44 protein-coding genes, 1 tRNA gene and 1 pseudogene are annotated in these 50,064 nt (G+C 39.3%); 15 read left to right on the top strand and 31 right to left on the bottom strand.

The window, feature by feature from the left end; translation table 11 throughout:
- On the top strand, nt 1-554 hold a 554-nt coding region (locus EHS11_RS03010), incomplete at its 5' end, for a DDE-type integrase/transposase/recombinase (RefSeq protein ID WP_135762945.1).
- 35 nt (nt 555-589) lie between these two features.
- On the opposite strand, the gene EHS11_RS03015 is transcribed toward EHS11_RS03010, so the two are convergent.
- Genes EHS11_RS03015 through EHS11_RS03025 form a run of 3 tightly spaced genes read right to left on the bottom strand, consistent with a single transcriptional unit; the run spans nt 590 to nt 3,006 of the window.
- Nucleotides 590-889 (bottom strand): hypothetical protein, encoded by a 300-nt coding sequence (locus EHS11_RS03015; RefSeq protein WP_135762946.1) that lies wholly within the window; start codon nt 887-889, stop codon nt 590-592.
- Complete coding sequence (locus EHS11_RS03020) at nt 876-1,877, bottom strand: hypothetical protein (RefSeq protein WP_135762947.1); 1,002 nt, start codon at nt 1,875-1,877, stop codon at nt 876-878. The genes EHS11_RS03015 and EHS11_RS03020 overlap by 14 nt, the downstream gene beginning before the upstream one ends.
- Nucleotides 1,867-3,006: an AAA family ATPase gene (locus tag EHS11_RS03025; RefSeq protein WP_135762948.1), complete on the bottom strand. Its 1,140-nt coding sequence runs from the start codon at nt 3,004-3,006 to the stop codon at nt 1,867-1,869. The genes EHS11_RS03020 and EHS11_RS03025 overlap by 11 nt, the downstream gene beginning before the upstream one ends.
- 289 nt (nt 3,007-3,295) lie before the next feature.
- Here EHS11_RS03025 and EHS11_RS20055 point away from each other — a divergent pair, with 289 nt between their 5' ends.
- Nucleotides 3,296-4,825 (top strand): transposase, encoded by a 1,530-nt coding sequence (locus tag EHS11_RS20055; protein ID WP_246047562.1) that lies wholly within the window; start codon nt 3,296-3,298, stop codon nt 4,823-4,825.
- Here the strand turns inward: EHS11_RS20055 and EHS11_RS03035 are convergent.
- A complete protein-coding gene (locus EHS11_RS03035; protein WP_135762949.1) occupies nt 4,805-5,665 on the bottom strand; it encodes a flagellar hook-basal body protein in 861 nt (286 codons plus the stop codon). The two genes, EHS11_RS20055 and EHS11_RS03035, sit on opposite strands and share 21 nt — an antisense overlap.
- Nucleotides 5,666-5,783: 118 nt before the next feature.
- Between EHS11_RS03035 and EHS11_RS03040 the strand changes: the two genes are divergently transcribed.
- Genes EHS11_RS03040 through EHS11_RS03060 form a run of 5 tightly spaced genes read left to right on the top strand, consistent with a single transcriptional unit; the run spans nt 5,784 to nt 11,203 of the window.
- Nucleotides 5,784-6,146: an RNA recognition motif domain-containing protein gene (locus EHS11_RS03040; RefSeq protein ID WP_135762950.1), complete on the top strand. Its 363-nt coding sequence runs from the start codon at nt 5,784-5,786 to the stop codon at nt 6,144-6,146.
- The gene (locus EHS11_RS03045; protein WP_135762951.1) at nt 6,146-7,351 is read left to right on the top strand and encodes an ATP-grasp domain-containing protein; all 1,206 of its coding nucleotides are present in this window, start codon (nt 6,146-6,148) and stop codon (nt 7,349-7,351) included. Before EHS11_RS03040 ends, EHS11_RS03045 begins: the two co-directional genes overlap by 1 nt.
- A gap of 3 nt (nt 7,352-7,354) precedes the next feature.
- Nucleotides 7,355-7,975 (top strand): class I SAM-dependent methyltransferase, encoded by a 621-nt coding sequence (locus EHS11_RS03050; RefSeq protein WP_135762952.1) that lies wholly within the window; start codon nt 7,355-7,357, stop codon nt 7,973-7,975.
- Nucleotides 7,968-8,855 (top strand): class I SAM-dependent methyltransferase, encoded by an 888-nt coding sequence (locus EHS11_RS03055; protein ID WP_135762953.1) that lies wholly within the window; start codon nt 7,968-7,970, stop codon nt 8,853-8,855. The genes EHS11_RS03050 and EHS11_RS03055 overlap by 8 nt, the downstream gene beginning before the upstream one ends.
- A 5-nt stretch (nt 8,856-8,860) precedes the next feature.
- Nucleotides 8,861-11,203 (top strand): YhjD/YihY/BrkB family envelope integrity protein, encoded by a 2,343-nt coding sequence (locus EHS11_RS03060; protein ID WP_135762954.1) that lies wholly within the window; start codon nt 8,861-8,863, stop codon nt 11,201-11,203.
- Here the strand turns inward: EHS11_RS03060 and EHS11_RS03065 are convergent.
- The 16 genes from EHS11_RS03065 to rimP all read right to left on the bottom strand — a co-directional run bounded on the left by EHS11_RS03065 (nt 11,200) and on the right by rimP (nt 27,305).
- Nucleotides 11,200-11,688, bottom strand: a complete 489-nt coding sequence (locus tag EHS11_RS03065) for a rod-binding protein (protein WP_135762955.1) — start codon at nt 11,686-11,688, stop codon at nt 11,200-11,202. The two genes, EHS11_RS03060 and EHS11_RS03065, sit on opposite strands and share 4 nt — an antisense overlap.
- Nucleotides 11,689-11,697: 9 nt before the next feature.
- Nucleotides 11,698-12,810: a flagellar basal body P-ring protein FlgI gene (locus EHS11_RS03070; RefSeq protein WP_135762956.1), complete on the bottom strand. Its 1,113-nt coding sequence runs from the start codon at nt 12,808-12,810 to the stop codon at nt 11,698-11,700.
- Nucleotides 12,807-13,544, bottom strand: coding sequence for a flagellar basal body L-ring protein FlgH (locus tag EHS11_RS03075; RefSeq protein WP_135762957.1), 738 nt, complete (start codon nt 13,542-13,544; stop codon nt 12,807-12,809). Before EHS11_RS03075 ends, EHS11_RS03070 begins: the two co-directional genes overlap by 4 nt.
- Nucleotides 13,541-14,473, bottom strand: a complete 933-nt coding sequence (flgA, locus tag EHS11_RS03080) for a flagellar basal body P-ring formation chaperone FlgA (RefSeq protein ID WP_135762958.1) — start codon at nt 14,471-14,473, stop codon at nt 13,541-13,543. The genes EHS11_RS03075 and flgA overlap by 4 nt, the downstream gene beginning before the upstream one ends.
- A 22-nt stretch (nt 14,474-14,495) precedes the next feature.
- On the bottom strand, nt 14,496-15,293 hold the full coding sequence (gene flgG, locus EHS11_RS03085; protein WP_135762959.1) for a flagellar basal-body rod protein FlgG: 798 nt from the start codon (nt 15,291-15,293) through the stop codon (nt 14,496-14,498).
- A 73-nt stretch (nt 15,294-15,366) separates the two neighbouring features.
- Nucleotides 15,367-15,801, bottom strand: coding sequence for a dUTP diphosphatase (gene dut / locus EHS11_RS03090; protein ID WP_167884330.1), 435 nt, complete (start codon nt 15,799-15,801; stop codon nt 15,367-15,369).
- Nucleotides 15,801-17,084, bottom strand: coding sequence for a M16 family metallopeptidase (locus tag EHS11_RS03095; protein WP_246047563.1), 1,284 nt, complete (start codon nt 17,082-17,084; stop codon nt 15,801-15,803). Before EHS11_RS03095 ends, dut begins: the two co-directional genes overlap by 1 nt.
- A gap of 44 nt (nt 17,085-17,128) precedes the next feature.
- Entirely contained in the window at nt 17,129-19,219 is a 2,091-nt protein-coding gene (gene pnp / locus EHS11_RS03100) for a polyribonucleotide nucleotidyltransferase (RefSeq protein WP_135762961.1), read from the bottom strand.
- A gap of 5 nt (nt 19,220-19,224) precedes the next feature.
- Entirely contained in the window at nt 19,225-19,491 is a 267-nt protein-coding gene (gene rpsO / locus EHS11_RS03105) for a 30S ribosomal protein S15 (protein ID WP_109019603.1), read from the bottom strand.
- Between the two features lie 25 nt (nt 19,492-19,516).
- Nucleotides 19,517-20,452, bottom strand: a complete 936-nt coding sequence (truB, locus tag EHS11_RS03110) for a tRNA pseudouridine(55) synthase TruB (RefSeq protein WP_135762962.1) — start codon at nt 20,450-20,452, stop codon at nt 19,517-19,519.
- Between the two features lie 59 nt (nt 20,453-20,511).
- Nucleotides 20,512-21,333, bottom strand: coding sequence for a sulfurtransferase (locus EHS11_RS03115; protein WP_135762963.1), 822 nt, complete (start codon nt 21,331-21,333; stop codon nt 20,512-20,514).
- Nucleotides 21,330-21,611, bottom strand: coding sequence for a Rossmann-fold NAD(P)-binding domain-containing protein (locus EHS11_RS03120; RefSeq protein ID WP_135762964.1), 282 nt, complete (start codon nt 21,609-21,611; stop codon nt 21,330-21,332). The genes EHS11_RS03115 and EHS11_RS03120 overlap by 4 nt, the downstream gene beginning before the upstream one ends.
- A 659-nt stretch (nt 21,612-22,270) precedes the next feature.
- Nucleotides 22,271-22,696: a 30S ribosome-binding factor RbfA gene (rbfA, locus tag EHS11_RS03125; RefSeq protein ID WP_135762965.1), complete on the bottom strand. Its 426-nt coding sequence runs from the start codon at nt 22,694-22,696 to the stop codon at nt 22,271-22,273.
- A 12-nt stretch (nt 22,697-22,708) separates the two neighbouring features.
- Nucleotides 22,709-25,414, bottom strand: coding sequence for a translation initiation factor IF-2 (gene infB, locus EHS11_RS03130; protein ID WP_135762966.1), 2,706 nt, complete (start codon nt 25,412-25,414; stop codon nt 22,709-22,711).
- A gap of 15 nt (nt 25,415-25,429) precedes the next feature.
- Entirely contained in the window at nt 25,430-26,812 is a 1,383-nt protein-coding gene (gene nusA, locus EHS11_RS03135) for a transcription termination factor NusA (RefSeq protein WP_135762967.1), read from the bottom strand.
- 4 nt (nt 26,813-26,816) lie between these two features.
- On the bottom strand, nt 26,817-27,305 hold the full coding sequence (rimP, locus tag EHS11_RS03140; protein WP_109018526.1) for a ribosome maturation factor RimP: 489 nt from the start codon (nt 27,303-27,305) through the stop codon (nt 26,817-26,819).
- A 121-nt stretch (nt 27,306-27,426) separates the two neighbouring features.
- Between rimP and EHS11_RS03145 the strand changes: the two genes are divergently transcribed.
- The 3 genes from EHS11_RS03145 to EHS11_RS03155 are packed head-to-tail and all read left to right on the top strand — an operon-like array spanning nt 27,427 to nt 30,641.
- The gene (locus tag EHS11_RS03145) at nt 27,427-28,548 is read left to right on the top strand and encodes an LIC_12708 family protein (RefSeq protein WP_246047564.1); all 1,122 of its coding nucleotides are present in this window, start codon (nt 27,427-27,429) and stop codon (nt 28,546-28,548) included.
- On the top strand, nt 28,549-30,021 hold the full coding sequence (locus tag EHS11_RS03150) for an NAD(P)H-hydrate epimerase (RefSeq protein WP_135762968.1): 1,473 nt from the start codon (nt 28,549-28,551) through the stop codon (nt 30,019-30,021). It begins immediately after the preceding gene.
- Complete coding sequence (locus tag EHS11_RS03155; protein WP_135762969.1) at nt 30,021-30,641, top strand: hypothetical protein; 621 nt, start codon at nt 30,021-30,023, stop codon at nt 30,639-30,641. Before EHS11_RS03150 ends, EHS11_RS03155 begins: the two co-directional genes overlap by 1 nt.
- Nucleotides 30,642-30,892: 251 nt before the next feature.
- On the opposite strand, the gene EHS11_RS03160 is transcribed toward EHS11_RS03155, so the two are convergent.
- The 3 genes from EHS11_RS03160 to EHS11_RS03170 are packed head-to-tail and all read right to left on the bottom strand — an operon-like array spanning nt 30,893 to nt 32,826.
- Complete coding sequence (locus EHS11_RS03160; protein ID WP_135762970.1) at nt 30,893-31,648, bottom strand: UDP-galactose-lipid carrier transferase; 756 nt, start codon at nt 31,646-31,648, stop codon at nt 30,893-30,895.
- Nucleotides 31,645-32,403, bottom strand: coding sequence for a polyphosphate kinase 2 family protein (locus EHS11_RS03165; protein WP_135762971.1), 759 nt, complete (start codon nt 32,401-32,403; stop codon nt 31,645-31,647). Before EHS11_RS03165 ends, EHS11_RS03160 begins: the two co-directional genes overlap by 4 nt.
- Nucleotides 32,404-32,454: 51 nt before the next feature.
- Nucleotides 32,455-32,826 carry an HIT family protein gene (locus EHS11_RS03170; protein ID WP_246047565.1) on the bottom strand — a complete coding sequence of 124 codons (372 nt, stop codon included), beginning with the start codon at nt 32,824-32,826 and terminating at the stop codon, nt 32,455-32,457.
- A gap of 29 nt (nt 32,827-32,855) precedes the next feature.
- Here EHS11_RS03170 and EHS11_RS03175 point away from each other — a divergent pair, with 29 nt between their 5' ends.
- Both EHS11_RS03175 and EHS11_RS03180 read left to right on the top strand, forming a co-directional pair.
- A complete protein-coding gene (locus EHS11_RS03175; protein ID WP_135762972.1) occupies nt 32,856-33,692 on the top strand; it encodes a hypothetical protein in 837 nt (278 codons plus the stop codon).
- A gap of 14 nt (nt 33,693-33,706) precedes the next feature.
- Nucleotides 33,707-33,778 (top strand) — tRNA-Arg (locus tag EHS11_RS03180).
- Nucleotides 33,779-33,782: 4 nt separating this feature from the next.
- Here the strand turns inward: EHS11_RS03180 and EHS11_RS03185 are convergent.
- A complete protein-coding gene (locus tag EHS11_RS03185) occupies nt 33,783-35,108 on the bottom strand; it encodes a transposase (protein WP_246047566.1) in 1,326 nt (441 codons plus the stop codon).
- 494 nt (nt 35,109-35,602) lie between these two features.
- Here EHS11_RS03185 and EHS11_RS03190 point away from each other — a divergent pair, with 494 nt between their 5' ends.
- Nucleotides 35,603-36,688, top strand: coding sequence for a hypothetical protein (locus EHS11_RS03190; protein WP_167884329.1), 1,086 nt, complete (start codon nt 35,603-35,605; stop codon nt 36,686-36,688).
- A 398-nt stretch (nt 36,689-37,086) separates the two neighbouring features.
- Here EHS11_RS03190 and EHS11_RS20060 read toward each other — a convergent pair whose 3' ends face one another.
- The 6 genes and pseudogenes from EHS11_RS20060 to EHS11_RS03215 form a co-directional block, all read right to left on the bottom strand.
- The gene (locus tag EHS11_RS20060) at nt 37,087-37,308 is read right to left on the bottom strand and encodes a hypothetical protein (RefSeq protein ID WP_246047567.1); all 222 of its coding nucleotides are present in this window, start codon (nt 37,306-37,308) and stop codon (nt 37,087-37,089) included.
- Nucleotides 37,309-38,109: 801 nt separating this feature from the next.
- Nucleotides 38,110-40,311: pseudogene (locus EHS11_RS20065) on the bottom strand (type I restriction endonuclease subunit R); the annotation flags it as partial.
- 23 nt (nt 40,312-40,334) lie between these two features.
- The gene (locus tag EHS11_RS03200) at nt 40,335-41,369 is read right to left on the bottom strand and encodes a hypothetical protein (protein ID WP_135762975.1); all 1,035 of its coding nucleotides are present in this window, start codon (nt 41,367-41,369) and stop codon (nt 40,335-40,337) included.
- Nucleotides 41,370-41,416: 47 nt separating this feature from the next.
- Nucleotides 41,417-42,730: a restriction endonuclease subunit S gene (locus tag EHS11_RS03205; protein WP_135762976.1), complete on the bottom strand. Its 1,314-nt coding sequence runs from the start codon at nt 42,728-42,730 to the stop codon at nt 41,417-41,419.
- A gap of 2 nt (nt 42,731-42,732) precedes the next feature.
- Entirely contained in the window at nt 42,733-43,725 is a 993-nt protein-coding gene (locus EHS11_RS03210) for a virulence RhuM family protein (protein ID WP_135762977.1), read from the bottom strand.
- Complete coding sequence (locus EHS11_RS03215) at nt 43,722-45,698, bottom strand: type I restriction-modification system subunit M (protein ID WP_135762978.1); 1,977 nt, start codon at nt 45,696-45,698, stop codon at nt 43,722-43,724. The genes EHS11_RS03210 and EHS11_RS03215 overlap by 4 nt, the downstream gene beginning before the upstream one ends.
- Before the next feature lie 613 nt (nt 45,699-46,311).
- Here EHS11_RS03215 and EHS11_RS03220 point away from each other — a divergent pair.
- Both EHS11_RS03220 and EHS11_RS03225 read left to right on the top strand, forming a co-directional pair.
- Nucleotides 46,312-48,000, top strand: a complete 1,689-nt coding sequence (locus tag EHS11_RS03220; protein WP_135762979.1) for an ATP-dependent nuclease — start codon at nt 46,312-46,314, stop codon at nt 47,998-48,000.
- Nucleotides 47,990-49,426, top strand: a complete 1,437-nt coding sequence (locus EHS11_RS03225) for an AAA family ATPase (RefSeq protein WP_135762980.1) — start codon at nt 47,990-47,992, stop codon at nt 49,424-49,426. Before EHS11_RS03220 ends, EHS11_RS03225 begins: the two co-directional genes overlap by 11 nt.
- 84 nt (nt 49,427-49,510) lie before the next feature.
- On the opposite strand, the gene EHS11_RS03230 is transcribed toward EHS11_RS03225, so the two are convergent.
- The coding region (locus EHS11_RS03230; protein ID WP_135762945.1) for a DDE-type integrase/transposase/recombinase at nt 49,511-50,064 on the bottom strand (554 nt) is incomplete at its 5' end.

The raw sequence follows: 50,064 nt of genomic DNA on the forward strand, positions 1-50,064 counted from the left end.
CAGGGGATTTGGTCTCTATGGATACTTTCATGGTCGGGACTTTAAAAGGAATAGGAAGAGTCTATTTGCAAACAGTAATCGATTGTCATTCCAGATATGCATGGGGAACACTTCATACATCTAAGATGCCGATCACCGCAGTCCAAACTTTGAATAATGAAGTTCTTCCTTTCTTTGAAGAGCACAACATTCCCATTAAAACGATTCTTACCGACAATGGACGTGAATATTGTGGAAGAGAAGACCAACATCCTTTCGAGCTTTTCCTTCAATTGGAAGACATTGAACATAGAACTACAAAAGTCAGGAGACCACAAAGCAACGGATATGTGGAGAGACTTCATAGAACTTTGCTTGATGAACACTTCCGGGTTGCAGGTAGAACTAACTTTTATGAAACCGTTGAGGAAATGGATAAGGACTTACAAGTTTATCTAAAATTTTACAATACGGAAAGATCCCACCAAGGTAGAAACATGAATGGAAGAATTCCTTATCAAGTTTTTCTGGAGGGTTGTCGAGAATTAGAACTAGAACCGGTAGAGAACATTTGACCTAAGTAAAGTTAGAGGATTGTGACCGGCGAATACTATATCTGTACATCTTTTATAATTCCAAATGTACGCATTTGACCATAAATATTTGATATCTCGGAATTAAGTTGCCTTATATACTCTTTACAAACATGAAAGTAAAGATCCTCTTGAGTATCTTCCAAAAGAATTTCAAACTTCCTTTTTTTTAATTGAATAATTAATTCGTTAAAACTGTTTTTTAGTGAGATGGTGTCATCAGATGTCAGAGCAATAGTAATTTCTTTTTCTGGGAAATTGATCTGTAAAAATGCTTTTTCTTCAGATCTAATGATTGCAGATTTAATTGTTTCCATATATGCCCTTCCTTTCTCCAAATGCATTCCTACCACCTTCTAGCGTGGTCATACTTTTTTCTTTCCAATCAAGCCAATCGTCTCCGTTTATAATTTTTAACCGATTTGAAAAAGGATTGCCTTGATAAGTTTTGTAACCTTCAGGTGTATGTTCTCGATAAATTGAATTATATGGTAATGTTCGAACTGCTATATTGGCATCATGCGTAGCTATCACAATACGCTTCCCACTTTTGGCCAGATCTTTAAGTATTGGAACAATGAAATCACTAATGAAATCATTTCCGAGACTTTTTTCTGGTTCATCAACCAAATATACATCTTTATCTTCCTTTAGTTCTTTTGCCAAAAGAATCATAGAAGATTCTCCATTTGAAGGTTTATACTCAGTGTGATTTAGTTCAAAAAATCTTTTAAACAAAACAAGATCCTTTATTGAAGTAATTTTTGCTGAATCATCTATACTTAATAACTCTGATAATGTTTCAAACAAATCTGCCTGGTATACTTTTTCTGCAAGAATGTTAATACATTTAGAAAATTCTTTTTCTGGAGATTTTGTGTTACTTGATAAATGTTTGAACTCACCATCCGATATATTTCCGTTTTGAAATTTAAAATCCGTGACACAAAACAATTTGCCCTTGTTCTCAAAATCCCAAACAAATTCAGTCCACTTTTTTATTGGTTTTTTTAAATTTGCCACGATTTTTTGGAGAGCTAAGTCTAGCTTGATTCTATTGCTGGCATATTCAAGAAATCCTGTACTTTGAGGTTTTTTAGGAACTCCGGTTTTCTTTGAAACTTCCAACGAAAAACATTTTATAGTGAAGTTAATAAGCTTTGCAGATTTGAAGATTTTGAATGCATCATATGTTTTATCTGACAGGTGGCTTTGTGCTTTAATTAAAACCTGGTTCAATTCATTAAAAAGTGCCTCTCCCAGAATAGTTTTATTGGAATCATTTCGGTTTAATTCAATTATCAAACTCTTTTTTCAAGTTAGTAGTATCTGATAAAGTTGATGATAGTTGATTCTCATCAATGGGAAGAATTTCTCTTATTATTAGCTTTTGTGCAATTTTGCTTGATTCTTGTTTACTATAGTGCTCTCTGTAACTCGTTAAATTTGCTATGTCAGCTTCTTCTGCGTTTCGAATAAATAATATTTCTTCTTTACAATCATAGATATCAGAATCAGAAAGATCCAATTCTATTTTAGAACCAGACAAATCATATCTCTTTACAAGGTTTTCAACATTTGACTCAAAAAGATTTGCCTTAATTCCTTTGTCATTGTAATACTTGCATATACTTTTAAGTATTTCTGTTTTTCCTGTTCCCTTTGATCCAAATAATATATTCACATCATCCCAGATATCGATTTCTATCGGAGACTCTCCTTTAAACGGAGTTAATTTAATTTGGCTTTTATTTTTTGACGCCAATAGAGTTTGTATTGTACTTTCGCTTTTATCTAAAAGAAGGCAAAATTGTTCGAAACTTTCTACTGGAAGTCTTAGCTCAGGTAATCCATTGGAAATTTTTAAGTATGCATCCCAATCCTGAACATCAGAGCCATAAATTGAATTATGCCCATGACTCACAAATATTCCTGCAGAAATTGAATCGGTAGCTTCTTTTATCACCCGATTCGGATTTTTGATTTCAGAAAGTAAAACTTCGATTGCAGCGTCTTCGATATTGGGTTTTTTATTATAATAGTGAGCGATATAAATAACATCTATATCATTAAATGCATTGGCAATTTTACTTATATCGATAATAAATTTATCTGGAGACTCATTATTAATCAAATTTAAAAGTATTTCGTTAAATGTATTTACTTGCTTTGGATTGGATATAACGATTAGGTGACCACGTTTATTTTCGTGGATAATATCAAGTTCGACACCTGGCCAAATTTGAAGATGTTCTGCTCTTAGTGCTAATATCTCATTAAATTGATCAATATCAAAAAGATTATGATTTGTTATTGCACAAATGCCGACATCGGAATTGGAAATTATTTCACAAAATTTCTTTGGTGTAATCTCACGGGTGTGAGCGTCACCTCTTTTAGTTTTTTTTGTGTGTATATGGATATCAATTTTCATATATTTTATCCTTATTAAATTATTTAAATTTGATTCATTGCGTTTTGCTTGGCTTTTCGATAACTCATTCTATTCGTCTTTCGTTTATTCTGATTTAAAATCCTGATGCAAAACTTACTTTTTTCTCCAAAGAATAGACTTTTTAGGCAGCTACTCGCCCTCTCAAAAGCCACATAACGATCACCCAAAACTAACAGAAGTCAACCTACAAATATGACTTTCCCAAATAATTCTTTACATTTTCTTGAAGATCAACTATATAGACTAACTCCTCTTTCGAGAATATTCTATGCAAAATACCTCAGATTCTCCTCTCTACAGCCAAATCTACAGGAAATCCTTGAATTTATTCAAAAAGGACATATCTCTTAGATACATTCCGCACAAAACCCCTCTTCTTTCACCACAACCTAACACCTACCTATCAAAAAAGGACTTATCCAAGCCTTACCCTTCTCCTAACCTACTTCTGGTAAAAGGCCCCTCTAGGAATCGATCCTATGAGAAAAAAACTGGGTATAAAAAAGGATCATCACTCCCTATCGCCATAACCAAAAGGAATCCTCAGAAAGGAGCCAAACTAACATCTCCCCTCGCCTTTAAAAAAGAAGTATCTTCTCTCCAGAATAACCTTTCCCTAGAAACCCCTTCAGGCTCCATTGTCCCGGATCAAAAAAGCCACCTTTATGAGAACCTTACAGATAGTATCTTTCTAGAATCAGAATCTTTTAAGGATTATAGGTATAAAAATACCTCAGGAATCCATACAGAGAAGTTCCAAAAACTTACCTTTAAGATCCTCTATGACCTCTATCCAAAATACTGTCCTAAGTGTGATGTCAAACTTTCCAAAGGAGTTAAGAATCGACCTGACTTAGTTCGTTGCCATAATAAGAACTGCCACCATCAAGTATCCAGACTCTCATACACTCCACTCCATCACTTCAAGCTCCCTATCTGGATGTTTGGATACATTTTAGAAGAATCTATCATTCAATTCCCAAAGGTTCTTACTTCAGTGGAGATAAGTAAAAGGTTAAGTATTTCATATAAGTCAGCTAGGCTTTTGAAGCAACGAATTCAGGTGTTTTCTTCACATCAGGTAGAAAAACTTAGAAGAATATATTATGATGATTTGAAGGAAACCTTCAAGGATGTCACTCTTCCCAAGGTAGAAGATGGTAAGGATATTAAGAAGCACTTAGGTAAGAAGCTCTATAGAAAAATACCTCATACAGACACCGCTGTCCTTTACTCAGCATCTCAAAGAAGTAATCAATTCAGAAAAAGGTTCAGGCATGGAGGTCTTACTGCTTCTATCTATCAAAGTGATTCGGTTGGAGGAAGGCAAATTGGCACCTTAGTAAGTACGATAGCTACTCAGAATGGATGTGTATTCTTTGATTCCATTCCTGATCAAAAGGCCAATACATTAGGACCACTTATTAGAAAAACAGTTCCTTATGAATCTCCTTTATTTAGCGATGAAGGGTATCCTTGGTTATATGGTATTTATAAGAAACATAGAGCCATTAATCACCAAGCTCATAGTAAAGATAAAAGATACAAACTCGCTCGCAATAGATGGAGCAAGTTATCAGTTCATAATCAGGTAGCTGAGGGAAATCAAAGGTTACTCAAGAGTGCTTTTAGTGCTTACTGTTATATAAAGCCACGCTATTCAACTCTTTATCTAAATGAACTCTCGTTTATTAAGTCCATTCAAGCTGTTGGGATGGATACACTAGTCACTGCTCAAAGGAAAGGAGTTGTGCCTAATGTATCTAAGATATATAACCTAACGTATAACTTCAAATAATCGACCAAGCAAGCTATCTTGGGTTTGCATTGTCTTGGAATTTGCTTCGTAAGCGCGATTCACTTCGATCATATCTACCATCTCGGTAACTACGGAGACGTTGGACGCTTCCAGAAAACCTTGCAAAATCTGAGGTTCCAGTCTTTCGGGAAATGCAGTCGGTTCACCTGACTCAGGAGTATCGGAGTAAAAAGAGTCCCCTTCTTTGTCCAGGTGGCGGGGATTTTCAACCGTCCGGATTTTTAATTTATCCAAAAACGCGGCGTCATCATATCTGTTCTCGGACACATTGGTTCCGTTTTTGGGGTCGGTTCCTATGCGCGCATTGATATACACTTCCCCATTTTCTTTTACCAAAAAATTTCCTTGGTTCACTTGGATCGGACCCTTCTCACCCAGAAGAGGAAAACCTTGGGGGGTGACTACAAATCCGTTTTTGTCCAATACGAAATTTCCACCTCGGGTCATTCGTTCCCCTCGGTTGGTTTGCACCATAAAGAAACCGGGGTTTTCGTTGCCAGGTTGGTCCTGAACCATAAGATCAAAATGATTGTCCGTTTTTTTCACGGCACCTTGTTCGAAACGGGTATAGACTTCATTGACTTCAGCGCCAAATCCGAGTTTACCGATCACGGGAGCGGTATCAAAGGAACCCATGGGAGTTTTGCCGATCCCGTCCTCCGAAAATCTGTGGAGCAACATCTCAGGAAAAGTTTTGAATACGGTCGTGTCCCTTTTGAAAGCGGTTTTATCAACGTTGGCAAGGTTGTTTGCAATAACATCCATTCTTACCTGTTGGGAAATCATTCCGTTAGCGCCTGTGTACAAACCACGAATCATATTCTATACCCTCTGGTTTTATATTCGGCCGATTCCGCAAGCTCCATAAGAGAAAATGGGACATAGTCAAAAAAGAGTTGAAGTTTTTTGAAAATCCGCTTTCATATAAGTAACCTCTATGAAGTTATCCATTGGCAACCTCCCCCAAAGTCTGAACGAAGACCAACTCAAGGCTCTGTTTTCTGCCCACGGTACGGTAACGAGCGTAAATATCAAACGAGACAAAATTACCAAGGTATCCTTGGGTTTTGGAACCGCAGAAGTAGAAGATTCATCTGCCGAAAAAGCAATCCAAGCTTTGAACGGAAAAGAAGTCGAAGGCAAAAAGATCGTAGTAGTCAAACATGAAGATTTGGCGAACCAGTCTTCCGGCACCGGCCAACAGAAAAATCTTCCACTCAACCAAAAATCCGCATTCGGAAAAACGGTTGGCGGTGGAAATACCGGCGTTCCGCGCAGAGGTGGGAATCGCGGGTCTTAGTGGCAAAGAAGCTTATCGGTAGTTTTATATCCATTGGAGCCGGCAAAAATCAACTCCCCCTGATACTTGCCGCCAAAGAACGTGGCTTGCATGTCATAGGAATCGATAAAAACTCCACAGCGGTGGGTTTCTCCCATTGCGATATAAGAATATTAGAATCTACTAAAGAATATAGAAAAATCCTTCATGCGATGAGTAGAGTCCCTATGACGGAAAAGCTCCAGGGTGTCGCAACAAGATCTTTCGGAGATGCCACCTATTCCGCTTCCTATCTTTCCGAAAAATTCAAACTCATTGGAAATCCGAGCACTTCCGTTTCCCTTTTCTCCAATAAGAAACAAATCAAATCCATCTTGGAAAAAAAAGGAATCCTTGTTCCCAAGACCCAGACAATCGGTTTGGAAAAAAAAGTTACAAAAAAAACGGAATTACCGAAGTTTCCGATTATCGTAAAACCATCGCTAGGTTTCGCAAAACGCGGAATTCAAATCATAGAAGAAGAAAAAGCTTGGACTGACCTGCAAAAAACGATCAAATCCGATCAGTGGATCGTTGAATCCAAAATCGAAGGAGATGAAGTCACTGCCTTGGGTTTTATAGTTTCATCCAAGTTCTACCTACTTTCACTTTCCGACAAAATCACTACTAAAGAGCCTCCCTTTTTGGAAGTCGCTCATATCACTCCCTCCGAAAGAATCGATATGGCAGGCGAAATCAAAATGATTTGCCAGTCCATAGTAAATTTGACAAAACTTAAAAACGGTCCCTTTGTCGCTGAATTTAAAATCAATTCCCAGGGAGATTGTTACCTCCTGGAATCCGCTCCCGAAGTTGGCGGAGAATTTCTCGCAGAACAATTGTTACCAAAACATTATGGTTATTCTTATTTCTCGGATCTTATTTCTCTTTATCTGGGGGAAAAACCAAAACCGAATTTTTTGCACAAACCGAAAGGAAAGGCGAAAAAAACGGCGATCATATTCCGTATTCCCCACAAAAAACAAAAGTTAGTTGGACAAGAGCCGGAATTGCAGCTTGCCGGCGGAGAATCCTTATTTTTCAAAGAAAGCCTTATCCCGGAAGGAGAATCTCTGGACAAACGGGAAGGCAATGCCCGTAGGCCCTTTGTTTACGGCATCAGCACTACTTCCGAAGTAGGAAACAGAGACTGGATCGAAAGCATTCAAGATAGAATGAACGGTTGATTTATGAAAAATGTTTGGGATGAACATTACCTAAAAAATAAATCAAAACTTTCCTATCCTGACGAAAATCTGATTCGAATGTTGTCAAGGGTAAATCCTCCCAACAGACAAGCACTCGACTTCGGATCGGGATCAGGCCGGCATATCCCTCTACTTCTCGGTCATGCTTTTCAAGTATCCGCCTCAGACTCTTCCATCGAGTCAGTTGCCCAAATCAAAGAACTTTCCCTTCCGGTCACTGTTCACCACACTCGCTCGCTTCCCTATCCGTTTTCCAAAGACCAGTTCGGACTAATCGTTTCCTGGGGTGTGTTTCATTACAATACCAAAGAGATCGCAAAAACAATGTTAATGGGTCTTTTCGATTCACTGGCTCCGGGCGGTTATCTCTTAGGTTCCATCAGAGCAAACACTGACACTCATTTGAAAATCAACGGGGGGCAAATGAATTTAGCCGATCTGAACGGCGGTTATGCGGAGACCTACTCGGAAGAAGATTTGAGAAATTTTTTAAAACCTTTCTCCGACGTGGAAATAGGTTATTCGGAAAGAACTCCTCTCGGACGTTTGGAGGAAAGAATCTGTCATTGGTTTTTCCAAGCAAAAAAATCAGTAAATGAGTGAAGCCTCCGATTTCCTAAACAGAGAAAACCCTTTCGACAAAACATCCGATTGGGATTTTTTATACACCACAACCGGAAACCATCCTGGGCTTTCCGTTTACAAATGCAAAGACCGTGAATGGCAAGCGATTTACCCGAGACCTCCCCAGAAAGAACTGTATTCTGAAGCATATTACAAGGGTAAGTCGGAATACTCTTATATTGACGAAAGAGAAACGGAAAAGTATCAATCTTATGTTTGGGACGCCAGAATCAAAAACATTCGGAAATTTATTTCCAAAGGTCATTTTTTGGATATCGGATCCTCCTTCGGAGGTTTTTTAAAAAGAGCCCAACTGAAAGGATTCACAGTCCAGGGTGTCGAGATTTCAGACTATGCTGCCGGTTATGCAAATGAAAACGGTGTCCCTACGTTTCACGGAACTTTTTTAGAGGCAAACTTTCCCGATCACTCTTTCGATGTAATCACTCTCATAGAAGTGATTGAACATCTGGAAAATCCAAAACTGATCTTCCGGGAAATCACACGCATTCTGAAACCGAATGGTCTTTTGGTTTTGCAAACTGCAAACTTCGAAGGTTGGCAGGCAAAAAAAGAAAAGGCAAATTACCATTATTATATGCCCGGCCATGTATACTATTACTCGGACAGTGTAATGAAAGAAATATTGACACGATTGAAATACGATCGCTTCATCTCTTATTTCGGAGTGGATTTTCCTCTCTCTGCCAAACTTCTAAAATCTAGAGGAAGTTTTAAAAGTATTTGGGATTACGCAAAATGGATTCGAATCGCATTTTACCATTTTCAGTCCAAACTTAAGAAAAATGGTTTTCCACTTACATCCAGTTATGTACTTTATGCTTTCCGTTCCAGGTAGGTTTTATGAATACAATTCCAGCGCATCCATTACTCATCAAGATCACTACGATTCCTGAAAATCCTGGCTGGAAACGAAAACTTATTTTATCTCTTCGCATCCTGCTTGTTTCCATTCACCGTTTTACAGTCGATGATTGTCTGATGAAAGCATCGGGACTAGCTTATACAACAATTGTCACACTTGTTCCGACTCTTACGGTTGCTTTCGCACTACTCACAGTTGCATCGGGAATACAAACCCGCCAAGATGAGATCTTCCATGATGTAAATAGTTTCCTATTGAAAAACAATATCCAATTCGATATCACTCCTTATTGGGAGACTTTGAGTGATATCATCAATACCGCGTCCCAAATCGGTGCGATCGGGTTTATAGTCTTTATCTTTTCTGCAACAGCTGTTTTGCGGTCTTTGGAAAAAACATTCCATTCCATTTGGAGAATCGAGTCTCATCGAAGTTTTATCAATAAATTTGTTTTCTATTTTTTCCTGATTACATTTGGGCCGCTTATTTTTGTGGTGGGAAAAGGAATGTCGGACAAGATCTCCGATTCAATCCGCCCTCCTCATCTCAAATCAATCGTGTACACCGAGGACGGTAAAATCTGGGTAGCAGGTGATAAAGGGAATATAGGAACAATCACCGATCTGAAAGAAGACATCCGTTTCATTCCCAATGACGCGGTCGATTATGAAAATATGTTATGTGTGGATTTCAATCTGATTGAAACGGGTACATGCAAAAAACCGAATATATACAAAGAGAATTTTTTCAGAATCCGTTCTTCCGGAAATTACCTCTATACCATATCTGAGGAAGGTAGTTTTTTATTTTCCCACGATCTTGGAAAAAATTGGAATCTCCATTCTTTCAAAAATATTTTTATCAAAGATTTCGGCATCTCAAATGATAACACTGTTTTTATTTTAACGGAAGATACAAGAACTCTCAGATATGATATAGGTTCGAAATTACAAGAGCTAAAAAGATTTACGGACAAGTCTATTACTCCTGTTAAAGTAAGATTCTTTACAGACATTGACGGTTTTATTTTAGATAAGGAAGGAAGGCTTTGGAGAACTACCGATGGCGGAACCAATTTTACATTTCAAGTCATCTCCAAGAAAACCCTGAACGATATTTTCTTTTTAGACAGAAACACCGGTTTTGTGGTAGGCGACAACGGAGCGATATTCAGATCCAAAGACGGGGGAAATACCTGGCAGGACTTCAATCACAAAAAACATTCTTATGAAAGAGTTTGGATGTTCAAGTCTCCTAAGATCCAGGATTATGATCTGTTTGTATTAAACAGTTTGGGAGATATTTTAATTTCGGAAGACGAAGGTTCATCCTGGTCAGTCGCTTATAAATCCAAAGGAGGAGATATCCTGGATTTGATTCATCTCTCCAAACAGGAATTGCCTGCAAATGACAAAGCGAGTGCGGAGACAACGGATCCGGAGGACCAGCACGGAGAAGAGGTATCCCAGCTCAATGAGAGAATGTTGGGGATCGTAGGAGTCGGCGAATACAAAAAACTGATCCGAATTGAGAATGATAGTAAAGGAAATACCGTCTGGAAAAAATACCAAGGTGGGGCGAAGGTTTTCTCCTTATACTTTTTATTCCAGATCATTCTGCCGCTTATAACCGTTTGGCTGTTTTTCCTAATGCTCTATACTTTAATCCCCAATACAAAAGTTCCCTTAAAAGCCGCTTCCATAGGAGCCGCCATCACCGGTATCATACTGATCCTGTTTTTCTGGGGCTTTCTCAATATATACATCACTTCTTTCACTGAAAAAACAATGTTGATCTACAAGGCTTTGGCAGCCATCCCTATCTTTCTATTGACTATCTATTGTTTCGGACTCATCGTTTTATTCGGAGCGGAAGTGACTGCAACACTACAATTTCCGGACAGATATCTGCTCCCCAGCCACCCATTCGAAGACATCGACACATTCGTCAAACACGAGTTTTATCATGCGATCCGATTTATGGCGAATATATACGATTACCAGGATAAAAAAGGAAAGTTAATCAGTGTTTCCGAATTAGGAAAAAAAATGATGATCCCGACCAAGGATCTGAGCTTTATCCAATCGTCTTTGGAAAAGGCGGATTTCATATCCATCTCAGACAAAGGAAAAATTTCACCTGTCAAATTGAAAGAGCAGATCACCCTTTTGGATTTGTACAATGAAACGGTTTCATTTACTTTGGGTGCTCCTCCTGATCCGAGCACAAGTTTGTCCATGGCGGGAAAAGAGTTACAATCGATTGAATCCGGACTAAAAGAAAGACTCGGATCGATTAATTTAAAACAATTACTTACTTAATTGTATTTATTGGATTTGGCCGGCGGCAACGTAGCAGACATTTGTCTGTAGATTTGTTCCGCCAGTCCCATGGATTCATTTTTGGAAATGTCTTTCGCGTATTCATCATAAAGCATATCTTCAAAAATCTCTTCCGCATAACCGCCATCAATCAGCTTTTCCTTATGAACGGAATTTTTCATTTCTTTCAACATCATCTTAACGAATACGGATTCGAATTCCACTGACGCATCATATAATTTTTTACGATAAGGATCATTTGAAATTTCTTCTCGAATGTTCTGAGTCACGGTCAAACTGGAAGAACTCACTTTACCGGAAAGATCCGATCTTTCTTCCATCAGTTTTTGAAACTCCGTTCTGTTTGCAGAAGAATTTTTCCCGGACTCTGCGCTCTTTTTAGCAGAATCCATTCGGTGAAGCATTTGGTCTTCTTTGGAACGGGAAATTCTTCCCGAATAATCTTGAACTGAAAATATATCCATAATTTTCTCCTACTGAATGATTAGCTCTGCCCGTAGAGCTCCCTGCTTCTTTAATGCTTCCAGAATGGAAATGATATCTTTCGTAGAGGCGCCCACTTTGTTCAAAGCAGCTACTACGTCAGAAACTTGAGTGGCTTCTTTCAAAACAAAAACTGATTCCCCTTTCTCCTGTTCCTGAATGGGAAAAAAATAACGCATCTTTTGGGTATTGGCAACCTGAATCGTCAAACCTTGTTGGGAAATCGCCACTTCATCAATAGCAATATTTGCCCCCATAACAATGGTTCCTGTTCGTTCGTTGATCACTACTCTTGCAACACTATCGGGAGTGATCGGGAGGTTTTCCAGTTTGGCCAAAAATGCCAGATTCATTTTCGGTTCAGATGCTTTCGCATCTTCCGGCTGCGATACATTAGGTGTCACGGGAACGGGTACTAAAATCTCAGTTGCGGAAACCACTTCCGGAGTGACGCCCAAATTGGAACTAATCGCATCTACAATACTATTCATTGTAGAATAATCTTTATCCATCAGTGAAATCTTGATATGTTTTATGATGGGAGCATTGGGAATCGATTTTTCAAGTATGCCTCCGCCCGGCACAAAACCTGTATTAGATCCTATTTTTTTATCTGCATTCCCTTTTGATTTTTTGTCCTTACCACCAAAGATAAGAACACCCGATGCCACAGCAATAGTATCTCCATTACCAGCTTTTAAAGGAGATTGCAAAAGAACTCCTCCTTCCAAAGAACGGGCATCTCCCACGGAAGAAACAAGTATGTCGATCCTATCCCCTTCTTTCAAATGAATGGGAATGTTTGCAGTGATTAGCACGCTAGCAGTGTTTCTTGCTTCCCGAAGGGACTTCTTCGTATTTACGCCTAACTGTGCTAAGTAATTTTGCAACGCCTCTTCCGTGAGAGGATTTTTTGTATCGCCTGTTCCGTTCAGTCCTACTACAAGACCAAAACCAGTAACTTGATTTTCTCTGATAGCGTTGATCTTTGCAACGTCTTTCAAACGGGTTTCCACCGCAAAAAGAAGATCGGAAAATCCGAGTACAATCAAAACTGCAAGTAGAGATCTATAACTTTTGCAAGTATTAAAGAATGAATTCATTCGTTGCTTTCTCCGAGTACTCGTTTGATTGTTTTCAACAGTATTTCTTGTTTTTCCAAATCGGAAAGTTCCGCTTTACGAGTGGTGGTTCCATCCGGATTCGTAATCGTCTTCATTTGAATATTGGGCGAATTCAATTCCTTAGGATTGAGAGTTCCCTGAAATTCCAATCGAAAGTTTGCAACAAGGTCACTTGAGATATTACGGTTTTTGTCCAAGTCTTCGGGAGAAATCGTTCCTGATAAACGAAGATTGATCCTTTCTTCTCCGTAATTATAAGTCTTCGATCCTTCCAGTTCCAAATTTCCCGATCCGGGATCAATCCCTGTTACAAGAACAGCCATAATCCCAAGAACTTTCGCGTTGGTTTTGGACTTTCCCACTTTGGATCGCATAAACGTACTATTTGTGTTATACGATGGTAAATCGGAGATTAATTTTTTGTCAGGAACCGTTTTGATATCATTATCGAAAGTCGCTTTGTATTCGGACTCGTATTCCACTTTGAAACCTGTTTTTAAAACCACTTTCACAACTGTGCCGGGAGACACGGACTTGGGATAAGAATACGGATCTTTGTCTTTCCAAAGAGAATCCGCATAGAGCGCCGATTTTTCTCCCTCTTCCCTGGTTTGAAATAAACCGAAAAAATCCGAAAAAACAAAAGAGCAAACGACGAATAACATGATTTGTATTGAGATTTTAAATGAAAATTTAAGAATACGGATCATCATTCGGACTCCAGCAAACAGATACCAGGCGATTGAATTTTTCCTTCCAATTTTTTATTGGAAGTGATATTGAGAAGGCTGATTTTATCCCCTTCGTTTCCCGATTCCAAAGCTCTGGAACGTGCCTTGATCATTATATTTCCGATCGTATAAACAAGCTGGACTTCTTGTCCTCTTTCTACCATATGAAGCAAACGAAGTTGTTTTTTCTGAATGGGTTTGTCGGTTAAAATTTCATTCAGTGCTGTCTTTCCGATAGGATTGTTTAGATCGTATTCTTCGAAAGAATCGGAACTGAAGAAAGATCGTTTTTCCACATCATCTTCAGTGATGATTTGTTTGGAATCAATGAGTCGTTTCGCAAACCAAGCTTCTTTTTTTTCTTCAATAACAAACGTAAGTGGATAGGAATGAATGAGTCCGTTTTCGGAATGCAGATCCAAAGGAAAAATTCTTTTTCCTCCGTGAAATTTATTTCCCATCCTTCTCCAAACAAGTTCCACACTCGTGGAAGGAATTTTGATTTCGCTTCCTTCGTAGTGAATTCTAAATTGATTTTCATCCAATCCGTAACTGTCCTGCAGATACTCACGGAGTTTTGTTTCGAGCTGACCCGCAGAAACCGGTTTCACCAAAGGAAGAACCAAGGTTTTAGTTCCCTTTACTTCCCAATCCGATGAATCCCCTGATTCCTTCGAAGCCGAGTTCAATCGGGAACTTACATCTTCCGGCTTTAAAAACAAAGGAGACTTTACGTTTTGATATAGAACCGGATTCCAGGTGGATTTCCAAGAAAATAAATCATTCGCATATACCTCTTCCGAGTGAACGATGATTTTATTCTTTAAATATAATTTTTGAGTTTGGGATTCGGATGCGAACAAAAACGAAGCGAAAAACCCGAATATCAAAATCCAAAATAACTTTCTCATGATTCTATATCTTTTCTTTATCTTATCGTTTTAAGCCGATCGCCGTAGAAAGCATGTTATCCGAAGTCTGAATGGTTTTGGAATTGGATTCATATGCTCTTTGAGCTACGATCATATTCACCATCTCTTCCACGATTTTCACATTACTCATCTCGAGAAAACCTTGTAATACTCCGCCGTATCCTTCTTGTCCGGGCATTCCCGGAATCTCAGAACCGGATGCTACTGTTTCACGAAAAAGGTTTTTTCCCACTGCTTGCAAACCTGCCGGGTTTACAAATCGGTAGAGTTCAATCTGTCCGATCGTTGTCGGACGAATGTCATTTCCGATTTTTACAGTCACTTCTCCCTCTTCCGCAATGGAAAGAGTATTGAGAATTGCGTTTTCAGGCAAAATGATAGGAGGTTCCAATAAATAGCCGTTAGAGGTCACAACTTGTTGGTTGGAATCGATTTTGAAAGACCCGTCTCTGGAATAGGAGAATGTTCCGTCAGGCATTTGGATTTTGAAAAAACCCATTTCACCGGTAAGTGCCAAATCAAGTTTATTGCCTGTAGCTTGAAAAGAACCGATTTCGAATAACTTCTGTGTGGCGGCAACTTTTACACCATGACCCACATTCACACCGGTAGGAATTTCCGAAACGGAACTCGCAGGGGTGCCCGCTAGTACCTGGTGTTGGTAAACTAAATCTTCAAAATCAACTCGGTTCTTTTTAAATCCAGTTGTATTAACGTTTGCAAGGTTGTTGGCAACGGTATCAATGTGAAACTGTTGCGCAGTCATTCCGGTAGCGCCGGTCCAAAGTGACCTCATCATACAAAAGCACCTCTTTCGAAACCTATCGGTCGATCTCCGAAAAAGAGTAAGTGTCTTTTTTACGATTTATGTCTTATTTTCCGGTGCTTCCGAAGCCGCCTGTTCCCCGATCCGTATTTTCCAAGGTAGGTACCACATGAAATGCAATCACCTCATAACGTTTGATCAGAAGCTGAGCGATTCGAGTCCCGTTTTCCAGTAGAAAATCCGATTTTCCCAGATTCAAAAGAGGAACAAAAATCTCCCCTCGATAATCCGAGTCCACTGTTCCCGGTGCATTCGGCATAATGATTCCATTTTTGGTAGAGAATCCTGATCTGGGCCGCACTTGGCCTTCAAACCCCATAGGGATCGCAAAGGCAAGGCCAGTAGGGACTAATACCACCTCGCCTACAGGTAAAGTGACTGAAGCTTCCAGACAGGCACTGAGGTCATAACCTGCGGCACCGTCTGTTTTTCTTTCCGGTATGGTAGCTTTTGGATTTAGGATTTGGATGGATACTTGGATCATAATGAGGTAGGTATTTTTTGAAACGCGGATTCGCTCATATCTCCCACGCAGGAGAGATGCAGTTTTGGAATGGAGAAAGTGAGTTTTGCTCTTTCATTCAATTCGTCAAGGCTGACGGATTTCAAAGCTTTCATCCTTTCTTCCAAAGAATAGTATTTTCCAAAATAAATATCCTGGAGGCCGATATTATTCATTCGATTTTCCGGCAATTCGTACCCGATCGCCATTCCACCCAATTGGTTGGATTTGGCATCTTCTAATTCGCGTTCGGTGAATCCGTTTTTTACAAGCGCATCCAGCTCCTTTAAAATCAAACCGACACATTGGTTTGCCTTTTCCTTGGAAGTCGCACAAGAGATGGAAAAAAGCCCTGTCGAACGATAAAAGGAAGGAAAGGAATAAATGGAATAACAAAGTCCTTCTTTTTCGCGTATGTTTTGAAAAAGTCGGGAAGCCATTCCTCCTCCGAGGATCGTAGACATGAGTTGAGTCACAGTCACATCTTTGAAATTCCGAGGAGTTCCGTTCGCTCCGAGCATGATATTGAACTGCTCTATCTTTCTACGGGAAAGATGTTTCGTATAATGTTTTTTAGGTGTAGGCAATACGATTGGATTGCTTTCTTTTCCCTTGGGATTTTCAAAAGGAAAATACTTGCGGGCAAGTCGCAAAACTTCGTCCCATTTGAAATTTCCCGAAACAGACAATACCATATTCGAAGGGAAATAATGTTTTTCATAAAATTTACGGATCGACTTCCGGGTAACACCTGTTACGGAATCTTTGGTCCCGATAATATCGCGGCCGTAATGGGATTTTCCGAATATATTTCTGAAATAATAGTCATATACAAAATCATCCGGTGCGTCCTCGTAAGAACGCATTTCCTCAATGACTACGCCTTTCTCCACTTTGATATCTTCTTCCCGAAACAAGGGACGGTAAATCATATCGGATAAAATATCGAAGGCTAGCTCCGCTTTGTCTTTGATGGAGATCACATAATATTGTGTGTATTCTCTACTGGTGGAACCATTGAGTATCCCGCCCACTCTCTCAATCTCAGTTGCGATTTGTTTGGATGTTCTGTTTTCCGAATCTTTAAAGAGCATATGCTCCAAAAAGTGAAAATAACCTAACTCCTGCTTGGTTTCAGCAAGGGAACCTTCTTTGACAAAGAGGCCGACTCCCATGGAAGCCGCGTGTTTCATGGGTTGGAATAAAACTGTTAAACCGTTGGGAAGAACTGTGCGATAGAAATCGTCAGACGAAGAAGGCAAAATACCTACCTTTCCCTCCTTCCTAAGGAAGAAGGGAGAATGTTTTAGTTGTCCAGCAGAACGTCTTTTCGGGAAAGATCGATCTTTCCTGTTTTATCAACAGAGATGACCTTCACTTGAATCTTTTGACCTTCCGATACGATATCCCGAACGGATTGAACTCGTTTCACATCCAGTTTGGAAATATGGCAAAGACCTTCTTTTCCGGGAAGGATCTCTACAAATGCACCAAAGTCTGCGATACGTTTGATGGTTCCTTCGTAAATTCTTCCTACTTCGATCTCTTCGAAAATTCCGTCGATCATTGCAATCGCTTTCTCTTTGGAGGTTTCGCTTGGAGATGCAATCGTTACTTTACCGCTATCGTCCACAGAGATCTCTGATCCGGATTGTTCGATAATGGCACGAATCATTTTTCCGCCCGGACCAATGAGCTCGCCGATTCTATCTTTAGGAATTTGTTTCAAAGTGATACGAGGAGCATTGGAAGAAAGATCGTCTTTTACGCCGGAAATCGCTTTATTCATTTCCCCGAGGATATGATCACGACCAACTTGCGCTTGTTCTATGGCTTTTTGCAAAACTTCCAAACCAAGACCGTTTACTTTCAAGTCCATTTGGAAAGCAGTGATCCCTTTTTTGGTTCCTGCCAGTTTGAAGTCCATATCACCGAAATGATCTTCAATCCCTGCAATATCGGATAATACCGCATAACGGCCTTTTTCGTCCGAAAAAAGTCCCATCGCAATCCCGGAAACGGGAGCGTGAATGGGAACACCACCTGCCATAAGAGCAAGTGTTCCGGAACAAACGGACGCCATGGAAGAAGAACCGTTGGATTCTAAAATTTCGGAAACAACACGGATCACATAAGGAAAGTCAGTTTGCGAAGGAAGAACTTTTTTCAAAGCCCTCTCTGCCAAATTTCCATGTCCGATCTCACGTCTTCCGGGGCCGGAAGATCTTCTCACTTCCCCGACGGAGAACGCAGGGAAATTATAATGAAGCATGAAGTTCTTTTCTTTTTGACCTTCCAAAGTCTCATAACGTTGGTTATCCGAAGTACTTCCCAAGGTGATCACTCCCAAAGACTGGGTTTGACCTCTTGTGAAAACGGCAGATCCGTGAGCTCCGGGAAGAACATCTATCTCACATGAGATAGAACGAATTTCGTCTGTTTTTCTTCCGTCAAAACGAATCCCGTCATTTAATACAAGTTCGCGGACAACTTCGTATTCCAACTCATGAAGGAAATGTTTGATGTCTTTGGTTTTGTCTTCGGGAGTCAAAAGCTCTTTGAAGTGTTTTACCGTTTCATCATTGATCTTTTTGATGTCTTCGTTGCGTTTTGCTTTTTCCGCGTTTTTGTTCGCAGCAGTGAGTTTTGCCAAAGCAAAGTCACGAATTTTTGCATGAAGGTCTTTGTCAGGAGCTTTGAGAACCACATCTTTTTTAGTGACTCCCAATTTTTTAACGAGGCTTTCTTGCAATTCAACAGCCACTTTCAACTGTTCTTGAGCAAATCGAAGAGCGTTCATCATATCCTCTTTGGATATTTCCTGTGCTTCTCCTTCGATCATTACGATGGCATCTTTGGTTCCTGCAACGATCAAATCCAGATCGGATCTGCTGATTTCTTCGTTCGTAGGGTTGAGAATAAACTCTCCGTCGATTCTTCCGATCCTTGCACCGGCAATAGGGCCTGCAAAAGGAATGGGAGAAACGGAAAGCGCCGCAGAAGCTGCGCTAATCGCGTGTCCGGCCACTGACACTTGTTTGTCTGCGGAAAGAACTTGGACTTGTAATTGTACTTCTGAAAAGTACCCTTCCGGGAACATCGGGCGTATCGGTCTGTCGATGATACGAGATAATAGTACTTCGTGTTCGGGAGGCTTTGCTTCTCGTTTGAAGTATCCACCGGGGAAACGTCCAACCGAGTACAACTTCTCTGCGTATTCGCAAGTTAGGGGGAAAAAATCTTGTCCTTCTTTTGGTTCGTCTGCCGCACATACTGTAGCAAGTAAAACCAAATTTCCAGTCTTATATACAACCGACCCATGAGCTTGTTTCGCCCATTTGCCGGTTTCGATGGTGATAGAGTCTCTACCCCATGAGCCGGTGAACTCTGTAGCCATAGGAATTATTTCCTAAGGCCGAGTTTTTCAATCAGCTTTCTGTAACTATCTATATTAGATCTTTTAAGGTATTCCAAAAGACTCTTTCTTTGGTTCACCATAGCAAGGAGACCGCGTCTAGAGTGGAAATCCTTTTTATTTGTCTTAAAATGTTCAGTAAGATCCTTGATTCTAGAGTCAAGTAGGGCAATTTGTACTTCTGCAGATCCAGTATCATTTGGTTTGCTACCGTGAGTGGCAATGATCTGCTGTTTTTGTTCTTTTGTGATCATATTTCCTCCAAATTCTAAAAACCCTTCAATTAGAAAACATAATTTTTTGAGAAGGATTAAAAAATACTTTCCTGTAACGATAGGGCAAATGGGCTGACTTGTCTTCATACTTGCACCAGGCCAGGATTTGTTCCGTTCTTTCTTCCAGCAGGTAAAACCCGGTTTCCGTAGCCTTAGGCAGTTTGTCCCAGATATATCCTCCATGGATCACTGCAATGGACTCTCTCTCATCCAGGTATCTGTAGGGAAGCGGTAGAATCTCCTGCCAAGTGCGGGAGTCTTCAAAATCTATGGTTTCATAGGGAAGAGAACCTTCCAATCCCCAAGGGCCGATGGTTTCCCGCACCAATCTCCCCAGTTGGAGGGGAACCCCCCAAAGATCGGAAAGGTCCATTACAATCTTGCGGATGTAAGTCCCGGAACTTACATGGACTCGAAAAGAAAAACCTCTTTCGTTCGGCTCCCCGTCCCAAACTTTATGAACCCGAATCTTTCTTGTTTTTTCTTTTACCTTTCTGCCTCGTCTGACATGATCGGATTGCCTCATCCCGTCCACCTTGAGTGCGGAAAGTAAAGGTGCTGTTTGTTCCGTCCAGGAAGTGATTTTTTGCAATTCGGAGGAGATGGCGTCTTTGGAAAATGTTTCGCTGGCAAGAGAAGATTTTGTTTTTTCCAAGGGCCATTCTTCTATAATGTTTCCATCCGGGTCTCCCGAATCCGTTCTTCTTCCTACAATTACTTCTGCGTAATAGGATTTGTCCAGACCGAGGAATAACTCAGAAAAGGCGGTATAATCGCCAAAAGGAATAATGAGAAGTCCTTCCGCAAACCGATCCAAAGTTCCTGTATGACCGATCGAATCCAAATGCAAACGTTTCTTCAAACGAACGACCACATCGGAAGAAGTCAATCCGTCGGATTTGTTTACAAATAAATAACCGGACCTTTCGTTGAGAGCCATCGCTTTAGAATAAATCCCTCCCCAACCCCCGCGTCAAATAGATTGTAAGCGAAAAAGGTTTACGGTTCCCGTTTTCCTTTGGGGCGACTAGGGTCTTTCCCCCATTCATTCCATGATCCATCGTATAAGTTTGCATCTTTTCTTCCTAGTAATGCAAGCGCTGTCATTGGAACCGTGGCAGAGGCTCCTCCATTGCAATACAACATGATCTTTTCAGGAAGTTTTTCCGAATCTATCCCTGCTTCCAAGAAAGCTTTTTTCAACTGATCGATCGGATGAAACTTTCCCGTTTCCGGATCGATCAGAGTCGGATGAGGTAGATTGACTGCTCCGGGGATAAACCCGTTTGCATATACTTCCGGCCGCCTAGCATCAATTAAAAGAGTGTCCGAAGATCGGAACTGAACTTCATCTGCAGTCAGTCTCAATTGGGTACGTATGTTCGGAGTAAAATTCGCTTTCGGATAAGAAGGTATTTCCGAAACGACAGGCTTTCCTTCCGATTTCCATAATTTTAATCCGCCATCCAAAATCTTAACATTCTCGTGGCCATAATAACGCAATGCCCAAGCCAATCTTCCTGCAAACATAGTGTTATGATCATCATAAGCAACAACCAGACTGTCGTCGCCAATGCCTAAACTTTCCATCAACGATTTGAATTTTTTAGAAGGAGCGATATTGATGGGAACCGGATCATTCAAATCGACTATATCTTTTGTCCAGTCGACAAATACCGCGCCCGGGATATGTTCTTTCAGATAGGCATCTTTTTCCGCATGATACCTAGGTTCAGAAAGTTCCACTCTTCCCCTGATATCTACAATCCGAACTTCTGCATTTCCCAGCTGAGAAAAAAGCCAATCTGTGCTAACAATCATATGGATCCTAAGTTCGGTCTTAAGACGTTCTTCCCCCAAAGCTCTATTGTCGTCGAGGTAGTGGTTCGAGGAGAACGTTCTCCTTCCACTTCTCTGGGCAAATGCATAGACCGATAGATCTCGGTATAACCAAGTGCTGCCGCCTTTGTCACTCCTTTGTCTATTAGGTTTTGAAAAAAATCCTCCAGACTGATAAATACATATCTTAGATCCAAATCTGCCGCTTTTCCCAATCGAATGGCTGCTTCCTCAAATGTAACATCTTCCGCACCATGCAAAACATGGATTTGTTATCCGGACCAATCCCGATTCAAAAGATATCGGGAAGCAACTTCAGCAATGTCGGAAGTTGCGATGTCGGGGCGACCTCTCGTATCCTTCGGATCCGAGACCGGGCTACTTCGGGCTCGCGGATTCCCGCTCGGTCGCGCAATACGCGACCTGGCCCTGCGTATCCCTGGTCGTAGAGGATGATCGTTAGTTGTTAGGTCACATATCCCCTGGCCATTCTTGACAACTCACAGGGTGAGAATGTGAACTGGACGGCAAGCGTCCAGACTCACAGACTTGCAAGGAAACATCTATCTTGCTTTTAAGAGAAGAATGGATGATCTATGTTAGTTTGGACCTCGCATCTTTTTTGTCCGAGGCAAGACTCTTTTTATAAGATCGTTTTAGGTATACTATCCCCGCCCTAATGAGACTGGGTGGGGTTAACCACAAAGCCACCCAATGAGTTCCAACTAACATATTCAGCTCGAACCGGCAATTCCTCTTTGTATTTTCCTAAAAATTCTTAAGGAAAGTTCGCCTTTTGCCAGGTGAGCCGTGAGCATATAGCAAAGAAGGGAAAAACACTTGGAAAAGTTGATATTTGAGTTAAAAAAAGCGGGAGCGGTTGAAACAAGGAAGCTTTGGAAAATCAAACGAAAGAAATCTATTTTTCTTCCGGATCCAAACTCTCATCTTCTTCCGCAAACTCTTCCGATGCATCCGGATGAGTTTCTTCAAAAAGAGTTTTTGGCTTGGATTCATCAATCAATCGAATCACTTCCAAAGACTTGATGTAATTATTGTCCCAGGCAAAAGTAAATCTCGGGTTTGTATGCAGATGGAGTTGTTTGCCAACAAGCGAAGTTAAAAATCCGGCAGAAGATGTAAGTCCTGCCATCAATTTTTTTCTTTCGTTATTGTTGCAAAGTGCGGTAAAATAGACAGTCGCCTTCTTCAGATCATCGGTAATCTCAATTCGATGAAAGGAGGGCAGAAAAATCCTGGGATCTTTCACCTTTCCTTCCAAAATCGCAGTAGCGAGAATGCGAATGATTTCCGCTTCGAGTTTTTTCTTTCGAATCGGATTCATAGTTTCTGACCTCTAAAGCTTACGTGCAATCTCTCTGATCTCGTAAGCTTCAATTTCATCGCCTACTTCAAAATCATTGAAACCATCGAGCAAGATACCGCATTCAAAACCTGTGAGAACATCAGCAACATCGTCTTTCATACGTTTGAGGTTCTTGAGTTTACCTTCCCATAGAATCTCTCCGGATTTGTTCGAAATCACCCGAACACTTGCTTGTTTGGTCACCTTACCGGATTTAACCATACAACCTGCAATGTTACCCACTTTGGAAATCTTGAATACGTCTCTGATTTCGATTTTACCGATTACGTTCTCAACTTTTTCAGGATCAAGTAGTCCTTCCATGGAAGCTTTTACTTCATTTACCACATCGTAAATGATGCTATAGTATTTGATTTCTACTTTTTCTTTCTCAGCCAAAGATACTGTTTTCGGATTGGCTCTTGTATGAAATCCGATCACAATCGCATTCGAAGCGGAAGCAAGTATGATATCCGAATCCACAATCGCACCCGTTCCGGCGTGAATCACATGTAGACGAACATCGACAGTGGATAATTTCTCCAATGCTTCTTTCACAGCTTCCGTAGATCCGCGAACGTCCGCTTTGATAATGACTTTGAGTTCTTTGAGGGCACCTTGTTTGATGATCTCACTCATATTGTCCAGAGTCACCCGAGTGGAGTTTTTAGACTGACCTAGTCTCTCATACTCTTGACGGCTATGGGAAATGGTTCTTGCTTCTTTATCGTCAATCACCACATCAAATGGAGCTCCTGCATCAGGAACTCCGTCCAAACCGGTAACAAGTGCCGGGAATGCAGGGCCTGCTTCCCGAATCGAATGACCTAAGTCATCATACATGGCACGAACTCGTCCTGCATGAACACCGGCCACAAATGCATCACCCACTCTTAAGGTTCCGTTTTGGATGAGAACCGTTGCAACAGCACCACGACCCGGATCGAGTTTTGCTTCTACGATCGTTCCTTTGGCACGGCGACGAGGGTTTGCTTTGTGATCGAGCAATTCCGCTTGGATGAGGATCATTTCAAGTAGTTTGTCGATTCCAATATTATTCTTTGCTGATATTTCACAAAAGATGGTAGTTCCACCCCATTCTTCCGGTTGAAGTCCGTAATTGGAAAGTTCTTGTCTTACTTTTTCCGGATTCGCCGCAGGAAGGTCAATCTTGTTGACCGCAACAATGATCGGAACAGATGCTTCTTTCGCATGATTGATCGCTTCGATGGTTTGAGGCATCACACCATCGTCAGCAGCTACAACCAGAACCACGATATCCGTAATGGATGCTCCACGAGCTCTCATGGAAGTAAAAGCTTCGTGACCAGGTGTATCTAGAAAGGCTACCTTTCCACGACTGGTCTCAACTTGGTAGGCACCGATATGTTGAGTGATTCCGCCGGATTCTCCTTCTGCTACGCGGGAAGAACGAATCGTATCCAATAATTTTGTCTTACCATGGTCAACGTGACCCATAATCGTAACAACCGGAGGGCGAGTGATATAATCTTCAGGAAGATCTTTTTCCTCTTCAATGACTGTTTCATCATAGAGAGAAACGATCTTCACCTTACAACCGTAATCATCTGCCAGGATCGAAGCAGTCTCCGCATCGATCACATTATTGATCGTTACCATCATACCCATTTTCATCAGTTTGGATATGATCTCACCCGGTTTTAGATTTAATTTTTTTGCAATCTCTCCCACTTGAATGTTTTCAAGGATAGAAATCTCTTTCGGTACAGCAGCAAGCGCTGCAGCCTGAGCTTTTTGTTTTCTAAAACTTTGTTTGAAAAATTTAGTATTTTCGTCTTTTTCAGTGCGGGCCTTATCTTTTTCAAAGACTCTCTTTTTGCCTGCACCAGAACCTGCTGGTCCCCCGGAACCAGTATTTCCACCGCCAAATGCAGGATCGGAAATAGGTTTAGCACCTGGGCCACCTTGCCCGATCGGACGAGCGCCTCGGTTTCCACCTTGTCCAGGACCACCCGGTCCACGATAACCACCGCCACCTTGGCCTTGTCCAGGACCACCCGGTCCGCGATAACCGCCACCTTGGCCTTGTCCAGGACCACCCGGTCCGCGATAACCACCACCTTGGCCTTGTCCACCACCCGGTCCGCGATAACCGCCACCACCTTGGCCTTGTCCACCGCCCGGTCCGCGATAACCGCCACCACCTTGGCCTTGTCCACCGCCCGGTCCACGATAACCGCCACCATCATTTCGTTGAGGGGGAGCATTCGTAGGTCTGGATATAATTGGATTTCTGTCTTCTTTTTTGAAAAAACCGGGAACGGTTTGCCCTTGGTTTCTTCTATCATCGTTTCTATAATTTGGTGACGAAGTATCTCCGGAGAGAATGGACTCAGGCTTTCTGTCCATTGGCCTTGACTCAGGTAATTCTTCTCTTTTGCGTTCCGGACGAGAAACAATGGGAGAGGCTTGGGAAGGAGCTTGAGGACCCGATCCTAAACCACCTTGTCTTTTTGCTTCTTCTCTAATGAGTTCATTTAGATCTTTTTTTCTATTATCCGCTGTAGAGGAACCGGTTCTCGGCTCTACAGGAGTGGCGCTAGCTTTGGACTCAACAGAGTTGGGCTTTTTTTTGATGACAAGTTTTTTTTTCGTCTTATCACCGCTAGCCGCACCCTGTTGCAGGGTTTCTTTAATCGACTTTTGTTCTTCCATATAGTATTGCTAGCCTTAGCCCTCTTCCACCCATTCAATCGACTCACGAAGTAATTTCAAAATTTGATCCGCTGTAGTGCGACCAATTCCCGAAATCGCCGACAACTCTTCCGGACTTACATCAAGTAATGTTTCCACATCCTTGATTCCACCTGCTTCCAAAAGTCCAACGATCCTTGGAGTGAGGCCCGGCACATCGGAGAGAGGAGTTAGATCCGAATCATCTTCTGAAATAGATTCATCACTCACTTCTTCCATTGCTTCCTGTTGCGCGTTGAACAATCTATCCAGTTTTTCGCGCGCTTCCGGAGAAGCCAATTCTTGGTTGTACTGAGAAACCGTTTTGATATCGATCTTGTATCCTGACAATTGGGAAACCAATTTCACATTGGAACCGTTCACACCAATTGCGAGAGACAAAGACTCATCCGGAACGATCACGAGGGCATCCCCTCTCTTTCGATCCACATGAACTTCAACCGGTTTTGCAGGAGAAATAGCATTGGCAATAAACACACTCGGTTCTTCCGAATGCAATACGATATCGATTCTTTCATTTCCAAGTTCGCGTACGATTGCTTGGATACGAACCCCTTTCATACCGACGCAGGCACCGACAGGATCTACATCTTGTTTGGTTGTATAAACAACTACCTTGGTTCGAAAAGAAGGAATACGAGCTACGTCTCTGATTTCAACGATTCCGTCATAAACTTCAGGAATCTCCATCTCGAATAATTTCTTCACAAAGTCCCCGGAAGCCCGCGATAAAGTGATCACAGGCATCGGTTCTCTGGGTCGAATTTCCACTCTGGATATAATTGCTTTTAGGCGATCCCCCTGGCGGTATTTTTCCCCTGGGTTTTGGTCTTTCTTGGGCATAATGCCTTCGACCTTACCTAAATCGATACTCATCGCGTCTTTTTTCCATCTTTGGAAATATCCGTGAGTGAGTTCCCCTTCCTTGGATTTGTATTCCTGGAAGAGAAGGTCTTTTTCCATATCTCGAAGTCTTTGGAAAACCATTTGTTTCGCTTGGCTGGAAAGTACCCTGGATAGGTCTTGCGGTTTTTCGTAAATGCGAAGTTGGGAACCGGCAGAAACACTTGGATCTGTTTTATGAGCTTCCGCTTCGGTAATTTCAAGAGGAGTTTTCGGTTCCCCATCCACTACTGTTTTCAAAACGGAAACAACGATTTCGTTTTTATTGTCCGAGCCAAATTCAACTTGGCAAAGTTCTTCCTCATCCGTTTCCAAGCCCAACTTCTTTCGATAGGCGGTGAGAAGGGATTCCTGGATGATACCGAGTACAAGATCTCTGTCCAAGGATTTGTCTTGGCAGAACTGTTGGATGGCTTCAAAGAGGCCGATTTCTTTCGTCGCTTGTTTAGTTGCCATAATATTATAATTCTAAAAATAAATTTCCTTTTCGAATTTCTGTTAAAGGCTTTTCGATTGCAGGAATTTCTTTTCGTTTTGACGCCTTTCTGTCGTAAGGCACTAAATAAATCGAATCCCCAACTCTCTCGCCCAAACGAAAAATCCGTTTGTCCCAGTCCCCGTCTTCCAAGAGGACTTCTAGTTTCGCTAATAGTCCTTGGAATCGATCCAAATCCTCAGGGATGCGCAGAGCACGCTCTACCCCACCTGAGGAAACCTGAAGAGTGAAGTCAAACTCCTCTCCCCAAAGATCCAGCTCCTCTTTGAGTCTCCTTGATACTTCCTCACAATCAAACAAACTGACAGAGCCAGTTTTATGTGTAAGGTGATCCAGTGTAATCTCAATGAGGGCGTGGTTTTTCCGATTCTGTACTTGGAGCGAAAAAAGTGCAAGAGGCGGTTCGAGAATTTTGTTTAAAAGTTCTCGGATGTTTTCCTCGGTGTATACCAAACCATATCCAAAAGGAACTCCGTCAGGGATTCCTCGTAAGAGACCCAATTCATGTTAAAAAATAACACGACACTTGTCAAGCTAGGAAAACCGAGTTGTGCTGTAAATAAAAAAATAGGGAATGGAAGTTGACCGTATGCGCCTTCTCTATCTGATCTTAATTCCTTCCCTGTTTTTAACATGCCTTCGTTTTCGTGTGGACAACCTAAAAGATGAGATTCTATTTCGAATCCCTCTCGGAGGAACATCCGATACCTGGGAAGGAGTTGTGGTAAACCAAGTGCTTACCAACGTTCCCATGACAGTACCTGTAGGTTCCAATGTTGTGGCACTCGCTGATACAAAACAATCCATTATCAAATTATTCGATCGAAACGGGCGCTTGGAAGCAACCATAGGAAACCCTGATTTCAAATCTTTGTCCGGAATCCCCCACTATCCGTTTCGGTTCGGCGGACTCGGGATCGTTGCCATCACCGAAGACGGAGACCTTGTCATCCAAAACAGAATTTCTTCCAAAGGAATGGAACTTCCTCCCGGACAGGAAAGTTTGTATAAATCCTACAGCGGCAATTTTTCCACTTCCGGAACAACGATACTTCCCTCCTTTCTGGTGCAAATTTCCCAAAAAGGCGTCGTAAAATTTATGCTAGGTGCTTCGGGCAAAAATTCAGAACCCTTCCGATACATTGAAGCTCTGATTCCCGGAGAAGGAGAACGGTTATTCGTTTACCAGAGAATTGCGGAAGAAATGAGACTTTCCTATTTTGAAGAAGGTGAACTCAAAGGAAATATAAAAGAATCTTCCCTCTCCGTATTCAAAAGTAACGATGCCAAAGACTACGATATCACATTGGACAAAATCCTTCCTCATCCGGAAGGAGAATATGTGCTCGCTTCGTTCAGTTACTTTTCGAAAAAAGACAAACGTTTCAAATTCAGAAGGATTTACCGGTATTCTTTTATGGATTCGGAAGCGGTATTTATGAAGGAAATCCAAGATCCTTCCGAGATTTTATTTTCCATCAGATCCAATAATGAATTTTATATTTGGGAAACGGAAGACCAGGGAAATTCCATTCGTCTGCAAGTACACGATAGCGAAGGAAATCACGTAAATAACAAACGTTTGCCGTTCGCTCCCCCGAGAGGGCAATGGAGGGAAACATATACCGATTCCGATGATAATATTTATTCCGTGCGAATTCGTTCGGGAGCTTTAGAAGTATATCGTTGGATCTAGATGATAAAACATCCCATTTATACGAATGAAGAATCAAAGTTCATTGATGATTATTGCCATCATACTTTAAATTATCCCGAGACTACTCTTATGGGAATGGCTGCGGTTTCCGTGTTCCATGCAAATGAAGATCTATGGTCCACTGCAGAAGAGATATGGATCGTATGTGGAACCGGAGGGAACGGAGGAGACGGATACGCGCTTGCACAAATCCTTTTTCAGGAAGGACAAAACGTACGAATCTTTTCTTTGGGAGAACCTAAAAGAAAAGACAGTTTATTTTATTCGGAACAATGCATCAATTCGGGGATTCCCGTTCATTCCTTTCAAGATCTTGAAAAATGGGAAGAGGAAAAAGAAGCGGATTCCATTTTGCTCGTAGATGCTATCTTAGGAATAGGATTTACTCCTCCTTTGAAAAAAGAAATTCTATCCGCAATCGAATGGATCAACTCTTCCGATTTATTTTTCTATAAACTTTCTTTGGACACTCCGTCCGGATTTATTGCAACCGACCCTGATTCCATTTTCATTGAAGCGGACTCGATCGAAGAATTGGGAACCCGAAAATGGGAAAACCTGGGTTATGCGGTAGGTGATAAAATCATTCCCAGATATTACGAATCCATCGGTTTTCCCGTTCGATCCCTGACGGAGGATCTGTCGTTTTCTCACCGTTTTTATTGGGAAAAATGCAATTGGGAAGAAATACCCGATTTGATTGCAAGGAAACCTAACTCATACAAATACACATCAGGCTCTTCCGTTTTTTTCGGAGGAGAAGAAGGAATGCACGGAGCAATTATACTCTCCCAGTCCGCCTTTCAAAACTTAGGCGGAGGAATTTCAAAAGTATTCACACCGTCGGGGGTCACGAGAGATCTGATCCTAGGGTCCGATCCTTCCCGAATGGTTTCTCTCGGTGACGGAATGGAAATGGAATCCGATCCTATCTTTTCAAAAACAAAAACAATTGTGGTAGGTCCCGGAACAAAGGCATACCCCGGATTTTTGAAACATTTGAAATTAAGAGAAGATCAAACTTTGGTATTGGATGCAGGTGCCATTCCCGGATCAAAAGAGACAATACCAAAAGGGAATGTGATTCTCACTCCTCACGTAGGAGAATTTGAGCGACTAACGGGAGTAAAAGCACCTAACATTCAGGAAGCTTATCCGGTTGCCGTGGAATTTTGCAAAAAAAACAATGTTTCGCTGCTTTATAAATCGCATATCAGTTTGTTTGTTACAAATACCGGTACCTCCTATGTTTGGGAATCCCCGAATCCTCATCTTGCCACAATGGGAACGGGGGATTTGCTTGTGGGAGTTCTTGCCCGTTTTCTATCTTTAGGGTTTGAAAATTCGGAAGCAATGTATTATACTTTATCCTTTCTGGAAGGAGTGAGAGAAATGCAGGAACCTTACCCTACAGCAGGCGAAATACTTCAATTCTTGGTGAGGAAATTATAATGGGTCAAGGTTATCATTCCCGCTCTCCGGAAGAATTCAGAGATTTTCTGAAATCAATCGATCAGAAATCCAGAAAATTAAAATGGAAGCAACTCATCATCATTATTGATATAATGCTTTTGTTATTTGTTTTTTATCTGGTATTCCGTGCGCTCAATCCGGGGAGTTTTCAAGACCCGACCCAGTCCGCAAAACAGATCATAGATGGAAACTCCGCTTACCTTTCCTTGTCGAGAGAAAAGGAAGATGATTTTCAGGGATATTTTTTGTTCTTTGAAAACACATCGAGAGAAGAGATTATAATCCCGAAAACGGATTGGATCGGAGAATTCAGAATCTTAAACAAGGAAGGAGTTCTTTGTTATTCGGAAAAATTAAACTGGGAGCCGAGAAAGATCCTTTCGGGAACAAAAGGATTTCTCTACCATTCCGTCTCTTTAAAAAAACTAAAGGAAATGGATCCAGTTTGCAAAAAGGAAGTCTTTGATGAAAACTATTCTTTCTTTCGTTCCAAATTCAGTTCCCTCGGGCTTGGATTTTTTTCTCAAGTAGTTGTTTCTACGCCAAACAGAAATTATATTTTCCAAATCAAACAAAAGCCTTACAGGGAAGATAAATAATAACATACAAAACTACCAGGAAGGGAACCCGAGAATACGATTGAATTTGTGAATAACAAACCTTATGCAATTTTAAGTTCTTTGTAATTCTTAATTTCATTTACTACTTGCTGAATCTGTGTAGGTAACTTTTTAGAAAATTCTTGATTCCAAACTTTCTGAGTTGCATTGTCCCGAAAGGATAAAATCGCAGCTAATATTACTGTTATTCGTTACTATCGTCAATCAGAAATATATATTCAACTCAATTCCTATTTAAACTTTTTAGGAATGTTCAGTTTGCTTTCCAAAAAATTCACTGCTTGGGCCAGAACAAAACATCTTGCAAAGTATTTATCGTTGGCAGGCACCAAAATCCAGGGAGCTTCCGAATGATCTGTTTTCAGAAACATTTCATTGGCGGCGACTTCGTAATTTTCCCATTTGTCCCGATTCCGATAGTCCTCGTCTGTCAATTTCCAGCGTTTGAGAGGATCGTTTTTTCTATAGTCGAATCGTTTTAACTGTTCATCTGAATCAATATGCAGCCAAAACTTGATCACAATTGCACCGTCATTTATCAGCTGTTCTTCGAATCTTACTATTTCTTCGAAAGATCTTTTCCATTCCCCTTCCGTAGCAAAACCTTCGATCCGTTCGACAAGCACTCTTCCGTACCAAGAACGATCGAAAATTCCCACGAGCCCTTGCCCCGGAATCCGATTCCAGAATCTCCAGAGATAATGCCTTAATTTTTCTTCACTGCTTGGTGCCGCGATGCTATGAACCGTATAAAGAGTTGGATCGATTTCTTCCGTTAGACGGCGAATCGCACCTCCCTTTCCTGCGGCGTCCCAACCTTCAAATACGAATACGATGGAACGTCGGACCTGTTTCGCATAAAGAGTGGCGATTCGAATCCTTTCCTTTAACTTTTTCATTTGCAATTTATAATTGGAACGATCGAGTTTTTGATTAAGATCCAAATCTTTTATATCCAGAATTTTTGTTAAAATCGGGTTTTTCATATATTTGCCGCCCCGTTTTTTAAGAGACCCAGTTCCAAAGCGGAATCAGTTTCCAAAATGGATTCGAGAGATTCAATCAGAGAAAGCAATAATTTTGTTTTCGCCTTATCCAAATCATCCGCTTCTATGATCGTCCAGGGAGAAAATTCGGTATGGGAGTCAGAGAGACACTCTTTGAATAACCTACGATATGCGGAATAATGTTTGAACTGATCTTTGTCATAGGCTGACAATTCCCAGTTCCGGTTTTCTTTTTTGGATTCGGAAAACCTCCTTTTTTGTTCCTTCGGATTCAGATGAAAAAAGAATTTATGAAACCGAACTTTTTCCAAAGACAACATGGCTTCCATATGCAGAATGTATTTTAGATTTTCCTCGTATTCTTTTTTTTTGATCTTCTTCTTTGCCAAAAGATAAATCATCTTTCCGTAATAAGAATTCAGATAAAAAAGAGATTCGCCAAACCGTGGTAATATTTGCCAGAATTTCCATAAAAACGGAAACGCATTGTCTTCGGATGTTTGAAGATCGGGAGAATGGACTTTGAACTTTTTCGGATCCAAACGAACCGTTAGAGTTTTCAGAAGTTCACCCTTACCTGACGAGGACCAACCTTCTATGATAAAGATATGAGCGATTTCCTTATCGAAACTTCGCCTTTGCAAAAGGAAAAGTCTCTCTTGCAATCTTTCCAATTCCTCATCCGTAACTGAAAAATGATCCGAAAGAGATGGGGTGTCTTTTAAAGAAATCATTCCCAAAAGGAAAATGGATTTTGATCATTTGGAAAGAATTATTTATTTGATTTAAAGCGGTTTGGAAAAACCGGGACCCAATGCCTTTTCCAAATGGGAGATTCCTTTTTCCTGACCTTCGTATCTGGGTACCAAGTGGACATGCAAATGAGGGACCTTCTCCGCAATCGCGGCGAAATAGATTTTTTCAGGTTTCACTTCCAGAGCGGAACTTGATTCCAATGCGGAAAAAAGAATCTGTCCGTAATCCGAACACTCCTCCTTTGTAAGGGATGCCCAAGATTCCACATGCCTTTTGGATTCCAAATACAAATACCCCGAAAGGGATTTGTCGGAAGGAGCTTCGCGCAAAACCCAATGTTTTGTTTCTTGGATGATATTTATTTTTTCCTTCTGAGAATCGCAAATGGGACAGGTTATCATATTCGGAAAATTCTCCGATATAGGAAACTATGGGGAACTCTTTTTTTAAATCTCTTATCATCTTCTTTGCAGTATTTTCTTTGAAAGGCCTGGAAGCGCAAACAACGACATTTTACGACGAATTTTTGGATCAGATCGCAGAAGACGTGTTTTTGTCCCCCCAGAAAAAAGAAGAAACCGAAATCGGGAAAAGAGTGCGGGAAAAGAATTTTGAAGAGATCAAAAACATCCGCAGTTTTATCAAAAACAGATTGGTTTATGAAAATACGAAAGAGAAAATACTCGGAAAAAACCAGGAAGCAAAGACAGGTTTGATCCAAGACTTGGAAAGTCTTCCCAATTTGGGAGGACTTTTATGGTACAGAGACAACCAAACAGTCCTTCGATGGGGAGATTGGTCCGATTTTTATGAAGATGGGTTCAGTGCCGAAAAAATCCGTTTAGAAGGCCAATTGCCATCTTTTCGTTTGGGAAACGATGAATTTTATTTTTTTGCAAAAAACATGTCCGGTTATTCTCCGGTGGATTTCCGATTCGTCGGTTGGGAATCCACCTTCTACGTATTTGGCGATGATGGCTCTCTTCGTTTTTCAAACGATTCCCATATAGACAAATCCCTTCGTGTTTCCGAATTTCGCAAAACCTTTGAAACCATTCGGGAAAAAATCCCAGGCTGCGAAATCCTGGAAGAAAATGATTTGAAAATTTTCATCATCCCAGCCAAAAACCACCCCATCTACTATATCCTCTACGGACTTAGATTGTTTCTATATGTTTGGACAGTCTACCTGCTCTGGCTATTCATCAACCTCGCCTTCCCTAACCTAAAAAATCATTTGCCCCCATCTCCTCCCGAAACAACATGACCTTATAAACTTAAGCCCTGGTAGTTCAACGGATAGAACATCGGTCTTCGGAACCGACAGTGGGGGTTCGATTCCCTCCTGGGGCAGATTTTAGTCCCTATCACCAAGTCCCACATCCGTATCGTCCAAAAGAAGCTTCTTCAAGCCTTCACTGTATCTCAAGTTCCCTAAGAAACTAATTTCATCTAAGTACAATTGACTCCACTTCGGAGAAATATAATGGTAACTTCGGAATGATTGCTTTAATGTATTGTTCCTTGCCTCTGCTCCATTAGAAGTCACTCCATCTTTTGTAATCCACCTTTCTCTAGATAAATTGTATCTATGATCATTACTCTTCTTGGAATGATTTACCATTCTATGATTGGGTCTATCCCATATAAATGTATAACCTTCATCTGTAAAAAGTGGAATAGACTTTGGGATTTTATTTTCTAAGTCATTGAGCAAATAACTTTGATTATTCAGAGGGATACTTTTGTAAAATGTCATTCCATGGTTCACTCCGACTGTATGAACCAAGATACCCTTCTGCTCCCCTCCTAGATTATTAGAAAGATAGATGCTTGAAGTTCCAGTTTTGTATCTTCTACTTCTATGTTTATTAGCTCTCAGCGATGAGGAATACAATACAACGCTATCCGCTACCGCAACTGGTTGATTTACTATTAATGGTCTTAGATCACCCTTCTTAGGCAATTTTAGAGGGTTTTTATTACCATAATCCTCTAATTCATTATAAAGTTGTTTTTGAAGTGTTTCATTTAATAGAGAAGTAACGACCTGAATTCTTCTCTTTAAGTAGTAAGCGGTTTTATAGGGTAAGTTTAATTTTCTACTTATCTCAGTGGAAGTCACTACCTTTGGGTATTGTAAAATCTGATCATGCAATATATAAGAGAAATAACTTAGGGGTAATTTGAAGTTATCAAATGGTGTCTTTGAAGTAATAGATATTTGTTTTTGGCAATTAGAACAACGGGCTACTGTGTCTCTATTTTTTACTTTTAGAAATAAAAGGGAAGGTTCATTACAGTCACAATTTTTATTAAATAATTTTGCTAAGATAGTTAGGGACTTTATTTTGTAATGTCTATTCAGTTCCTCATTACCTAATAATGGATTTTTGTAATCATAATGATTCTTGAAGGCTTTGGTATTAATAAAATGGGATAGAAAGGATGAGGTGTTTTCTTCTTTGAGGGGCTTCGGGTGGAGTTTTCCCTCGGCGGAGTGAGGGGAAGCGGAACGTAAGGAAGAAGTGACACCTTGCCTTGGTAAGGGGTCTGCTTCGGAAGTGGATTTTGGGGGAAATGTGGGGGTTCGGGATAGGCTCCTTGTCATTTTAACACCTGTTCTCTGTTTAGCTGTAGGATCTAGCGGGGATTCTATTTTTAGATGTTTTGTTCCTGACATAGAGGAAACTTCTATACTAAAATTTGGGAAATGTCAAAGGGAAATCGTTTGGGATTGGATAAGAAAAGGATGAAAGTGGGAGATTTTTTATTTAAAACTTAACTTCGAGTTAGGTTATTTACCGATGATTTAAATAACTAGTTCTTAAAAAGAAAGCGAAAGAGTTTCGCCCTTCTCTATCAAAAGGGATTTTTTATACATTAATACAACTAAACAGTGTTATATATTATTTTCCAAAAGCAAAATTTGAATCTTAACAGATTTCTGTAACCTACCCTTTGATTTAACTCATTAACTTTCTCATAATAATGCCCACTAACTCCAGCAAATTTCAGTTCTATTTTTTACCGAGTACCCCCTGTATATCTTCAAAAATCGTATGTTGAGATTACATTTTAATTTTTTTACTGACGCAAAAACCAATCCAATTTTTTTGTTTGATTGCTATCCAAAATAACTATTGAACTAAACTAACTTTTTGGTATGTTATCAAAATGAATTATCTAAACAAATTGATTCCAGATTCCAACCTTTTTTTGCTCAATATTACTGATAGAGTTTACCAAATACCTTTAACGAAACCTTTCAAGGATATTTTAAGTATGGCGAGAGCCAAGAAATTCGTTCTAGCCGCAGTTATAACCCTGTTATTATACAGCTGTAAAGATACTCAGAGTAAAAAGGAAGAAAAACCAACTAGTCATTATTATTCAGTTAATGCCTCAAAACTGCATATAAGAGAATATGAAAATGTTAAAGCCAAATCTTTAGGTTTTGTAAATAATAAGGAAGTAGTAAAGCGTCTTGGTGACTATGGGATTGATGCCATAATCGACGGTAAGGAAGGGGAATGGATTTATATCCAGACATCCAAAGGAATTCGTGGGTTCGTTTTTTCAGCATTTCTTCAAAATTTAACCATAGCTGAATCTAAAAAAATTACATTTGCTTCCGATCAATATGAATTTAATGACTCACATGCACTCTATATTTACAAATTTGATCCTAAAATCATAACACTAAATGAGCTAAAAAAATTATCTGTCTATAATCCACGACACCCTAATTACTGTTCAAGTAAAACAGTATATATAGAATTATGTATTAAAGAGGATGATCGATATTCGGACTGCCATCTCAAAAAATTATCCAATCCAAACTTTTTAAAAAATGCAATGATTAATCTTTCAGATTACCAGCATGAAATAAATACATATTCTGAGATCATTCCTCCAGATTACCTAAAGGAAATTTCTGAAGCTTGCAAGGAAGAATCAGAATTTCAGCTTTATTTGGCAAATAGTATCTTGGAATTTCTTAAATCAAATGATATAAATTATCTAAGAAAGAAATTTAAGGTATTCGATCCAGAAAAACAAGCAACTGAAATTCTTTCCGCTATTGAAACAGAAGAAGACAAAAATAGAATTTTTGAACTCGTGACTCACAATTGGCATAACGCAATGAATAGTATTTATCATGAAAATAAAAAACTGCCCGACGATGAAATGGTCTGGAGTAATTTTCTGAAAGAAAAATCTGTAAAATCTGAAATTATTTGGTTAGTCGACACTGAGTGAATCCAAGGCATTGATTATTCCTCAGTCCCAGCACATGCCATTCATTCTTGAATCATAGTCTTCTACAAGCTCGTTCCTTTACACTTAGTGCAATGCCAAGAAATCTTGTTTCCCGCCTCATCAAAATTTTCACCATTTTCTTTCCTGCCCCAATATTTACCCTTAACAAAGGTTTTCTACATTTTGAACATTTATGCTTTGGGGAGTATCGTCCTCTTCCCTAATCGTCAGTATGCTTAGGTAAAATTTACTATGTAGCCAGTTGCAACCTTCCTTGTTTTAAAGTTGCCTATTTCTATGTCCACAATATCGGGGGATGGTCAATCCATCAAATACAAAGTTATCTTTTTGCCAGCAGGTTTTAAAGGTAGCATCTAAATTGTAAATCCTGAACCACTCTATGCCATTCCCTTGTTCAAATTCTGCATAAACACATTCAACATTGCCCTGGCAAATTTATCGTAAATAGCTTCATCATTGAGTAGTTTGGCAGAGATATCTTTGTTTGTATTGATTGTATTCATGATCGCTTCGGAGAGAGCCTTAGGATAGTCACCTAGCATAATCTGGTCTTTTGAATTTCCAGCCTTCATTTGGTTTAACACTTCAGGGTTTTTCATGACTTCAGGTTCAAGAGACATTCCAAAATTATATACTCGATCAAGTGCATCGTTATCTGAGAATTGCCCTTCAAAAAGGTCATTGATGCTATCGATAATTTCTGAAAGTAGCTCCTTTTTCTTCTCTATTGCACTTGAACCAATGACTGGCTTTTCAGGATCAAGATTTGCATCACGTGGAGTAGGATTATGAACCTTTTTGTTATGAATTTTATAATGAGATAGTGATAAAGATAACATGAGTTCATTGTCTGGATCATCTACTTTCAAAAGTTCTTTAAGGTGTTTTAAGAATAGGTAGAGTTTTTCTAGTTCTTCATTATCATAATCTACGATATTACTCATAAATTCGTAAAAATCTAAAAACTTATTCACACCTGCTTTGAATTGGTCTAAGGTTGCTTTGACTTCTTTAGCGGAGTGGAGTTCCTTTTCGGATTCTTTAATATTTTGATCATTTTTGGATTGTTTAGCTTGAGAATGAATTTCCAATGCTTGTCGAATGATATCTACTGCCTTTTTATATCTTTGCTTGAACTCATTTCCAGGAAAAGACATAATCGAACTCAATCGTTCCTGTGAGAGTTTAGCCTGTTTTTTATTTTTAATATTTGCTAGTTGCTGGTAGTATTCATTTGCAAAGTCTTCCACCTGACTTGTGGTAAATATCTGAGCATCGACTAGCTTATTCTTGATGGGAAAGATGTCATTCGGATCAGAATTGTCAGAAAGATTTGTTACTTTATAGAATGGAGAAAAAGCCTCGATAATTTCTTCCGTTTTATTTACAAAGTCTAGAATGAATGTCTGGTCTTTATTTGGATAGATGCGATTCATGCGAGACAGTGCCTGGACACAATCAACACCAGAGAACTTCTTATCGATATACATCGCACAGAGTTTTGGTTGGTCAAATCCAGTGAGAAATTTATTCGCTACGAGCATGATCTGAAAGTCACTGCCATCAAATGCCTCCCTAAGTTCTTTCCCATCCAAACTTGGATTTATGTTCTTTTCGGTAAATGGTTCCACTCCATATTCTTTATCAATGATCTCACCAGAGAATGCGACGAGAGCATGGATATCTGTGTATTTGTTATCTCTGATGTATTTATCTAATTCTAGCTTATAACGAACCGCTTCTTTTCTGGAGCCAGTGACAACCATCGCTTTTGCATTGCCATTTAACATATGTCTGACATGAGTTCTGTAATGCTCAATGATGATTGCTATCTTTTGGGAGATATTATGCGGATGGAGTCTTACCCATTTACTGATTTTGGTTTTAGCTTTGCTAGTATCGACTTCCTTATCTTGGCTTTGGTTTGCGATTCTATAGGCTACATCATATGTGATGTAGTTTTTCAAAACATCGAGAATAAAACCTTCCTCGATAGCTTGTTGCATCGTATAAGTATGAAATGGAATGGGAGTATTTTCTTTTGACTTAGGTTGGTCAGGAAAACGTAATCTTCCAAAAATCTCTAGAGTTTTTGGTTTTGGAGTTGCTGTAAATGCAAAGTAACTTATGTTCTTGGAAGCTTTTTTGCTTTCGATGCTAATACGAAACATATCTTCAGCAGTTACTTCTTCTTCCTCATCGAATTCTGTTTGTAGGATTTCTTTCAGTTTGGATGCTGTCTTTCCTGTTTGAGAAGAATGAGCCTCATCGGCTATCACTGCAAAGGTAAAATCCTTTAAAGAAGTCTCTTGCTGGATGGCTTCTAGGATAAATGGAAAGGTCTGAATCGTTACAATGATGATTGGTGAATTGCCAAGGAGTGCTTCTGCGAGTTTCTGTGATTTGGAGCCTGATCCTTCTTCTCTAGAAATCCGTTTTACAACGCCTGCTTGGTGGTCAAATTGATAAATGGTGTCTTGGAGTTGGCTATCTAATACGTTTCTATCAGTTACTACAATTACGTTCCGAAATAAACTTTTTCCCTGAGATGCTCCTCCTTGGATCGTGAGTGAAGCAAGTTGGTGACTGAGCCAAGCAATGGAATTTGATTTACCAGAGCCAGCACTATGCTGAATCAAGTAGTGGTGACCTGCCCCCTCTTTGTAAGCTGTATCTATTAATTTGGTAACACAATCAAGTTGGTGGTACCTTGGAAATACCATAAAGTAATCATCTGGTTTTAGCTTTTTGCCTTCCTTATCTTTCTCTTGGAGGTGAATGAACCTACCAATGATTTTGAGAAGCGTTTCTTTTTCTAACACCTGTTCCCAAAGATAAGCAGTCGCATGTCCGTTTGGATTGGGAGGATTGCCAGAGGCTTCACCATTGCCCTTATTGAAAGGGAGAAATTTAGTTTTCTCGCCTTCGAGTTTGGTCGTCATATAGACTTCTTCATTGGAAACAGCAAAGTGAACTAGTGTCCGTTTGTTAAATGCAAGGATAGGTTCTGGTTTTTTAGTAACAGAGTTGATTGGACTTCGATCCTTTTTGTATTGCTTCATCGCATGGTGAACCGATTGAGTGAAATCAGTCTTTAGCTCAACCGTGATGATTGGAATTCCATTTAGGAAAATAACTAGATCGATGATACCACTTCCATGTCCTGTTCTATCTAACATCTCCTGGTGAAAAGGTGAGTAGCGAATCTGACGAACCACACGCAAAATGTTGGCATCGTATTGTTCTTTAGCCTTTACGTTGGATAAGTTGTCAGGTTTGAAATGAGCTATTCTAAACTTGGAGCCAACAAATTCAATGCCTCTGCGAAAGGAACGAATGGAACCAGTGGCATCCAGATACCTCGCCACTTCTCTCGCTAGAGTTTTGTCTGCTTCCGATCCATGTTTTTTGACTAACTTGTCATATTCCTCAGTTTGTGTGGAACGCATGTAAGTAACCAAGTCTTCCTGGTACAATCCAAGTTCTGCATTGTAGAGGTCAGGTTCACCTTCTAAGTATGGTTTTGAGAATAAGGTCTCACTTGAGGTAGTGAGGTAACGGACAATGTCTGATTCAAATACGATTTCGTTATGTGGTCTCATGAGTTTCGATAGCCTACCTTAATCTAAAAATAAGGAACATGGAATTGTTCAATTTTCATATCTACTGTTATCTTTATATCTGGAAAAATTGATTCCATAGCAGTCCTTACATGTTCAATTTTATCATCACGAACCTGTAAATAAATGCTTTCAAGACTTGTCATTTCTTTTAGAATTTCAACATCCATATCCTTGTTATAATCAGGAAAGGAATACCCAATCACAATGAGTTCTTTCGCTTTTTTACTTATCGTTTTTGCAATTTCTATACCTTGTTGTGCCATCGGCACTTTCTCCCATGCAAAGAAAAATAATTGCTTTATCGAGGGTTGGGAGTGTGAAAATTTATAATAAATTTCAAGAGCGTTTAATACTGATTTTGCATCGAATTCTCTAAACGTACTTTTCAATAGTGAATTTACTTCACCTGCGTTAAGATACGATCCCGTTGAGCCATTGACTTTCACAATAGATATTTCGTTATCAGTTAAGCTTCCGTTATTGTAGCGACCCATCTTTGGATACACACCCCATTTCTCATAATGCGGACTTCCAAGTTCAAATTGACAAAGCTCTTCCAATGCTTTTTCTATCTGTAGATCGTAGTTCCAACTAATTACTTTGAAACGAGGTTTTAAATAAGGTATCCCTTGCTCTCTATTTGTAATTTTCGTTAGCCAGTGGTCATATCGATGATCAATGATATCATATTGTTCGTCGGCTTTACTTTGCTCCAATAGCAAGTAACATGATAATGTAGCTTTCAACTGATCATATTCTTCAGTTTTCTTTGCCTCCCATAGCTTTCTTGCATAGTTGTCGATTGAGTTTTTCCCAGATTTTTCTACAACATGATCAATGCTTTTCAGGAATTTTTCTTTTACCTCTTCAGGAGTTAACGGAATTCTGCTTTCACTTGAAAAAATATAATCACTCAGATTAATCGTATTCGACAAATATCCTTTGAATGCAGTCATCCTATTGGAAAGATGATTTACAACAGGAATCGCTTTTGCACTCGCTCCTGCTCCTAAGTAATATACAGTATAATCAATCATAAATATTCTATATGCTTAAAATCCTATATGAAGAGGTATTTGCATAGTCATACCAACTCCCTGACATCGATCTTTCCAGTCACCACTGATGAAATCAGTGCAGATCGTTTTTCTTTCAGATGCTCGATTGCGAGTGTAGATTTCTTAATTACTAAATTTGATTTTTCTAATTTCATGTTTATGAAATCTGCAATTCTTTTTTGCTCCTCAAATTTCGGAAATGGCAACATAAATGCTTCAAATTGTTCTGTTGGTAATCGCCATCGACCAAGTTGAGAACTGCCTTGACCAAAATTATAGAAAATTCGATCCGTATAACCACGCAAAAGGACATACTTAAAAAATTCTGGATAACTATGCTTATCGGACAAAACAAAAACACGATAATCTGGACTTGTTACTCCTTCAAACTTTGAAATATCAACGGAACCAGTTAGCAAATCCATATGATTCATCGCAAAGTCACCAGGGTATACTAACTGATATTTAGAATAATCCATAGAAATTTGTCCTTCATTATTAGAGATGTCTTTAATCCTAATTCCTCTTTGCGTTATGGAGAGTATTTGGTATCCAAGCTTTCCAGCGATTCTCTTTTTAATTTTGAAAAGATACTTCAGTTTTTTCACCTCCCATCCCTCAGGAATATCACCTAACCAGTCCACTCTACTGTCCTTCATCGTTGCTTTTGGATCAAGACCATTCGTGACTGCATGGGAGATCAGTGCTTGTCTCTTCTCTTCTAGGAGAGCAATCAGTTGTTCTTGTTTGGCTATGAGAGTGTCGATCTTTGTCGTTTCTCTATCGAGGAAGGTGGCGATGGCTTTTTGTTCGGCGAGTGGTGGGGCGAGAAAAGTTGCATTATTTATTGCATACGTGCCAAGTCCATATCTTGTTAAGCCATTTGAAACGGTTGCAAAAAATGATCTAGCGTACCTACTTTTAAACATCCAATTAAGATAGAATCCATCATTTTTTGTATTTATTGCTCTGATCATTGCTAGATGATATCCGCAGATCACGTTATTTAAATCTTCAGGTACAAATGCAGGAACAGCTATGTCGTTTGGGTCTTCTGAATCTTTTGTAATTATGACATCACCCTTTTTTAGTGAAAACTTTGCCTTCTGTTCTGGCGTACATGTAGCTATCATGAATTCCATTTTAGAATCAATTTTTTCATTGTAATAAACATCAGTGTAATTGCATAATTTAACTTGCTCTTCATCTTCCTTTGATTTTTTATCCACATTACTTGGAAAGCAAGAAGCAAGATACTTTAACTTCTTCACCTCCCATCCCTCTGGAATCTGTCCCAACCATTCCACTCCACTGTCTCTGTATTTAGGATATGGCTTCATTGTTATTTTGAATCCTTTAATTTTTGCAAATCAGATTCCAATTCTTTTATACTCTCTTCTTTTTCCAAAAGCCTAGTGTTCGTTTTATACTTTTCGTATTCTTCGGCTGATTTTTTCATCGCCATCTCATGACTGATTTTCCCTGCGTGAGTAAGGAGTTCACGTCCATTCAATTGCAGTATGGAATCAAGCCTTGCGATCCAATCCTTCATATACATGGGCGTTCTTTGTTGAGCCATCGTTTCGGCAAAAGCCAAATATTGTTCTACAAGAAGTCCCAAGAGTTTAATTTCATCTTCTTTAAGGTAGTTCTTGGCGATTCCAACATCTGATTTTCTAATTTTATGATTGGAAGAAATATCAATTGATTCCATTCCCATCAAAGGAAGATTAGCGTCCGCTCTACGGTAGACTAATTCAGAGGCTGTGCTTTCACTAATTGCCCAAAGTAATTTGTTTTGAACAATTTTAAAGAATTCAATTGTCTTTTCATCTTTTGAATCATAGTCAATGCTCGTTTTGTAAATATCTTTGATCTTTTGATAAAGGAATCTCTCCGAAATTCGAATCTCACGGATTCTTTCTTGGAGTTCATCAAAGTAGTTCATACTGTTTCCAGATTTGAACCTTTCGTCATTCAAAGTGAAGCCTTTGATGATATATTCCTTTAGCCTTTGCGTAGCCCAGATGCGGAACTGTGTGCCTTGCATGGATTTGACACGATACCCAACGGAAATGATGACATCTAGGTTGTAGTAATTGGTATCATAGGATTTGCCGTCAGAGGCAGTAGTTCGGAAATTCCGAACTACTGAACTTTCATCCAATTCGGCTTCAGCAAATATATTTTTAATATGCTCACTGATGGTCGATTTAGACTTTTGGAACAATTCACAGAGGTCAGCCTGAGTGAGCCAGACGGTTTCCTCCTCAAGTCGCACATCCAGTTTGATCTTGCCATCTGGATTTTGATAGATAAGGATTTCTCCGCTCAACTATGAACCTCTTGTAACAAATCCAATATTTCTTTGGTTACTTTATCCAAATCAGCATCGATTTCTTTTAGCTCTCTTGGTGGTTTGTATTCGTAGAAATGACGGTTGAACGGAATCTCATAACCAACGATTCCAACTTGGTTATCTTTTTCATCTCGTTTGGTGGTATCGATCCAAGCATTTGGTACATGAGGCAGGACTTCTCTTTTGAAATAGGTTTCAATGTTTTCACCAAGTGGAACATTTTCAGAATCTCGCAGGTCAGAATCCGCTTCAATTTCACCTTTTGCATTCTTACAATCCTTTGCTGTTTCATCTTGTTCGCCAAATGTCTTGACAATTAACTTTTCTATGGCAGGAGTGAGTTTGATCTTTGCTTTTAAGTCTTTAAGAAAGAGTTCACGATCATCATATCTCTCGTTTAATGTTGAGAGACCATCCAAGATCAACTTTTGTTCTTTTTTATCCAGCTTACCAAAAGTAGAGTCTTCTTTTAAGAATGAAAGTTTGATTTCGTCTTTGGGCAAAAAAGATAACTTGAGCGGTCTTTCTACCGTGATTCGTCTATAACCAAAATCAGTATTTTTGAATATTTTACTCACCTTACTTACTTTCATCGAACCATAGATTTTGACGATCTCTTCTATATGTTTTTCAGTCATATACTTTCGTTTGGAACCGAGTGACTTTCTCATCTTATCACAAAACTCTTCACTGTTAGCATTGATGAGTTGTACTTTTCCAAGTCTTACTTTATCTTTATGGTTGGAAAGAATCCATATGTAAGTTGCAATTCCAGTGTTATAAAACATATCTGTTGGTAGTGCAACAATTGCTTCTACCAAATCGTTTTCCAATACGTATCTTCTGATCTCGGACTCACCTGAGCCAGCACCTCCAGTAAAGAGCGGAGAACCATTTAAGATGATTCCAATGCGACTACCACCTTTACTTGGTTCTGTCATCTTGGAGATTAAATGCATAAGGAATAATAAACTGCCATCCGACACTCTAGGAAGACCTGCTCCAAATCTTCCCGAATATCCTTTCTTTTTATGCTCGTCGTATATCTGCTTTTCTACTTTCTTCCAATCTACTCCAAATGGAGGATTTGATAATGAATAATCAAAATATGCTCCTGCATGTTGGTCATCACTAAGAGTATTCCCTAGTTTGATATTTTTGACATCTTGACCTTTGATGAGCATGTCCGCTTTACAAATAGCGTACGACTCAGCGTTTAACTCTTGTCCAAAATTAATGATCCTTGCTTTCGGATTTAATTCGAAGATATACTCACTACTTGAGGATAAAAGCCCTCCTGTTCCAGCAGTAGGATCATAAACAGAACGAATGATTCCTGGTTTCGTAAGCGCATCACTATCATTGCAAAACAATAATGAGGTAATCAGGCGAACAATATCTCTTGGAGTAAAATGATCCCCTGCTGTCTCGTTACTCGATTCAGCAAACTTACGAATTAACTCTTCGAAGATAAGTCCCATTTGGTGGTTATCCACTACCTTGGGATGGAGATCAACACTCGCAAATTGACCACAAACATGGAAGAGCAAGTTTGCTTTGTGGAGTCGGTCAATGATATCCTGGAAGTTGAAGTTCTGGAATATGTCCGAGACATTCTCACTGAAAGACTCAACATAAGTCTCTAGATTGGATTTGGTATCGTTCGTGCCTAGACGCTCCAGGGTAATATTGGAGGTATTGTAAAAGGTAAATCCTGATGCTTTTTCTAGAAAAGGTTGCAGTGGAACTTTGCTTCCCTTGTGCTTCTTCATCTCGATAATTACATCCTCTCTGGTTGCTTCCAGGACGCATTCTAGGCGTCTGAGGACTGTCATGGGAAGAATAATCCGTCCATATTCGGATTGCCTAAAATCTCCTCTAAGCGTGTCTGCTACCGACCAAATGAACGATGCAATGGAGGAAAATGATTCTGATTGTGTTTTTGCCATGCTTTCACTTTAAAAAATGAGGTTCCGCCCTTTGGTCAAGAGGTATTTGCCTGTGTTACCTCGTGACTCTAATGGGTATTTTAGCAATGGGGTGGGACAAAATTTGAATTTTAAGTGGTGTTTATCAAATAAAAAAACTTCCCAGACTAACTGATGGTATTCGATATTAAAAAATATATCCATGTATAAAATTTTCGAAGATAAGGAAAATCGCAAGCACCATAATAAATTTCAGAAATGGCGAAAGGAAAATCAATGTCTGAAAAGCTGAACACCTTAACAATGAACATTGAACGAGAATTCTTTGCGAGTATCCTATCTAGACCGCAAAGGAAGAATATAGAATATCGTAACATGTCAGAATACTGGCTTACTAGATTAGATAAGGTCGGGAAACCACCATTCAAATTGCGATTATTGAATGGAATACTACCACCTGTGCCCGAAGCGACTTTGATAGTTACCAAGGTTGTAAAGAGTAAAAAGAAGGAAGAACTTCAATTTCATCTCGGAAAAATTTTAGAGGTGAAATATTAATCGCCTCAAGCTTTACTTAACATATTTGTAAAATTGATTAAAATAGGCAAACCAGGAATCAATAGATGGAGATAACATGGCAAAAATTTATTCGCTTAAAATTTCAAACTTTCGAAGTATAAGAAATTTTGAACAAATATTCGGAACGAAGAACTTTATCTGTTTAATTGGTCGTGGTGATTCAGGGAAGTCTACAATTCTAGATGCAATTTCATATGTGTTATACCCAAATTGGAATTTATCCTTTTATGATACGGATTTTTACGATGGAGAAATTAATAATCCAATTGAAATACAAGCTTCGTTAACTGATGTACCTAAGGTCTTGCTACAAGATTCAAAATTTGGGCTTTTTATTCGTGGACTTGATTTGAATACAGGTCTCATAAAAGACGAACTAGAAGACCATCATGAAATTATTTTAACGATAAGTCTAACAGTAAATAAATACTTAGAACCTAAATGGCATGTTATAAACTACAGAAATGGTAAACAAAGTATAGAAATAAATGCCAATGATAGAAACAAATTTAATTCATTTCTTGTTTCTGATTATATTGACAGGCATTTCAGTTGGAGCAAGGGAAGCCCTCTATATTCAATCCTCAAATCAGAAGGAAATAATTTAGATGATTCTAATGTTATTATTGATGAATTTAGACAAGCGAAAGAGAGGATAGATTCAACCTCTTTTGGTAAATTGGAAAATGTGATAGAGAAAATTCAATCTAATGCCTCCAAATTTGGTTTAAACATTTCAAATACCAATAACACTATCGATTTCAAAGATATTGCTCTATTAGATAGTAAGATTTGCCTTCATGAGGATAAAATTCCTTTTAGATTAAAAGGAAAAGGCTCCAAACGGATAATTTCTATAGCCATTCAAACTGAGCTTATGAAAGAGGGAGGAATTCAATTAATAGATGAAATTGAACAGGGGTTAGAACCTGACCGAGCACAGCACTTAGCAAGGAGTTTAAAGAAGAATAATTTTGGTCAAACTTTTATAACCACACATTCCCGTGACGTACTCGTCGAACTAAATGCCGAGGATATTCTCATTATGAAAAAGAGAATAGATAACCTAATTACTGTTAAAAATGAATTACAAGGTTGCATTAGAAAAAACCCAGAAGCTTTTTTTGCTGAAAAAGTAATTGTCTGTGAAGGAATAACAGAAGTTGGATTTTGCAGGGAAATAAATGAATTCAGAATTAACTCTAATCAGAACAATGCGGCAAATTTAGGAATTCGCTTTGCGGATGGAGGTGGTTCCAAATGTTCCGATTATGCTCAAAGTTTTTCAGAAGCTGGATATGAGGTCTGCTTATTCTGCGATTCCGATAATGATGATTTTAATCGCAAGAAAGAAGCATTAAGAAAGATTGGAATAACTATCGTTGATTGTGAAAATAATAACGCATTAGAACATCAGATTTTCTTAGACTTACCTTGGGAAGGCATTAGAGAACTCCTAAACTATCAGATAGATTTAATACAGGAATCTGTTAAAGACAGTCTGCTGAGTGCATATAAATCTTATGGATATGGAACATTTCCAAACGATTGGCTCAATATGGATATACTTGAGATGAGAAAGGTTCTTGGATTCACATCTAGTAAGAATAAATGGTTTAAAAATATTCAACATGGAGAATTCCTTTCTAAAGTTTGCTTAAAATACTTTGAAGCAATTAAAGATAAACATATCGGGAAACAGATTATCGCCTTATCCAATTGGATGGATAACCTTGTTAATTAAAGATTTTTTATCAAATGGCAAGAGTATGCTAATAGCACCAGCAGGCTTTGGTAAGACTCATACAATATCCGAATGCTTGCAATATTGTCAAAATGAAAAAAAACAATTAGTTTTAACACATACTCATGCGGGGGTGGCATCAATAAAAGAAAAAATTGGAAAAACCGCTCTCCCTTCAAGAAGTTATGATATAGAAACGATCACAAGTTTCGCTCAAAAATATTCTTTAGCATTCTGTAATAATTCAGATATTCCAGAACAATCCTATCCGAAAGAATATTATCCTTTCATTTTAGAAAATGCCATAAAATTCATAAAGCTCAAACCTATAAAAGAGATTATTTCAAATACATATGGAAGATTATTCGTGGACGAATACCAGGATTGCACTACCAAGCAACACGAACTTATTCTTCTCCTATCAAATATATTGCCAACTCACCTTCTTGGAGATTTCTTACAAGGAATCTTTGACTTTAATGACAATACACTCGTCGACATGACAGACAGAGTTCAAATGGGAGAATTTAGTGAATTTAAATTTGAATTAGATAAACCACAAAGATGGCTCAACGGAAACAATAGCACATTAGGTGAGGATTTAAAAAAAATTAGGCAAGATATTTTGATGAAAGTGGATTTAAAATTGGAAAACTATCCTTCAATAGAAATGCATTCCTTTCCTGAAAGAGATTTATCAAATCCTAAGAGTGATTACTATAAAAGAATTAGAATACTCCTAAAAGAGCCTAATCTTCTACTGCTACACCCTGAAACTTCAAATATAAATCCGAGGCTATCTTTAATAAAACTATTAAACAATTCAGTAACATTGATTGAATCAATCGACGATAAAGATTTTTACAATGTATCAAAATTAGCAGACAGTATATCCGAAGAAAATGTCAAAATTAAATTGATTGAAATCTGCCATAAACTATTCAATAAAACTGGTATAGATTATTGGTTTAATGATAAAGGATTAAAGAATAAAACAAAAGCAGAAGAAAGAGAAAGAATACTTCCATTACAACTCAAGATCAATTCACTAACAAACAAATTATCATCCGAGCTACTTTCAGAAACTATCAAAGAAATTGGAAAATTAGATCAGGTAAAATGCTCCAGAAAAGAGTTATATAAGACATTTTGTAGGGCATTAGATGATTCCGAAATACAAAATATTTCAGTCTATGACTCAATGGTTAATTCAAGAAATTTTACTAGAAGAATCGGTAGAAAGGTTTTTGGTCGATGTATAGGCACTACATTACTAACGAAAGGTTTAGAATTTGACACAGTTGTAATTTTAAATGCACATAAGTTTACACATCCTAAGCATTTGTATGTTGCTTTAACTAGAGCATCTAAACGTTTAATAATATGCACAGAGAATAATATTTTGAGACCAAATTACTTAATTTAAGTTTTCATAATTTAAAATATAGATGAAAGCTTTACATGTACAGATATAGTATTCGCCGGTCACAATCCTCTAACTTTACTTAGGTCAAATGTTCTCTACCGGTTCTAGTTCTAATTCTCGACAACCCTCCAGAAAAACTTGATAAGGAATTCTTCCATTCATGTTTCTACCTTGGTGGGATCTTTCCGTATTGTAAAATTTTAGATAAACTTGTAAGTCCTTATCCATTTCCTCAACGGTTTCATAAAAGTTAGTTCTACCTGCAACCCGGAAGTGTTCATCAAGCAAAGTTCTATGAAGTCTCTCCACATATCCGTTGCTTTGTGGTCTCCTGACTTTTGTAGTTCTATGTTCAATGTCTTCCAATTGAAGGAAAAGCTCGAAAGGATGTTGGTCTTCTCTTCCACAATATTCACGTCCATTGTCGGTAAGAATCGTTTTAATGGGAATGTTGTGCTCTTCAAAGAAAGGAAGAACTTCATTATTCAAAGTTTGCACTGCTGTGATTGGCATCTTGGATGTATGAAGTGTTCCCCATGCATATCTGGAATGACAATCGATTACTGTTTGCAAATAGACTCTTCCTATTCCTTTTAAAGTCCCGACCATGAAAGTATCCATAGAGACCAAATCCCCTG

Source organism: Leptospira ilyithenensis, assembly GCF_004771005.1.
GTDB lineage: Bacteria > Spirochaetota > Leptospiria > Leptospirales > Leptospiraceae > Leptospira_A > Leptospira_A ilyithenensis.

Excerpts from the sequence above, each read along its gene's own strand:
- flgG (WP_135762959.1), bottom strand. The coding sequence starts at position 15,293 with ATGATGAGGTCACTTTGGACCGGCGCTACCGGAATGACTGCGCAACAG.
- EHS11_RS03155 (WP_135762969.1), top strand. The coding sequence starts at position 30,021 with ATGGGTCAAGGTTATCATTCCCGCTCTCCGGAAGAATTCAGAGATTTT.
- EHS11_RS03015 (WP_135762946.1), bottom strand. The coding sequence starts at position 889 with ATGGAAACAATTAAATCTGCAATCATTAGATCTGAAGAAAAAGCATTT.
- EHS11_RS03185 (WP_246047566.1), bottom strand. The coding sequence starts at position 35,108 with ATGTCAGGAACAAAACATCTAAAAATAGAATCCCCGCTAGATCCTACA.
- EHS11_RS03150 (WP_135762968.1), top strand. The coding sequence starts at position 28,549 with ATGATAAAACATCCCATTTATACGAATGAAGAATCAAAGTTCATTGAT.
- EHS11_RS03040 (WP_135762950.1), top strand. The coding sequence starts at position 5,784 with ATGAAGTTATCCATTGGCAACCTCCCCCAAAGTCTGAACGAAGACCAA.
- EHS11_RS03145 (WP_246047564.1), top strand. The coding sequence starts at position 27,427 with ATGGAAGTTGACCGTATGCGCCTTCTCTATCTGATCTTAATTCCTTCC.
- EHS11_RS03060 (WP_135762954.1), top strand. The coding sequence starts at position 8,861 with ATGAATACAATTCCAGCGCATCCATTACTCATCAAGATCACTACGATT.
- EHS11_RS03160 (WP_135762970.1), bottom strand. The coding sequence starts at position 31,648 with ATGAAAAACCCGATTTTAACAAAAATTCTGGATATAAAAGATTTGGAT.
- EHS11_RS03035 (WP_135762949.1), bottom strand. The coding sequence starts at position 5,665 with ATGATTCGTGGTTTGTACACAGGCGCTAACGGAATGATTTCCCAACAG.
- EHS11_RS20055 (WP_246047562.1), top strand. The coding sequence starts at position 3,296 with ATGCAAAATACCTCAGATTCTCCTCTCTACAGCCAAATCTACAGGAAA.
- rpsO (WP_109019603.1), bottom strand. The coding sequence starts at position 19,491 with ATGATCACAAAAGAACAAAAACAGCAGATCATTGCCACTCACGGTAGC.
- EHS11_RS03175 (WP_135762972.1), top strand. The coding sequence starts at position 32,856 with ATGGGGAACTCTTTTTTTAAATCTCTTATCATCTTCTTTGCAGTATTT.
- EHS11_RS03200 (WP_135762975.1), bottom strand. The coding sequence starts at position 41,369 with ATGATTGATTATACTGTATATTACTTAGGAGCAGGAGCGAGTGCAAAA.
- EHS11_RS03215 (WP_135762978.1), bottom strand. The coding sequence starts at position 45,698 with ATGGCAAAAACACAATCAGAATCATTTTCCTCCATTGCATCGTTCATT.
- EHS11_RS03205 (WP_135762976.1), bottom strand. The coding sequence starts at position 42,730 with ATGAAGCCATATCCTAAATACAGAGACAGTGGAGTGGAATGGTTGGGA.
- EHS11_RS03170 (WP_246047565.1), bottom strand. The coding sequence starts at position 32,826 with ATGATAACCTGTCCCATTTGCGATTCTCAGAAGGAAAAAATAAATATC.
- nusA (WP_135762967.1), bottom strand. The coding sequence starts at position 26,812 with ATGGCAACTAAACAAGCGACGAAAGAAATCGGCCTCTTTGAAGCCATC.
- EHS11_RS03190 (WP_167884329.1), top strand. The coding sequence starts at position 35,603 with ATGAATTATCTAAACAAATTGATTCCAGATTCCAACCTTTTTTTGCTC.
- pnp (WP_135762961.1), bottom strand. The coding sequence starts at position 19,219 with ATGGCTACAGAGTTCACCGGCTCATGGGGTAGAGACTCTATCACCATC.
- EHS11_RS03050 (WP_135762952.1), top strand. The coding sequence starts at position 7,355 with ATGAAAAATGTTTGGGATGAACATTACCTAAAAAATAAATCAAAACTT.
- infB (WP_135762966.1), bottom strand. The coding sequence starts at position 25,414 with ATGGAAGAACAAAAGTCGATTAAAGAAACCCTGCAACAGGGTGCGGCT.
- truB (WP_135762962.1), bottom strand. The coding sequence starts at position 20,452 with ATGGCTCTCAACGAAAGGTCCGGTTATTTATTTGTAAACAAATCCGAC.
- EHS11_RS03115 (WP_135762963.1), bottom strand. The coding sequence starts at position 21,333 with ATGATTGTTAGCACAGATTGGCTTTTTTCTCAGCTGGGAAATGCAGAA.
- EHS11_RS03025 (WP_135762948.1), bottom strand. The coding sequence starts at position 3,006 with ATGAAAATTGATATCCATATACACACAAAAAAAACTAAAAGAGGTGAC.
- EHS11_RS03165 (WP_135762971.1), bottom strand. The coding sequence starts at position 32,403 with ATGATTTCTTTAAAAGACACCCCATCTCTTTCGGATCATTTTTCAGTT.
- EHS11_RS03055 (WP_135762953.1), top strand. The coding sequence starts at position 7,968 with ATGAGTGAAGCCTCCGATTTCCTAAACAGAGAAAACCCTTTCGACAAA.
- flgA (WP_135762958.1), bottom strand. The coding sequence starts at position 14,473 with ATGAGAAAGTTATTTTGGATTTTGATATTCGGGTTTTTCGCTTCGTTT.
- EHS11_RS03065 (WP_135762955.1), bottom strand. The coding sequence starts at position 11,688 with ATGGATATATTTTCAGTTCAAGATTATTCGGGAAGAATTTCCCGTTCC.
- EHS11_RS03070 (WP_135762956.1), bottom strand. The coding sequence starts at position 12,810 with ATGAATTCATTCTTTAATACTTGCAAAAGTTATAGATCTCTACTTGCA.
- EHS11_RS03075 (WP_135762957.1), bottom strand. The coding sequence starts at position 13,544 with ATGATGATCCGTATTCTTAAATTTTCATTTAAAATCTCAATACAAATC.
- EHS11_RS03220 (WP_135762979.1), top strand. The coding sequence starts at position 46,312 with ATGGCAAAAATTTATTCGCTTAAAATTTCAAACTTTCGAAGTATAAGA.
- rbfA (WP_135762965.1), bottom strand. The coding sequence starts at position 22,696 with ATGAATCCGATTCGAAAGAAAAAACTCGAAGCGGAAATCATTCGCATT.
- EHS11_RS20060 (WP_246047567.1), bottom strand. The coding sequence starts at position 37,308 with ATGAAAAACCCTGAAGTGTTAAACCAAATGAAGGCTGGAAATTCAAAA.